At 69.2% G+C, this 57,233-nt stretch carries 56 protein-coding genes and 3 pseudogenes (1 of these 59 running past the window's edge); 33 read left to right on the top strand and 26 right to left on the bottom strand.

Translation table 11 applies throughout. From position 1 onward, the window contains the following. Window positions 1-1,619 carry the 3' portion of a methionine--tRNA ligase gene (gene metG, locus KY462_04470; protein ID MBW3576989.1) on the top strand. It extends 85 nt beyond the left edge of the window, so 1,619 of the gene's 1,704 nt are visible here — the last part of the coding sequence; its start codon lies off the left edge, out of view; the stop codon is at window positions 1,617-1,619. A gap of 89 nt (window positions 1,620-1,708) precedes the next feature. Further along, window positions 1,709-2,047 carry an AbrB/MazE/SpoVT family DNA-binding domain-containing protein gene (locus KY462_04465; GenBank protein MBW3576988.1) on the top strand — a complete coding sequence of 113 codons (339 nt, stop codon included), beginning with the start codon at window positions 1,709-1,711 and terminating at the stop codon, window positions 2,045-2,047. Here the strand turns inward: KY462_04465 and rsmI are convergent. Then, window positions 2,011-2,922: a 16S rRNA (cytidine(1402)-2'-O)-methyltransferase gene (gene rsmI, locus KY462_04460; GenBank protein ID MBW3576987.1), complete on the bottom strand. Its 912-nt coding sequence runs from the start codon at window positions 2,920-2,922 to the stop codon at window positions 2,011-2,013. The genes KY462_04465 and rsmI overlap by 37 nt on opposite strands. Here rsmI and KY462_04455 point away from each other — a divergent pair. After that, entirely contained in the window at window positions 2,906-4,564 is a 1,659-nt protein-coding gene (locus KY462_04455; GenBank protein ID MBW3576986.1) for a phospholipid carrier-dependent glycosyltransferase, read from the top strand. The two genes, rsmI and KY462_04455, sit on opposite strands and share 17 nt — an antisense overlap. Window positions 4,565-4,579: 15 nt before the next feature. Here the strand turns inward: KY462_04455 and KY462_04450 are convergent, their stop codons facing one another. Next, window positions 4,580-5,587 carry a DUF2236 domain-containing protein gene (locus tag KY462_04450; GenBank protein ID MBW3576985.1) on the bottom strand — a complete coding sequence of 336 codons (1,008 nt, stop codon included), beginning with the start codon at window positions 5,585-5,587 and terminating at the stop codon, window positions 4,580-4,582. 352 nt (window positions 5,588-5,939) lie between these two features. On the opposite strand from KY462_04450, the gene KY462_04445 reads away from it, so the two are divergent. Together KY462_04445 and KY462_04440 are read left to right on the top strand one after the other, a co-directional pair. Continuing rightward, window positions 5,940-6,806, top strand: a complete 867-nt coding sequence (locus KY462_04445) for a hypothetical protein (protein ID MBW3576984.1) — start codon at window positions 5,940-5,942, stop codon at window positions 6,804-6,806. Further along, entirely contained in the window at window positions 6,803-7,792 is a 990-nt protein-coding gene (locus KY462_04440; GenBank protein ID MBW3576983.1) for a UbiA family prenyltransferase, read from the top strand. Before KY462_04445 ends, KY462_04440 begins: the two co-directional genes overlap by 4 nt. A gap of 22 nt (window positions 7,793-7,814) precedes the next feature. Here the strand turns inward: KY462_04440 and KY462_04435 are convergent, their stop codons facing one another. Further along, on the bottom strand, window positions 7,815-8,213 hold the full coding sequence (locus KY462_04435; protein ID MBW3576982.1) for a c-type cytochrome: 399 nt from the start codon (window positions 8,211-8,213) through the stop codon (window positions 7,815-7,817). A gap of 237 nt (window positions 8,214-8,450) precedes the next feature. Here KY462_04435 and otsB point away from each other — a divergent pair, with 237 nt between their 5' ends. From otsB to KY462_04415, 4 genes are all read left to right on the top strand, one after another. Beyond that, complete coding sequence (otsB, locus tag KY462_04430; protein MBW3576981.1) at window positions 8,451-10,007, top strand: trehalose-phosphatase; 1,557 nt, start codon at window positions 8,451-8,453, stop codon at window positions 10,005-10,007. Beyond that, window positions 10,004-12,400, top strand: coding sequence for a glycoside hydrolase family 65 protein (locus KY462_04425; protein ID MBW3576980.1), 2,397 nt, complete (start codon window positions 10,004-10,006; stop codon window positions 12,398-12,400). The genes otsB and KY462_04425 overlap by 4 nt, the downstream gene beginning before the upstream one ends. Before the next feature lie 82 nt (window positions 12,401-12,482). After that, the gene (locus KY462_04420; protein MBW3576979.1) at window positions 12,483-12,698 is read left to right on the top strand and encodes a hypothetical protein; all 216 of its coding nucleotides are present in this window, start codon (window positions 12,483-12,485) and stop codon (window positions 12,696-12,698) included. Continuing rightward, the gene (locus KY462_04415) at window positions 12,695-13,942 is read left to right on the top strand and encodes a CoA transferase (protein MBW3576978.1); all 1,248 of its coding nucleotides are present in this window, start codon (window positions 12,695-12,697) and stop codon (window positions 13,940-13,942) included. Before KY462_04420 ends, KY462_04415 begins: the two co-directional genes overlap by 4 nt. A gap of 103 nt (window positions 13,943-14,045) precedes the next feature. Here the strand turns inward: KY462_04415 and KY462_04410 are convergent, their stop codons facing one another. Both KY462_04410 and KY462_04405 read right to left on the bottom strand, forming a co-directional pair. Beyond that, window positions 14,046-15,035, bottom strand: coding sequence for a glycosyltransferase family 9 protein (locus KY462_04410; protein MBW3576977.1), 990 nt, complete (start codon window positions 15,033-15,035; stop codon window positions 14,046-14,048). A 71-nt stretch (window positions 15,036-15,106) separates the two neighbouring features. Then, entirely contained in the window at window positions 15,107-15,433 is a 327-nt protein-coding gene (locus KY462_04405; GenBank protein ID MBW3576976.1) for a hypothetical protein, read from the bottom strand. A gap of 306 nt (window positions 15,434-15,739) precedes the next feature. On the opposite strand from KY462_04405, the gene KY462_04400 reads away from it, so the two are divergent. The 3 genes from KY462_04400 (at window position 15,740) to KY462_04390 (ending at window position 17,498) form a co-directional block, all read left to right on the top strand. Continuing rightward, complete coding sequence (locus KY462_04400; GenBank protein ID MBW3576975.1) at window positions 15,740-16,456, top strand: hypothetical protein; 717 nt, start codon at window positions 15,740-15,742, stop codon at window positions 16,454-16,456. Between the two features lie 37 nt (window positions 16,457-16,493). Continuing rightward, complete coding sequence (locus KY462_04395; GenBank protein ID MBW3576974.1) at window positions 16,494-16,907, top strand: pyridoxamine 5'-phosphate oxidase family protein; 414 nt, start codon at window positions 16,494-16,496, stop codon at window positions 16,905-16,907. Window positions 16,908-17,057: 150 nt separating this feature from the next. Next, window positions 17,058-17,498 carry a hypothetical protein gene (locus tag KY462_04390; GenBank protein ID MBW3576973.1) on the top strand — a complete coding sequence of 147 codons (441 nt, stop codon included), beginning with the start codon at window positions 17,058-17,060 and terminating at the stop codon, window positions 17,496-17,498. Between the two features lie 6 nt (window positions 17,499-17,504). Here the strand turns inward: KY462_04390 and KY462_04385 are convergent, their stop codons facing one another. After that, on the bottom strand, window positions 17,505-17,966 hold the full coding sequence (locus KY462_04385) for a hypothetical protein (protein MBW3576972.1): 462 nt from the start codon (window positions 17,964-17,966) through the stop codon (window positions 17,505-17,507). 169 nt (window positions 17,967-18,135) lie between these two features. On the opposite strand from KY462_04385, the gene KY462_04380 reads away from it, so the two are divergent. Both KY462_04380 and KY462_04375 read left to right on the top strand, forming a co-directional pair. After that, window positions 18,136-18,768, top strand: a complete 633-nt coding sequence (locus KY462_04380; GenBank protein MBW3576971.1) for a response regulator transcription factor — start codon at window positions 18,136-18,138, stop codon at window positions 18,766-18,768. Window positions 18,769-18,818: 50 nt separating this feature from the next. Continuing rightward, window positions 18,819-19,403: a hypothetical protein gene (locus KY462_04375; GenBank protein MBW3576970.1), complete on the top strand. Its 585-nt coding sequence runs from the start codon at window positions 18,819-18,821 to the stop codon at window positions 19,401-19,403. 246 nt (window positions 19,404-19,649) lie between these two features. Here the strand turns inward: KY462_04375 and KY462_04370 are convergent, their stop codons facing one another. After that, the gene (locus KY462_04370; GenBank protein MBW3576969.1) at window positions 19,650-21,476 is read right to left on the bottom strand and encodes a glycoside hydrolase family 15 protein; all 1,827 of its coding nucleotides are present in this window, start codon (window positions 21,474-21,476) and stop codon (window positions 19,650-19,652) included. 250 nt (window positions 21,477-21,726) lie between these two features. On the opposite strand from KY462_04370, the gene KY462_04365 reads away from it, so the two are divergent. Continuing rightward, the gene (locus KY462_04365) at window positions 21,727-22,677 is read left to right on the top strand and encodes a TIGR04348 family glycosyltransferase (GenBank protein MBW3576968.1); all 951 of its coding nucleotides are present in this window, start codon (window positions 21,727-21,729) and stop codon (window positions 22,675-22,677) included. Between the two features lie 66 nt (window positions 22,678-22,743). On the opposite strand, the gene KY462_04360 is transcribed toward KY462_04365, so the two are convergent. Both KY462_04360 and KY462_04355 read right to left on the bottom strand, forming a co-directional pair. Beyond that, window positions 22,744-23,295: a peroxiredoxin family protein gene (locus tag KY462_04360; protein ID MBW3576967.1), complete on the bottom strand. Its 552-nt coding sequence runs from the start codon at window positions 23,293-23,295 to the stop codon at window positions 22,744-22,746. Window positions 23,296-23,322: 27 nt separating this feature from the next. Then, window positions 23,323-23,430 carry a peroxiredoxin family protein gene (locus tag KY462_04355; GenBank protein ID MBW3576966.1) on the bottom strand — a complete coding sequence of 36 codons (108 nt, stop codon included), beginning with the start codon at window positions 23,428-23,430 and terminating at the stop codon, window positions 23,323-23,325. Between the two features lie 216 nt (window positions 23,431-23,646). On the opposite strand from KY462_04355, the gene KY462_04350 reads away from it, so the two are divergent. From KY462_04350 to KY462_04320, 7 genes are all read left to right on the top strand, one after another. Then, a complete protein-coding gene (locus tag KY462_04350; protein ID MBW3576965.1) occupies window positions 23,647-24,198 on the top strand; it encodes a transcriptional regulator in 552 nt (183 codons plus the stop codon). Further along, window positions 24,195-25,316: a HAMP domain-containing histidine kinase gene (locus KY462_04345; protein ID MBW3576964.1), complete on the top strand. Its 1,122-nt coding sequence runs from the start codon at window positions 24,195-24,197 to the stop codon at window positions 25,314-25,316. The genes KY462_04350 and KY462_04345 overlap by 4 nt, the downstream gene beginning before the upstream one ends. Before the next feature lie 137 nt (window positions 25,317-25,453). After that, window positions 25,454-26,422 carry a cytochrome c oxidase subunit II gene (gene coxB, locus KY462_04340; protein MBW3576963.1) on the top strand — a complete coding sequence of 323 codons (969 nt, stop codon included), beginning with the start codon at window positions 25,454-25,456 and terminating at the stop codon, window positions 26,420-26,422. A 35-nt stretch (window positions 26,423-26,457) separates the two neighbouring features. Beyond that, a complete protein-coding gene (gene ctaD, locus KY462_04335; protein ID MBW3576962.1) occupies window positions 26,458-28,974 on the top strand; it encodes a cytochrome c oxidase subunit I in 2,517 nt (838 codons plus the stop codon). A gap of 68 nt (window positions 28,975-29,042) precedes the next feature. Continuing rightward, entirely contained in the window at window positions 29,043-29,462 is a 420-nt protein-coding gene (locus KY462_04330) for a hypothetical protein (protein MBW3576961.1), read from the top strand. After that, window positions 29,456-30,295: a cytochrome c oxidase assembly protein gene (locus KY462_04325; GenBank protein ID MBW3576960.1), complete on the top strand. Its 840-nt coding sequence runs from the start codon at window positions 29,456-29,458 to the stop codon at window positions 30,293-30,295. Before KY462_04330 ends, KY462_04325 begins: the two co-directional genes overlap by 7 nt. Before the next feature lie 130 nt (window positions 30,296-30,425). Further along, complete coding sequence (locus tag KY462_04320) at window positions 30,426-31,052, top strand: c-type cytochrome (protein MBW3576959.1); 627 nt, start codon at window positions 30,426-30,428, stop codon at window positions 31,050-31,052. Window positions 31,053-31,234: 182 nt separating this feature from the next. Here KY462_04320 and KY462_04315 read toward each other — a convergent pair whose 3' ends face one another. Next, entirely contained in the window at window positions 31,235-31,981 is a 747-nt protein-coding gene (locus tag KY462_04315; protein ID MBW3576958.1) for a hypothetical protein, read from the bottom strand. A 239-nt stretch (window positions 31,982-32,220) separates the two neighbouring features. Next, on the bottom strand, window positions 32,221-33,180 hold the full coding sequence (locus KY462_04310) for a potassium channel family protein (protein ID MBW3576957.1): 960 nt from the start codon (window positions 33,178-33,180) through the stop codon (window positions 32,221-32,223). Between the two features lie 55 nt (window positions 33,181-33,235). Between KY462_04310 and KY462_04305 the strand changes: the two genes are divergently transcribed. Both KY462_04305 and KY462_04300 read left to right on the top strand, forming a co-directional pair. Beyond that, complete coding sequence (locus KY462_04305; GenBank protein ID MBW3576956.1) at window positions 33,236-33,445, top strand: hypothetical protein; 210 nt, start codon at window positions 33,236-33,238, stop codon at window positions 33,443-33,445. Then, window positions 33,446-33,634 (top strand): hypothetical protein, encoded by a 189-nt coding sequence (locus KY462_04300; protein MBW3576955.1) that lies wholly within the window; start codon window positions 33,446-33,448, stop codon window positions 33,632-33,634. 644 nt (window positions 33,635-34,278) lie between these two features. On the opposite strand, the gene KY462_04295 is transcribed toward KY462_04300, so the two are convergent. The 4 genes from KY462_04295 to KY462_04280 all read right to left on the bottom strand — a co-directional run bounded on the left by KY462_04295 (window position 34,279) and on the right by KY462_04280 (window position 40,680). Then, window positions 34,279-36,552 carry a choice-of-anchor B family protein gene (locus KY462_04295; protein MBW3576954.1) on the bottom strand — a complete coding sequence of 758 codons (2,274 nt, stop codon included), beginning with the start codon at window positions 36,550-36,552 and terminating at the stop codon, window positions 34,279-34,281. A 1,136-nt stretch (window positions 36,553-37,688) separates the two neighbouring features. Continuing rightward, window positions 37,689-37,901 carry a cation transporter gene (locus KY462_04290; GenBank protein MBW3576953.1) on the bottom strand — a complete coding sequence of 71 codons (213 nt, stop codon included), beginning with the start codon at window positions 37,899-37,901 and terminating at the stop codon, window positions 37,689-37,691. Further along, a complete protein-coding gene (gene cadA, locus KY462_04285; GenBank protein ID MBW3576952.1) occupies window positions 37,898-40,261 on the bottom strand; it encodes a cadmium-translocating P-type ATPase in 2,364 nt (787 codons plus the stop codon). Before cadA ends, KY462_04290 begins: the two co-directional genes overlap by 4 nt. 74 nt (window positions 40,262-40,335) lie before the next feature. Next, window positions 40,336-40,680 carry a metal-sensitive transcriptional regulator gene (locus KY462_04280; protein ID MBW3576951.1) on the bottom strand — a complete coding sequence of 115 codons (345 nt, stop codon included), beginning with the start codon at window positions 40,678-40,680 and terminating at the stop codon, window positions 40,336-40,338. A 148-nt stretch (window positions 40,681-40,828) separates the two neighbouring features. On the opposite strand from KY462_04280, the gene KY462_04275 reads away from it, so the two are divergent. Continuing rightward, a complete protein-coding gene (locus KY462_04275) occupies window positions 40,829-40,999 on the top strand; it encodes a hypothetical protein (GenBank protein MBW3576950.1) in 171 nt (56 codons plus the stop codon). Window positions 41,000-41,075: 76 nt separating this feature from the next. Here the strand turns inward: KY462_04275 and KY462_04270 are convergent, their stop codons facing one another. Then, the gene (locus KY462_04270; protein MBW3576949.1) at window positions 41,076-41,840 is read right to left on the bottom strand and encodes a WYL domain-containing protein; all 765 of its coding nucleotides are present in this window, start codon (window positions 41,838-41,840) and stop codon (window positions 41,076-41,078) included. Between the two features lie 81 nt (window positions 41,841-41,921). On the opposite strand from KY462_04270, the gene KY462_04265 reads away from it, so the two are divergent. Further along, window positions 41,922-42,494, top strand: a complete 573-nt coding sequence (locus KY462_04265; GenBank protein MBW3576948.1) for a dienelactone hydrolase family protein — start codon at window positions 41,922-41,924, stop codon at window positions 42,492-42,494. 916 nt (window positions 42,495-43,410) lie between these two features. On the opposite strand, the gene KY462_04260 is transcribed toward KY462_04265, so the two are convergent. From KY462_04260 to KY462_04250, 3 genes are all read right to left on the bottom strand, one after another. Further along, a complete protein-coding gene (locus tag KY462_04260) occupies window positions 43,411-43,698 on the bottom strand; it encodes a type II toxin-antitoxin system RelE/ParE family toxin (protein ID MBW3576947.1) in 288 nt (95 codons plus the stop codon). Window positions 43,699-43,701: 3 nt separating this feature from the next. Beyond that, on the bottom strand, window positions 43,702-43,974 hold the full coding sequence (locus KY462_04255; GenBank protein MBW3576946.1) for a hypothetical protein: 273 nt from the start codon (window positions 43,972-43,974) through the stop codon (window positions 43,702-43,704). A 216-nt stretch (window positions 43,975-44,190) separates the two neighbouring features. Next, entirely contained in the window at window positions 44,191-44,772 is a 582-nt protein-coding gene (locus KY462_04250; protein MBW3576945.1) for a GNAT family N-acetyltransferase, read from the bottom strand. Window positions 44,773-45,085: 313 nt separating this feature from the next. Between KY462_04250 and KY462_04245 the strand changes: the two are divergent. Further along, window positions 45,086-45,674 (top strand): annotated as a pseudogene (locus KY462_04245) (dihydrofolate reductase family protein). Between the two features lie 684 nt (window positions 45,675-46,358). Then, window positions 46,359-46,916, top strand: a complete 558-nt coding sequence (locus KY462_04240; protein ID MBW3576944.1) for a hypothetical protein — start codon at window positions 46,359-46,361, stop codon at window positions 46,914-46,916. A 229-nt stretch (window positions 46,917-47,145) separates the two neighbouring features. On the opposite strand, the gene KY462_04235 is transcribed toward KY462_04240, so the two are convergent. Continuing rightward, entirely contained in the window at window positions 47,146-47,610 is a 465-nt protein-coding gene (locus KY462_04235; GenBank protein MBW3576943.1) for an alpha/beta hydrolase, read from the bottom strand. Further along, window positions 47,559-47,846 carry an epoxide hydrolase N-terminal domain-containing protein gene (locus KY462_04230; protein MBW3576942.1) on the bottom strand — a complete coding sequence of 96 codons (288 nt, stop codon included), beginning with the start codon at window positions 47,844-47,846 and terminating at the stop codon, window positions 47,559-47,561. Before KY462_04230 ends, KY462_04235 begins: the two co-directional genes overlap by 52 nt. 340 nt (window positions 47,847-48,186) lie before the next feature. Between KY462_04230 and KY462_04225 the strand changes: the two genes are divergently transcribed. Continuing rightward, window positions 48,187-48,993: a DUF2470 domain-containing protein gene (locus tag KY462_04225; protein MBW3576941.1), complete on the top strand. Its 807-nt coding sequence runs from the start codon at window positions 48,187-48,189 to the stop codon at window positions 48,991-48,993. A gap of 107 nt (window positions 48,994-49,100) precedes the next feature. Continuing rightward, a pseudogene (locus KY462_04220) lies at window positions 49,101-50,198 on the top strand (IS3 family transposase). 88 nt (window positions 50,199-50,286) lie between these two features. Here the strand turns inward: KY462_04220 and KY462_04215 are convergent. The 3 genes and pseudogenes from KY462_04215 to KY462_04205 form a co-directional block, all read right to left on the bottom strand. Continuing rightward, window positions 50,287-50,852 (bottom strand): annotated as a pseudogene (locus KY462_04215) (dihydrofolate reductase family protein). A 427-nt stretch (window positions 50,853-51,279) separates the two neighbouring features. Beyond that, window positions 51,280-52,746 carry an FAD-dependent monooxygenase gene (locus KY462_04210; protein ID MBW3576940.1) on the bottom strand — a complete coding sequence of 489 codons (1,467 nt, stop codon included), beginning with the start codon at window positions 52,744-52,746 and terminating at the stop codon, window positions 51,280-51,282. Between the two features lie 262 nt (window positions 52,747-53,008). Then, window positions 53,009-53,443, bottom strand: coding sequence for a hypothetical protein (locus KY462_04205; protein ID MBW3576939.1), 435 nt, complete (start codon window positions 53,441-53,443; stop codon window positions 53,009-53,011). A 216-nt stretch (window positions 53,444-53,659) separates the two neighbouring features. Here KY462_04205 and KY462_04200 point away from each other — a divergent pair, with 216 nt between their 5' ends. Then, complete coding sequence (locus KY462_04200; protein ID MBW3576938.1) at window positions 53,660-54,115, top strand: VOC family protein; 456 nt, start codon at window positions 53,660-53,662, stop codon at window positions 54,113-54,115. Window positions 54,116-54,616: 501 nt separating this feature from the next. On the opposite strand, the gene KY462_04195 is transcribed toward KY462_04200, so the two are convergent. After that, complete coding sequence (locus KY462_04195) at window positions 54,617-54,964, bottom strand: hypothetical protein (GenBank protein ID MBW3576937.1); 348 nt, start codon at window positions 54,962-54,964, stop codon at window positions 54,617-54,619. 208 nt (window positions 54,965-55,172) lie between these two features. Here KY462_04195 and KY462_04190 point away from each other — a divergent pair, with 208 nt between their 5' ends. After that, window positions 55,173-55,346: a hypothetical protein gene (locus tag KY462_04190; protein ID MBW3576936.1), complete on the top strand. Its 174-nt coding sequence runs from the start codon at window positions 55,173-55,175 to the stop codon at window positions 55,344-55,346. A gap of 225 nt (window positions 55,347-55,571) precedes the next feature. On the opposite strand, the gene KY462_04185 is transcribed toward KY462_04190, so the two are convergent. Beyond that, window positions 55,572-55,877 carry a hypothetical protein gene (locus tag KY462_04185; GenBank protein MBW3576935.1) on the bottom strand — a complete coding sequence of 102 codons (306 nt, stop codon included), beginning with the start codon at window positions 55,875-55,877 and terminating at the stop codon, window positions 55,572-55,574. Between the two features lie 198 nt (window positions 55,878-56,075). Here KY462_04185 and KY462_04180 point away from each other — a divergent pair, with 198 nt between their 5' ends. Next, window positions 56,076-56,639 (top strand): hypothetical protein, encoded by a 564-nt coding sequence (locus KY462_04180; protein MBW3576934.1) that lies wholly within the window; start codon window positions 56,076-56,078, stop codon window positions 56,637-56,639. Window positions 56,640-57,233 lie beyond the last annotated feature (594 nt).

Raw genomic sequence — 57,233 nt, 5'->3', positions numbered from 1 at the left:
TGGGACACATCGCCGGCGCCTACCTCCCCGCCGACATCTTCGCCCGCTACCACCGTGTCGCCGGCAACCGGGTGCTGATGGTCTCGGGCAGTGACGCCCACGGGACCCCGATCACGGTGAAGGCCGATCAGGAAGGCGTCGACCCGGTCGGGATCGTCAACCGCTACCACCCCAAGTTCCTGGAGCAGTGGGACCGGCTGGGGATCTCCTTCGACACGTTCACCACCACCATGACCGACAATCACCGCGCGGTGGTGCACGAGGTGTTCAACATCCTCGGCGACAACGGCTACATCACCCGTGGCAGCAGCGACCAGTTCTTCGACCCGCAGGCCAAGCGCTTCCTCCCCGACCGCTACGTGGAAGGCACCTGTCCCCACTGCGGCTACGCCTCGGCCCGTGGCGACCAGTGCGACCAGTGCGGACGCACTCTCGACCCGCAGGATCTGATCGAGCCACGCAGCAGGCTGACGGGTGCCACCCCGGTCTCCCGCGAGAGCGAGCACTACTTCCTCCAGCTGGCGCAACTCGAGCAGCCCCTGCTGGAGTGGCTCCAGACCCGGGAGGGATGGCGTGCCCACGTCCTGAACTGGTCGATCCAGTTTGTCCGCGACGGCCTCCGCGACCGCGCCATCACCCGCGACCTGACCTGGGGCGTTCCCCTGCCGGCGGGCACCGACCTGGACGGTGACAAGCGGATCTACGTCTGGTTCGAGGCGGTGATCGGGTACCTGTCCGCGTCGCGGGAATGGGCGCACGAGCGCGGCGAACCCGACGCCTGGAAGGACTTCTGGCAGGGTCCCGACGCGGCCTCCTACTACTTCATCGGGAAGGACAACATCCCGTTCCACACGGTGGTCTGGCCGGCGATGCTGATCGGCTGCGGCGGCTTGAACCTGCCCACCGACGTGCCCGCCAACCAGTACGTCACGTTCCGGGGCGCGAAGGCCTCCAAGAGCCGCGGGGTGGGTCGGTCGGCGCTGGCGTACCTCGATCAGTTCGAACCCGACGCCCTGCGCTACGCCCTGGCCGCCAACCTGCCCGAACAGCAGGACACCGACCTGACCGACGACGAGATCGTGCGTCGCATCAACGACGAGCTGGTCGCCACCTGGGGGAACCTCGTCCACCGGGTGCTGACCATGACGTCGCGGAACTTCGGCGATCAGGTCCCGCAGCCGGGGGACCTCGACGACGACGATGCCGCGCTCCTCGACCACGTCGAGGCCGCCCTCGAAGACGAGGCCATCCTCCTGGAGCGGGTGGAGCTACGGGCGGGGTTGCGGGCCGCGATGCGCGCCGCGCAGGAAACCAACGCCTACCTCAACCGCAAGGAGCCGTGGCGCACCGCCAACACCGATCGACAACGCACGGCCACCACGCTGTTCGTCGCGCTCAATGCCATCAACGGCTTGAAGGTGGCTCTGTACCCCTACCTCCCGTTCACCTCGACCGAGCTGCACGCGATGCTGGGTCAGCCCGCAACGATCCAGGACGGCGGATGGCGGCGGGTGGCGCTGTACCCGGGAACACCGCTGTCGCCGCGGGGCCCGCTGTACCGCAAGGTCGACGCCGCCGAGGTGGAAGGGAACGACGAGGCCGGCGCCGCCGCGGGCTGACCACGTGGACGCGGCGGTCGCCGTGGGCGTACCCTCGGCCGCCGCTCACCGAACGTGGCCGACATGCCCAGACCGACGGAGCCACGCCCATGAAGACCGGCATCCACCGCAAGGTCGACGACCTCGGCCGGGTCGTCATCCCCGCCGGGATCCGGCGCTCGCTGAACATCCGCGAGGGTGACGCCATGGAGGTGCACGTCGAGGGCGAGCACGTGATCCTGTCCAAGCCGACCGACCAGTGCGTGTTCTGCCGCTCGGAGCAAGGGCTGCGACCGTTCCGCGGGAAGAACGTGTGCCGAGCCTGCATCGCGGCGGTCGGGGTGCTCGCGGAGGGCGTGCCCAGCGCCCAGCCTGAGCCGGCACCGCCGGGCGCGTTCGACGCCGCCCGCGATCACGCGGCGCCTCCCGCGTCGACCACCGCCTGGTAGACCTCCCGCTTCGGCACGCGGGCTTCGGCGGCGACCTCGGCGATCGCGGCCTTCTTCGACACGCCCACGGCCACCCGGCGTGCCACGTCCTCGGCGAGCTCCTCGGCGCTGCGCGCAGCGACCGGCTCGGCCGGCGCCCCGCCAACGACCAGCGTGGCCTCGCCGCGCACCCCCACGCGGGCCAGCCCGAGCAGTTCGGCCAGCGGGGCGCGGACCACCTCCTCGTGGAGCTTGGTGAGCTCCCGGCACAGGGCCCCCGGCCGGTCGTCGCCGAGAGCCGAGACCAGGTCGGCGAGGTCGGCAGCTGCCCGGTGCGGTGACAGGTACAGCACCATCGTCCTGGGCTCGTCGGCCAGTTCCGCCAGCCGGTCGGCACGCGCCCCGCCCCGCCGTGGCAGGAAACCCTCGAACGTGAACCGGTCGGTGGGTAGCCCCGACACGACCAGCGCGTGCAGCAGCGCCGACGGCCCGGGCACAGCCTCCACGGCGAGTCCCGCGTCGATGCAGGCGCGCACCAGCCGGTAGCCCGGGTCGGAGACGGCCGGGGTACCGGCGTCGGTCACCAGCGCCACGGTCGCCCCGGCGCGGATGCGGTCGACCAGCTGCGGGAGGCGCTGCTCCTCGTTGTGGTCGTGGTAGGACAGCTGCGCGACGTCCGCCCCGACGTGCGCCAGCAACCTGCCCGTGCGTCGGGTGTCCTCGGCCGCGACCAGGTCGGCACCGCGCAGGACGTCGGCGGCTCGTGGGGAGAGGTCGCCGAGGTTGCCGATGGGGGTCGCGACCACCACCAGCCGGCCGCCTGCCGCCGCCCGCGGGGATCCCACGCCCCGACGGTAGCCACCGGTACGCTCCCCCGCCGTGCACCGCAGCCGCATCGTCGCCGTCGTGGTCCCCGTCCTGCTGGTCGTGGCGGCGTTGACCGTCCGCGTCATCCTGCTGGGCCACCCCGACCGGATCATCTTCGACGAGACCTACTACGTCGAAGACGCCCGCTCCTACCTCGACCAAGGTGTGGAGGACGGCTTCGCCGTGCACCCGCCGGTCGGCAAGTGGCTGATCGCGGCGGGGATCGCGGCCGCTGGTGACGCCCCCTTCGGCTGGCGCATCTCCACCGCGGTCGCCGGCACGTTGCTGGTGCTGTTGACCTACCTGATCGGCCTGCGGCTGCTGCGGTGGCGGGGCGCCGCGGCGCTGGCCGGTCTGCTGGCGGCCGTCGACGGGCTGCTGTTCGTGCAGTCGCGCACGTCGATGCTCGACATCTTCCTGGCGATGTTCGTCGCGCTCGGCGCGTGGCTGCTCCTGGTGGATCGCGACCGCAGCGGCCTCGCACGCGGCCGCGACGGTCGAGCCATGCGGACCGTGGGCGATCGCCCCGTCCCCGCTGGCGGGAGCGTGGACGAGCCGCCAGCGGACGACCGCACGGTCGCGGCGGGGTGGGCGACGACCGTCGCCTCAGACCGGTCGACCGCCGGCGGCCAGACGGCCGCCCAGCAGCCACCGTCCGACGTCGCGCACCTGCCGCGCCGCGGCCACCTGTTCCGGGTCGCGGCCGGCGCCGCGCTCGGCCTGGCCGTGGCGACGAAGTGGTCGGCCGTCCTTGCTCTGGCCGCCGGCGTGCTGGTCACCGCGGGATGGGAGCTGGCTTGGCGGCGGCGGCTCACCGGGCGGTCGACGACGGCGCTGGGGCGCCTGGTCGCATCGCTTGCGGTGGCGTTCGTGCTGGTCCCTGCCGGGGTGTACGTGGCGTCCTACGTGCCGTGGCTGATCAACTACGAGCACACCACCGAGGGGAGGGACGTCTGTCGGGGCGAGCGACCGTGCCAGGTTTCGATCCCTGGGCGCCTCGCCGGGCTGTGGCGCTACCAGCTCGCGATCGCAAATTTCCACACCGACCTGGATGCCGAACACCCCTACCGTGCGTCGGCCTACACCTGGCCGGTGATCGGCCGACCGATGGTCTACTACTGGGAGAACTGCGACCGGCAGCGCGCCGCAGGGATCGCCACCCGCACCGACGAGGGTGAACTGGTCGAACCCGACCCGTGCCGGGTCGCCCCCGGCAACGCCGGGGAGATTATCGCGCTGGGCAACCCGGGGCTGTGGTGGGTGGCCCTGGGCGCGTTGCTGCCGCTGACCGCCGGCGCCGCTCGCCGCGACGGGCGGGCGTGGTTCGTGGTGGCGTTCTGGGGCGCGCAGTTCCTGCCGTGGCTGGTGGTGAGCCTGCCTGGCGTGCCGTTCAGCCGACCGTTGTTCTTCTTCTACATGACCCCGATCGTGCCGTTCTTGGCGCTGGCCGTCGCCTACGGCCTGGTGTGGCTCGACGAGACGGTCGAGCGGGTCGCCGCCCGCCGGACGGGGACGCTGCCGCGCACGTCGGTCACGCCGGGAGCCGTGGTCGGGGGGTTGGTGGGACTCGTGGCGGTCGCCCTGTTCGTCTACTTCTACCCGGTGCTGGCCGGCGTCGAGCTACCCGAGGCGGCCGTCCGCCAGCGGTGGTGGTTCGACGCGTGGATCTGACCGGCTGACCGTGGCTCAGGCGGCGTCGGCCGTGGCCCGCGCCCTGGCCGCCCGCACCGCCGGCGAGGACCCGACCGCCAGGCGCAGCGCCGTCATCGTGGCGCGGGTCTGAGCGATCGCGGCCGCGGCGACGACACGCCCCATGGGCACGCCCAGCAGACGTCGCTCGGCGGGTGCGACCGTCGCGAGGGCGCCCGCGAGCACGGGCAGGTACGCCGCCTTGACCGGCGGGTCGAACGCCGGCCACAACAGGAACCGCAGCGCCTCGCGGCTCTGGTCGGTGACGGCCAGCTCCGGCCGGTAGGCGGCGAACCGGTTGTGGAGCGCATCGACCGACGTCGGCAGCGTGCCGTCGTCGACCATGGGAAGCCGGATCTCGCCGCGTCGCAACGCGTCCGGCCGGGCCGAGACCGCGTCGAGGTCGACGCGGGGATCGAGCAACGCCGCCGCTCGCGCCTGCTCCGCCACGAACGCGTCGGCGCTGGATCGCTCGACCGGGTGCCGGGCGTAGACCCGGTCGGTGGCGAGAAAGCTCGACATCATGGTGACCCCGACCCAGCCGAGCAGGTGCGGGTCGTCGGCGCGGTAGGCGCGCCCGTCGGGCGCCGTGCCGGTGACACTCCGGTGCACCCGGCGCACCGCCCGAGCGGCCTGCAGCACCTCACCGGTGGACCCGAACGTGGTCACGGTCACGTACGCCGACGTGCGCTGCAGCCGCCCCAGTGGATCCTCGCGGAAGCGGGAGTGGTCGGCGACCCCCGCCATCGCCAGCGGGTGCAGTAGCTGCAACAGGAGCGCACGCAGCCCACCGACGATCGCAGCCGGATCGGCGATGACCCGCCACGACGCCGATCCGGGCCCGAACAGGCCAGGGTCGCCCGGGGCGGCGGCGGGGTCGAACGTCGGACCACCGAAGACGCGGTGCAGCCCGACCCGGACCGCGTGGCCAAGCAGTGGCACGCCGCGCGGCGCGAGGCAGCCGACCAGGCGGAGCGGCGACAGCACGGGAGGGATGACGGGCACACCACGATGGTGCACGACATCCGCGGTCGGCGCGACCGGCGCGATACCGGCGTCGCACCCCGACCGGGGGAGCTCACGGGCACAGCAACGGGGTCGTGACCGACGCTTCGTTGCTGTTGGCAGAGATCCACCCGCCGGCCGTCGTCCGCACGACGTAGAAGTAGGTGGTGTTCGTCGCCACCGCCGTGTCGGTGTAGGTGGTCACCGCTGCACCGCTGACGCGACCGACCTCGCTGTACGGACCGCCGGACGTCGTCGCGCGCAGCGCGACGTACCCGTCTGCCGCCGTGGATCAACGGTCCCCGACCACAAGGACTACGGTTCGCGCCCCGATGGACCGCGGAAGGTAGCCATGACGTCCACGCCCGCACCCGACGCGGAACAACCGGCGACATCCGCCCCGCGCCGCGCCTGGCTGCTGACACGGCCCGCCTGGGGGAAGTTGCTGCTCGGGTTCGCCGCGGCCGCGGTGGTCCCCGCCGCGCTCGCGACGACCGTCACAGCCCGCGGCCCGACGCCGCCGCTCTCCCTGCTGCTGGGTGCCGGCCTGGTGATCTCGGTGGCCACCACCGGCGCCGTCTACGTGGTCGTCCGGTGGGACCTGGACCTGCCGGCGCGTGTCGCGGTGCTGGCGGTGGCGTACAACGCGCTGGTGGTCGCAGCCAAGTTCGGCCTCGCCCCGTGGGGGCTGTACGAGCTGAGCCAACGGACGACGCTCGAGTCGTTCTTCCCCATCGAGCGGGTGGACGGCGCGGTGCTGACCGCGGCGACGGTCCTGGCGCTGTACGCAGGCGTGTACATGCTGATCTACCTGCGGGCACGTCGCCGGCTGGGGAAGGATCTCCTGCGACGCCCGGCGCAGCGGTTGACACGACGCCAGAAGACGATCCTGATCGCCGCCGTGATCCTGGGCTCCACCGGTTCAGGTGTCGGGGTGGCCCTGCTCATCCCCGTCCTGGCTGGGGGTAGCTACCTGGGGTGGGTGTTCTCGTCGGCAGCGTCCCTGGCCGTCGCGGTGGTCCTGGGTGGCGCGACGGCACTGGCTGTGGGCGCCGTGGGGTCAGCCGCCGACCGGGCGCGTGTGGTGGGTGACGCTGCCGTCCTCGTCAGCTTCTTCTGGCTCGGTATCTACGTGCTGGTGCTCTACCACGTGCTGTGGGTCGTCTACGTGCTGGTCCTCACCGCACTGTGGCCACTGAAGGTGGTGATCCCCAAGTGATCGCCCGGTACGCACGACTGTGTCTGGACATGCTGCGCTACCGCGTCGCGGCGATGATCTGGACCTTCCTGCTGCTGGGGGCCGCATCGTTCGACGGGCTGGCGGCCCTCGATGCGCGGTACGCGTGGGCGGCGTTGGCCCTGGCCGGGAGCTACGTTGCCGCCACGACCGTCAACGACATCGCCGACCGCGACATCGACCTCGTCAACCATCCACGCGACCGCGGCAGGCCCCTGGTCGCCGGCACCGCCACGGTCGGCGACCTGGTGGCGGTCCACGCCGTCGGGGCGACGGTGGCGCTGCTGTCCGCAGGTGTCGTGGGTCGCGCCGCGTCGGCCATCGTGGTGGCGTCGCTGCTGGTGGGCTACGTGTACTCGCTGGGCCCGATCCGCCTGTCGTACCGGACCTACCTGGCGCCGCTGGCCCTGGGGGTCGCGTACGTGGCGATGCCGTTCTCGCTCGGGCTGGTGGTGGCGGGCGGGGACGGGATCCGTGGCGACGTGGCGCTCCTCGCCGCGGCCCTGTACGCGTTGTTCGTCGCTCGCATCACCCTCAAGGACTTCCGCGACCGGGAGGGCGACGCCCGGTACGGCAAACCAACGTTGCTGCTGCGCTTCGGGAAGTCCGCGACGTGCGTCGTCAGCTTCGCGGCGCTCGTGGCCGGCAACGTGATGCTGGTCCTGGCGCTCCGCCCCGCGTTACTGTTCGGGATCCTCCTCGAAGGTTTCGTCGCCGCGATCGCGGCGATGCTGCACACGTTGTGGCGCGCCAGCGATGCCCGGTCCGAGCAGGTCGCGATCGGCCTCGGAGCGCAGCTGGGCAACGGCTTGCTGCTGCTGGTGCTGGGGTGGCTCGCGCTGGGCGGACGGGGGGCGACCGAGGCGGAACGCGGCGTCTTCGCCGCCACGATCACGGTCCTCTTCGCCAGCAACTGGCTGGTGTTGAGGGCACGACCGGATGAGGCCGTGATCGGCTACAAGGGTTGACGCTGGCCCTGAGCTCGCGAGGTCACCGCAACGAGTCGAGGTACTGAGCGATCTTGTGGGCGTGTTCCTCGGACACGCCCAGGTCCGGCATGTCGGTGCTGGGATCGTGTCGCTGCGGCTCAACGATCCAACGGGTGGTGTTGTCGATGGTGTTGGGCATGTCACGCTGCCCCGCCACCCACACCCGCCAGTGATATTTGGTCAGCGGGGGACCGACGAGACCGTTGGCGCCCCGCACCCCGGGGATGGCGTGACAGGTGCCGCAGCCGTACTCGGTGATCAGCTCACGGCCCTCCTGCAACGTCTCATCCTCGGCGCCGACAGCCTGGCAGCTGGCCAGCACGCCGCCCAGCACCGCAACGCCCGCCACCACCCGGATCAGTACTCCCCGCATGGCCCCCTCACGGTTCGACGAGTGCATCACGCCTGTCCTGACTCGCGGGCCCACGAGCATCGCGTCTCGGGTCGCCGTGGGTCAAGATCCTGCGGATCACGTCGGACAGTCGACCACCCTGCCATCGTCCGCGCCAGACCGCCACGTCCTGAAGGGTCGACCGACGCCACCTGATCGGTCGGTCGCGAGTTGGTTGCTGTGACAGCCGACTGCACTACCGTTCGCGCCCGTAGGTTCTTCACGCCAGGCGAGGTGCGGACGGCGATGCGGATCTCACGGGAACGGATCGACGCCGTCATATTCGACATGGATGGCGTGGTGACCGAGTCCACGGGCCTGCACACCGCCGCGTGGAAGCGCACGTTCGACGGGTACCTGCGCGAGGTCGCCGAGCGGCGCGGACAGCCCTTCCAACCGTTCACCGACGAGGATTACCTGCGCTACGTCGATGGCAAGCCGCGCTACGACGGTGTGGCCAGTTTCCTGGAGGCGCGCGACATCCAGCTGCCGTACGGCGACCCGGACGATCCCCCCGAGCGCGAGACCGTGTGCGGCGTCGGCAACCGCAAGAACCGGGCGTTCCTGGAGCTGCTGCGCGACCACGGCGCCCAGCGGTATGACTCCACCGTCGAGCTGATCCGCGGGTTGCACCGGGCAGGGGTGCGTACCGCTGTGATCTCGTCGAGCCGCAACGCCACGCAGGTGCTGGATTCGGCGGGCGTCCGCGAGCTGTTCGAGGTGCAGGTCGACGGGACCGACGCGATGCGGCTGGACCTAGCCGGCAAACCGGACCCCGCAATCTTCCTGGAGGCTGCTCGGCGCCTGGGCGTCGAACCTGGCCGCGCCGCCGTGGTGGAGGACGCTCAGGCCGGCGTGAAGGCGGGGAGCCGGGGCGGGTTCGCGCTCGTGATCGGGGTGGACCGTGCCGACCAGCGGACCGATCTGGAGGCGCACGGGGCGGACGTGGTGGTTGACGACCTGCAGGAGGTGGGCGTGGTTCCAGACGAGGACGAGCGGGTGGCGATCGGCGAGCTACCGCTGGCGGTCGACCGTCCTGAAGACGTGGAGGCGGCACTGGAGGGCCGCGAACCGGCGGTGTTCCTGGACTACGACGGGACGCTCACCCCGATCGTGGAGGACGCCGCGGACGCCACGTTGCAGGACGAGACCCGGGCGGCGATCCGGCGGCTGGCGCACCGCTGCTTCGTGGCGGTGGTCAGTGGCCGCGACCTGGACGACGTCCGAAGCATGGTGGGCTTGGACGAGCTCCACTACGCGGGCAGCCACGGTTTCGAGATCCTGACCCCCCACGGTGAGCGCCACGAGCACGGGCGCGAGTTCCTCCCGGCACTCGAAGCCGCCGAGCAGGATCTGCGCGGGCGTTTGAGCAGCATCGACGGCGCGGTCGTCGAGCGCAAGCGTTTCGCGGTCGCGGTGCACTACCGGCGGGTGTCCGACGAGCACGTGGACCAGGTCGAGGCGGCGGTCGACGCGGTCGTCACCGACCAGTCGCAGCTGCGCAAGGCCGGGGGCAAGCGCATCTTCGAGCTGCGACCGGACATGGATTGGGACAAGGGCCGCGCTCTGCGGTGGCTGCTGGATGAACTCGACCTCGACCGCGACGACGTGGTCCCGTTGTACGTCGGCGACGACGTCACCGACGAGGACGCCTTCCGGGAGCTGCGGGACCGCGGGCTGGCGCTGGTGGTCCGCGGCGAGGACGACCAGCGCCCGACCGCCGCGGACTACGCGCTGCGGGATCCCGGGGAGGTCCGCACCTTCCTGCAGCAGCTGGTCGACCGGCTCGAGGACGCCCAGTGAGCCGGTGGAGCCTGGTCTACGACCGGTTCGACCCTGGCAAGGAGTCAACACGGGAGGCGTTGTGCACGCTGGGCAACGGCTACTTCGCCACCCGCGGCGCGGCACCCGAGGCGCGCGCGGACGATGTGCACTACCCGGGGACCTACGCGGCCGGGATCTACAACCGGCTGACGTCCGAGGTGGCTGGCCGGACCATCGAGAACGAAAGCATCGTCAACCAACCCAACTGGCTGTCGGTCACCTTCCGCATCGATGACGGGGACTGGTTCGACCTGCGCGATGTCGAGCTGCTGTCCTTCCGCCAGGAGCTCGACATGCGCCGCGCGGTCCTCGTCCGGACCGTCAAGTTCCGCGACGACGCTGGCCGCGAGACGACCCTGTCGCAGCGGCGGTTGGTGCACATGCGCAACCCGCACGTGGCGGGCCTCGAGTCGACGTTCGTGCCCGGCAACTGGTCGGGGACGCTGACCGTGCGCTCGGGCCTCGACGGTCGGGTCCGCAACACCGGAGTGGAGCGCTACCGGCAGCTCGCCGACCGCCACCTCGACGTCGTCGCGATGGACCAGGTGGGCGACGAGATCGTGCAGCTGCTGGTCCAGACCAACCAGTCGCGCATCTACGTCGCCGAGGCGGCACGCAACCGGATGTGGTCCTCCGACGGGGCGCCGGCGGCCGACCGGCAGGTGGTGACAGAACCCGACGGCTACATCGGTCACGAGTTGAAGGTGGACCTGCAGCCGGGCCAGTCGGTGACCCTGGAGAAGGTCGTGGCGCTGTTCACCTCGCGCGACCGTGCCATCTCGGAACCGGCTCTCGAAGCGCGCAAGTGGGCGCAGCGCGCAGGTGACTTCACAACGCTCCTCGACGCCCATGTGCTTGCGTGGGACCACCTGTGGGACCGGTTCGCCATCGCGATGGACAACGGCGAGGAACGCGCTCAGCGCATCCTGCACCTGCACGTGTTCCACCTACTGCAGACGGTGTCACCGCACATCATCGACCTGGACGCGGGCGCCCCCGCGCGTGGCCTCCACGGCGAGGCCTACCGGGGCCACATCTTCTGGGACGAGCTGTTCGTGTTCCCGTTCCTCAGCCTGCGCCTGCCGGCACTGACCCGGGCGCTGCTGCGGTACCGCCACCGGCGCCTGCCCGAGGCGCGTTGGTCGGCGAAGCGGGCGGGCTACGACGGCGCGATGTTCCCGTGGACCAGCGGGAGCAGCGGCCGGGAGGAAGCCCAACGCCTGCATCTGAACCCTCGGTCGGGGCGATGGGTGCCCGACCCCACGCGCCTGCAGCGGCACATCAACATCGCGGTCGCCTACAACGCCTGGCAGTACTGGGAGGTCACGGGGGACCTCGAGTTCCTGCGCTTCTGCGGCGCTGAGCTGATCATCGAGATCGCGCGCCTGCTCGCCAGCCTGGCGACCTACAACCACGGACTCGACCGCTTCGAGATCCGGGGCGTGATGGGCCCCGACGAGTTCCACGAGGGTTATCCCGACCGTGACGAGCCGGGCATCGACAACAACGCCTACACCAACGTGATGACGGTGTGGGTGCTGCTGCGGGCCATGGAGCTGTTGGAGATCCTCGCCCCGCCGCACGCATCGGAGATGCGCGAGAACCTCGATCTCCGACGGGAGGAGGTCGACCACTGGGAGGAGATCTCGCGGAAGATGAAGATCCCGTTCCATGGCGACCGGATCATCAGCCAGTTCGAAGGCTACGAGAAGTTGCAGGAGTTCGACCGCGAGGCTTACCTCGAGCGATACGGCGACATCCAGCGCGTGGACCGGATCCTCGAGGCCGAGGGCGACACCGCCAACCGCTACCAGGTCTCGAAGCAGGCGGACGTGCTGATGCTGTTCTTCCTGTTGTCCGAACAGAACTTGAGTGAGCTCTTCGATCGGTTGGACTACCCCTTCGACGATGATCTGATCCGTCGGAACGTCGAGTACTACCTGCGACGCACGACGCACGGCTCGACGCTGAGCCGCGTGGTGCACTCGTGGGTCCTCGCCCGCCGCGACCGGGCGCGGTCATGGGATCTCTTCCTCGAGGCGCTCGACAGCGACATCTCGGATATTCAGGGCGGCACAACTGCCGAGGGCATCCACCTGGGGGCGATGGCCGGGACGGTCGACCTGGCCCAGCGGGCGTACGGCGGGTTCGTGACGCGCGAGGAAGCGTTGTGGTTCGACCCGGCCCTGCCCAAGGAGCTGGCGCGGCTGGCGTTCACGCTGCACTACCGCGGTCACCGCCTGGAGGTGACGATCACCCCCGAGCGGCTGCGGGTCGCCAGTCGCCAGACCGGCGCGACTGCCATCCCCATCGGGATCAACGGTGAACTCCACGACCTGGAGGCCGGCACCGTCCTGCAGTTCGACCTGTAGCACGGTGGACCGCTCGGGGCGGAGAGGCCATGATGTGGCCATGGCATCGGATTGCTCTCGCTGTGGCTCGGGCACCGAGTACGTGCGCGCCCGGTTCGATATCCCCGTCCCCGCCGGTCGTGTGCTCGCCGAGGAGGTTCCGTCGCTGCGCTGCAAGGCGTGTGGGTTCACCGTCCCCGCAGAGCACGTCCGGCCACAGCTGGAAGCCGTCATCGAACTGGCGCAGGACGTCGAAGGCGCCACGGTCCGCAAGGACTTCACCGCCGTGCCGCTCCGGCAGGACGAGACGAGCGCGTGACGCGACGTGATCGTGGCCGTGGACACGTCGTTCACGATCGCGCAGACGGTGGCGCCGGCGCGGCCGGGCGTGGGCAAGGGTTGCTGACCGGGGTCCGGGTGGTGGACCTGTCCCGGGTCCTGGCCGGTCCGTTCGCCGCACAGGTCCTGGCCGAGATGGGCGCGGACGTGATCAAGGTCGAGCACCCCTCCGGTGACCCAGCTCGGGGGATCGGCCCGTACGTCGACGGACGGTCGCTGTACTTCTCGGCGCTCAACACCGGGAAGCGCGGCGTGGTCCTGGACCTCGCAGACACATCGGGCCGGGCAGCGCTGGACGCGTTGCTGGCGACCGCGGACATCGTGGTCGAAAATTTCCGTCCCGACGCGGCACGAGGCCTCGGCTGCGACCCTGGCACCCTGCACCAGGCCCACCCCAACCTGACCGTGGTCACCGTCTCGGGGTACGCGCGCGACTCCGAGCGTGCGTCGTCCCCGGCGCTCGATCTGACCGTCCAGGCGGAGAGCGGGATCATGTCCGTCACCGGGGAACCCGGCAGACCGCCGGTGCGTGCCGGCGTGCCCGTCGGCGACCTGGCGGCCGGACTGTGGGGTGCGCTGGGTGCGACCGCCGGGTACGCGGCTCGACTTCGCGACGGTCGCGGCCGTCACGTCGAGGTGCCGCTCCTGGATGCGGCGATGACGCTGCTGTCCTACGTCGCGACGGCCGCTGCCGCCACCGGCGACGAACCGGCGCAGGTCGGTTCCGGGCACCACTCGGTCGTGCCGTACGGGGCCTACCCCACAGCGGACGGATGGATCACCGTCGCCGTCATCGGCGACAAGTTCTGGCCGCTGCTGTGTCGAGCGCTCGATCTGGACAGCCTCGCCAGCCGCGAGGACCTGCGCAGCAACGAGCAGCGGGCTGCCGCACGTCAGCAGGTCGACGAAGCGGTCGCACGCCAGCTCGCGACCCTGACCAACGACGAGGCCCTGAGCCGCCTCCAAGCGGTCGGCGTACCGAGCGCACCGGTGAACACCGTCCTCGCAGCGTTGGACGCTCCCTACGTCCGCGACCGCGGGCTCGTGGCCGACGTCGCGATGGGCGGCGCCTCGTACCGGGTCGTGCAGGGCTCCTTGCGCGCCGGCGGACCGCCGCGACCGGCTCCGGAGCTCGGTGAGCACACTGGCGAGGTCATGACCGAGGTCCTCGGCGAAGGCTCAGCCCTCCTCGCCGATCTGCTCGTGCGGACCTGCCGACGCTGAACGGCCGGATCTCGACGACAGGGCCTGCTCGTCGAGATCGCCCTTCGTGCGTCCCATGATCGCGGCGACCTCACGCTCGGCCCACGTCGCGTCCGCGAGGTCGTCACTGCTTCCCGCGGGGGCGCTCCCCGTCGTTCGCGTCGAAGGTGCGCCTGACCCCGTCATCGCGCATGCGTGCACGGTGAACGAACCGGTCTCGCACGTGCCCCCGATCGGCGAGGGTCTCGTACGCCGCGAGCACGTCTTCGACACCGATCGCGAGCAACCCCGGATCGGTGCGACGGCCATGGGGATCTCCGCGCCGCCCCGCCCACAACGCGATGTGCTCGGTGCGTTCGGGGGGTGGTCCCCACTCGCTCGGCGGGACCGGTCCGAACAGCACCACGGACGGTGTGCGGAACGCCGTGGCGAGGTGCTGCACCCCCGTGTCGCCCGTGACCACCGCACGGGCGTGGCCGACCAGGGCCGCGAACTCCCGCAGGTCGACGCGCCCCGCCAGCACCCGATCGTCGGACAGGCCGGCTTCTGCGGCCACGCGTTCGGCGGTGGGACGCTCGTCATCGTCGCCGGTGATCACGACATCCGGGAGCGCGCGGGCGACGGCGGCGAACCGTGCAGGAACCCATCGGCGTGCAGGCGCCTTGGCGCCCACGTGGACGACCGTGACGCCCCGCGCCACATCAGCGTGCGGGATCGGGACGTCCAGATCTGTGGGGTCGCACGCGATGCCGTGCTCTTGCAACAAGCGACACCAACGGTGCACCTCGTGTTCGTCGGCGCGCCACTCGACCCCGCTGGCGTCGAATGCGATCAGTCGGCCGGGCTCGACGTCCGCCACGATCTGCGTGCTCTGCGGTCCACGCCCGTGGAGGTTGACCGCGACGTCGAAGCGGCCCGTGACGGATCCCCGCTCCGGGGTGACGCGGAGGCGGTCGACGGCGTCGATGAGGTCGACCAGCGGCGCGAGCCAACTTGGGGTGGCGAGCACGAGGTCGCGATCGGGGAAAGCGCGGCGCAGTCCGCGAAGCGCTGGGACGGCGGTGAAGAGGTCTCCGAGACCCAGCGTTCGGTAGGCGAGGACGGCTCCCGTCACGGTGCCCCCGCCGGACAGCCGTCGCCGGCACCAGGACAGCGACGTTCAGCGCTCACATCGACGTCAACGGATCAGCGCAGCTGTGACGACAACCGGTCCCAGCTGACGTGAACGGCGCCGGGGACGGCGTCGGCGGCGGCGTCGACCTTCTCGGGGTCGCCGTCGACGAAGATGATCGGGGCGTCGCTGCGGCTTCGGACGTGCACGGCAACCTCACGACCGTGGGATGCCAGGCGCCGCAGGGAAATGACGACCGCGTCGGGGGGCTCTTCGAAGATCCGGTGGGCGGCGCGGGCGCCATCCTCAGCCTCGACCGCCACCTCGTGGCCTTGCTCCCGCAGGTCGCCGGCCAGCTGTTCGGCCTCCTGAGCGTTCCAGTGAACCAAGTAGATGCGCATGTCGGCAGGCTACGCGCCATCCGACGCCGTCCACCGTGTCCGGTCAGACCGGCCAGGTCGGTTCGACAGGCGTCGCCTACCGGACGAGTTCGCAGTGGGGAACTCGAGCGCGGCCGCCTTGGCATCCCGACCGACGAACGCCATCGCTGTGGCGGGAACCTCGCACATGCCCGACAGGCTGCGGAGGCCGGATCGGATCGGCTGGACGTTGTGACACGCGATCCGGTTGTGGGTTGCTGCACGCAGGTGTTCGCTGGCCCGTGAGCGCACGTGGACAGCCCAACATCTCGGCGAAGGAGGAACGTCATGGGATCCGGGGACGACAACCTCAGGACGCAGACACGAGAGCGGCTGGCCGCGCTCATGAAGACGCAGGCCAGTGCGCAACGGCTGAAGGCGCAAGGGGCGTCCGCGTCAGAGTTGGGCCACAAGCAGTCGGTCCTGATGGCTGACGCCAGGGCGATCATCGAGGACTGGCCGGATGCGCCGAGGACCGTGGGTGAGAAGCTCCTCGAACACTACGGTCCCCCCAACGAGGCGACACCGACCAAGCTGTTCTGGTACCGCGCCGGCCCGTGGGCTCGGATGGAGCTCAGCGCGGACGAGGTGGTGCACAACTTCCCAACGCCGCACACCGATTTCCTGACCCAGTACATCGACTACCCGATCGACCCCAGACGAGCGACCGACGTGGTGACGTTCGACGGCAGCGCAATCGTCGACCGGACCGCCGGGCAGATCGGCTCACGTTGCGACCATGAGCCGTTCAACATGCTGACGCTCAACTTGGCGGTGGAGATCATGGAAGGTCGCCGGACGATCCAGGAGGCGCGGGATCTCTACGGCGACACCGCCGCCGCGTTCGTGATGGGACGCGACGCCCCGTACGCCGAGGAACTGCAGTTCGACATCCCCGCCGGGGACACCGCCGACCCCGACGAGTCGATCATCGCAACCGACATGCTCGAACAGATCAAGCAGAAGTTCAAGGACTTCCTGGGGGAGGGAGAAGTCCCGCGGTAGGTCTCTCGATCTGGCTTGTCGTCGGGGCCGAGCACACATGAACGAGCAGGAGTGCTGGCAGCTGCTCAACTCGGCCAGGTCCGCCGTGCTCGGCACGGTGCATGAGCAGCGTGGCGTCGACGCGGTGCCGGTCGTCTTCGCCGAGCGGGGAGACGACCTCGTCACACCCGTCGACCGGGTGAAAGCCAAGGCCAACACCACTCTGCAACGCGTCCGCAACATCGAGGCTGATCCTCGCTGCGTGCTGCTCGCCGATCACTACAGCGACGACTGGACGGGGCTCTGGTGGGTCCGGGCACACTGCCGGGCGTCGGTGACCGCGCCCGAACGGGCGCCCGATGCGGTGGCCGCCCTGGCCGCCAGGTACCAGGCCTACCGCGATCCGGACGCGATCGACCGGCTGATCGTGCTTCGCGTGACCGACCTGGCCGGCTGGCGCGCTCAGAGCTGACGCTCAATCGGTGCGCCGTTCCATTCGCCGACGGCGATGGACAAACGCAGGTCGTGTCGGGCACGAGCCACGACAGTGAATGGCGTGGCGACGCGGCGGGTTACCCAGTCTCGAGGGCCCGGACCGGCCCTCGAGACGGAGGGACACCACATGGCCACGCAGAGGATCGGAACGAGCGTCGTCGCCGGCGTCGTCGGCGGCGTCGTCTTCGGCGCGATGATGCACATGCAAGGCATGATCGGGATGATCGCCGGACTCGTCGGCGGCGACGGTGCCGCACTGGGGTGGACCGTTCACCTGATCATCTCGGCGATCATCGGCGCGGGCTTCGGGCTCACGCTCGCCCGCGGCGTCTCCGGCTGGGGCTCGGGGCTGGGTCTCGGAGTCGTCTACGGGGCGATCTGGTGGGTGCTCGGCCCGCTGCTGATCATGCCGCTGCGGATGGGTATGCCGCCGTTCCAGATCAACGAGACATCGCTGATGAGCCTCGTCGGGCACCTGATGTTCGGCGTCGTCCTCGGAGCGGTGTACGTCGCGGTGGCGAAGGCGACGACCGAGGAACTCGTCACGGACCGGACACGGACGGCTTGACCCCCGTCAGCGCAACGAGTCGGGTGCGCCCGTCGACAGGAACGAACGCAGCTGCCGGCGGCCGGATGCGACGAGGCCGGACACGTCTCGGGCATCGATGCCCAGCACGGCGGCGACCTCCACGTAGCGCATCCCGACCGCATCGACGAGGTACACGGCGGCACGAGCGGGCAGTGGCAACCCCGCCATCGCCCGGTGCAGGTCCGAACCCCGCGTCGGCTCCTCGGGAGGCATCCGGCCGAGATCGGCCGCCGCCTGGTAGGTCAGGCGGTGCAGCGTGCTCGGGTCCGTGCCGGCAGGGCACGCGACGAGAGACGGCAGGACGCTGACGAGCAGCGACTCCCCGGCCCGGTCGCCACCGGCGTACAGACAGCATGCGGCGTACAACTCTTCGAGGTGCGACGCGGCGGGGACGGTCGCGCCCGAGCCCCGCGAGGAGACGTCGGACTCGGCACGGTCTCGCTGCACCGCTGCCTCCTGTGCGTTCGCTGTGGAGTCTGCCGGCGCATCCGGGCGAACAGCATGCCGAACGTCGGGGGACGGATGTACCGGACCGCCCCGAGGACCGTCACGCGCGCGACGCCTGGCCTAGGGTCGGACCGTCAATGCCGCGATCCGACGAAGGGAGCGGATGGTCATGTCCGACATCCGTGTCTTCATCGCCGACACCGATCAGCAGGGACGCGATGATCTCGTCGGCGACGTCGAGCAAGCCCGCGGGCTCGCTCTCGCAGGAGCGGCGGCGACCGATGACGACGGTCTCCTGCAGATCCTGTCCACGAACCCGGATGCCGTGGTCGTGCGGATGCCGACCTCGAACGAGGCCATCGACCTGTGTCGACGTATGCTCGACGCCCGTCGGCGGATCCGATGCCTGGTGGTCGCCACCACCAGCGAGGAGGAAGCTTTCGTCCAGGCGGTCCTCGCCGGCGCGGCGGGCATCGTCCGTCGGGAACGGCTGGTCGCGACGCTACGCGACGAGGACAGGGAACTGCTCGAGCGGGCCACACACATCCTGGAGACCTACGGCAGCCGCGATCCTGATGATCTGTTCGCGGAGCTGACCCCGCAACAGCGCGACGTGGCCCTCCTGGTCGTATCGGGAGCGACCAACAGCGAGATCGCGGCGCGGCTCAACATCTCGCCGCACACGGTCCGCAACTACCTCAGCCGGATCCTGTCTCGGCTCAGGATGCGCAACCGCACGGAGCTCGCGGCGGGACTCGCGGCGGCGCTCGTGCGAGCCGGTATGGATACGCACCGCCGGTAACCCGGCAGCCGGCACGGCTTATTCCACGGTGATCCGACATTCGTTCGACCGTGTTGCGCGCCTGCGCCCAGGCACCCGAAGGCTTACCAACGAAGCAAGGCTTCTGGAAAGGTTCGTATGGCGTTCAACATTTGGGCTGGCTTGCTGGCGGGTTTCGCCGGCACGATCGCGATGACCGCGCTGATGCGCATGTCCATCGCGATGGGGATGACGAACATGCCGCCTATGCCCCTGATCCAGGACGCGATGGTAGCGACGACCCCGACACCGCCAGGAAGGTCGGGATGTTCGCCCACGTGGCTATGGGCACGATCGTGTTCGGGTTGCTCTACGCCGTGATCTTCGCGGGGCTGCTGGGAACCGCCGGTTGGATCACCGGCCTCATCGTCGGCCTGATCCACGGCGTCGTCGCCGGGGTCGTCATGAAGATGATGGGCCACACCCACCCGCGCATGGAGGCCGCCGCGCAGTTCACCGGGGGACAGAGCTGGCGCCACGACGCTGACGGCATCCACATCGCGCAACCGGGACTGTTCGCGAAGAACTACGGGGCGATGACCCCGGTCGGTTTGCTGATGGGCCACGCCGTGTTCGGTCTCGTCGTCGGCATCGTCTACGCGGCCGTCGTCGGCTAGCCAGCGCACCGGCGGCAGGTGACTGTCGCGCGGTCAGGCAACTCCCGGCGCCTTCGGGACGTCGTCGACGCGATCGTCTCCTCGGCGCCCGCGAACAGCCGGATCACGGTGATGCCCGGTCCGGTCGGACTGGGCTCACCATCGACAACCCCGCAAGCCGCCATCGAACTTCAACGACTGATCAACCGTTCGTCCATCGGCATCGTTGAATGAACCGGTCCGCCGACCGGGCGCGTCGATGCCGGGTTACGGGCGATTCTCACGCTCCGCGCGGCTGATCGCCCACGCGGCGTTGACCAGGCCGACGTGGCTGAAGGCTTGCGGGAAGTTGCCGAGCAGTTCCCCCGACGTCGGATCGACCTGCTCTGCGAGCAACCCGAGATCGTTGCGGGGCGCGATCGCCCGTTCGAAGACGTCCCGGGCGCGGGCAACGTCACCTGCGAGCGCGTGGCAGTGCGCCAGCCAGAAGCTGCACAGCAGGAACGTGCCCTCTCGTCCCTCCTGGCCGTCATCGGTTGCGTGTTCGTAGCGGTACACCAGCCCACGCTGGTCCGTGAGGTGCTCCTCGATCGCCGCGATCGTCGCCTGCATCCGCTGATCGCCGGCCGGGAGGAACCCTGTGATCGCCAGCATCAACGCGGAGGCGTCCAGGACCTCGGAGCCGAACGACTGGGTGAACGCTCCCGCGCGCTCGTTCCACCCGTCGGACAGGATCGCGTCGCGGATCTGCTCACGGACCTGCTCCCACCCCGCGACCTTGTCGTCGGCGTCCAGCCACGAGGCGAGGTCGATGGCCCGGTCGAGGGCGACCCAGCACATCAGCTTGGAGTACAGGAAGTGCTGCGGGGGGGAGCGCATCTCCCAGATCCCCTGATCGGGCTCTGGCCACCACTGCGCCGCAGCGTCAGCGCAGTCGGTGAGGAAGCGCCGGCTGGGCTGGTCGAGGTCGCCGATCTGTTCTCGCAGCCGGTGGGTGGCGTCGAGTAGCTCACCGAAGACGTCGAACTGGCGCTGACCCCAAGCGGCGTTGCCCACCCGCACCGGTCGACTGTCTCTCCACCCCCTGAGGTGCGTGAGCTCGCGCTCCGTCAGGTCGTGTTCACCACCGACCCCGTACATGATCTGCAGTTGCCCGCCGTCACGCAGATCGGCGGCGGCCGACCCCACCATCCACCGCAGGAACGCGTCGGCCTCGTCGGGACAGGCCGCGACCCACAGCGCGTTCATCGTTAGGCTCGCATCCCGTACCCACGCGTAGCGGTAGTCCCAGTTGCGCTCCCCGCCGACCGACTCGGGCAGCGACGTGGTCGCCGCGGCGACCACGGCACCGGTGGGTTCGAACGTCAGTCCCTGCAGAACCCGTCCCGACAGGTGCACCAGGTCGGACCACGGACCGTCGTAAGCCTGATGCTGGCGGGACCATGCCTGCCACCGCTCCACCGTCATCTGCAGCTGCTGGCGGACCGTCTCCGCCGTCCACACCTCCGGATCGTTCTCCCATGAGCGCGTCCACTGCACCGTGAAACACGCCTCCTGTCCTGCGGCCATCATCCAGGTCGCCGTCGCCTGCCCGTCGGAGGTCTCCACCGGTACCGGCGTGGACAACGTCAGCTGGTCGGGGCCGCCCCACGTGGCGACGCCGGTCTCGGTCCGCCGCAGCAGCGGGACGGCCAGTCCGTACTCGGGTCGCGGCCGGAACGACATCTGCATCCCTACCTCACCTTCCACGCACCTGGCGATCCGGATCAGCGTGTGCGGCGCGTCGCGCCCGAGCAGGTGCCCGCCAGGGTCCTCCCCGAGCGTCAGAGCATCCGTCACCGTCACCGTGCCGCCGCGGGTGGTGAACGTCGTCTCGAGCGCCAGCGACCGGTCGAGGTAGCGGCGCGAGATGTCGGCCTGCTGCCGTGGACCCAGTCGCCACTCCCCGGCCGTGTCATCGAGGAGCGCGCCGAACACCGACGCCGAGTCGAACCGGGGGAAGCAGAGCCAGTCGACCGTGCCATCACGGTCCACCAGCGCTGCCGAGTGCAGATCCGAGAGGAACGCGTGCTCACCGATCGGGTGGTGGCTCACTGTGGCGACTCCTTCGTTCTGTCAGGGCAACCCGCGAGCGCGCCCTTTCTTCCCATGGGTTGCCGGTAGTCTCCGACACGCTCGTGAAGTTGGCGGTTCGTCGATCTCGCGTCAACGGGGTTGCGCGGATCCGCGATCGAACAAGGTGCAGTCGTACCCGGACCTTCGTGCGCGGTCGGCGACCTCGTCGCTGGTTCCGACCACGACACTGCTGGCGCAAAGCCGTGACCTGCCATGAGGATGCCTGCCCGTGCACAGGATCTGTGTCGTCACTCCCGCCCCGCCACAGTCGACGCGGGGCAACCGCGTCACCGCCCAACGGTGGGCACGGATCCTGCGCGACCTGGGTCACCGCGTGCAGGTGGGCGAGTCGTACGACGACGAGCCCTGTGATGTCCTGGTCGCCCTTCACGCCCGCCGTAGCGCAACATCGATCGCCCGCTTCCACGAGCGCCATCCCCAGCGGCCGATCGTGCTGGCCCTGACCGGCACCGACGTCTACCGCGACATCCACACCGACGCGGAGGCGCGCCGGTCGCTGGAACTCGCCGACCGCTACGTGGTCCTGCAGCCCCTCGCTGTCCAACAACTACCGGCGCAGCTGCAACCCCGCGCTCAGGTCGTGGTGCAGTCCGCCGTCCCACCGCCGGGTCCGCGCCGCCCGCTTCCGGACCTGTTCGAGGTGTCGGTCCTGGCCCACCTGCGCAAGGTCAAGGACCCGCTGCGCACCGGGCGCGCCGCCCGGCTGCTGCCGGCCCGATCACGGATACGGGTCGTGCACGCCGGTGGGGTGCTCGACGAGGAGCTGGGCCGCGCCGCCAAGGAGGAGATGGCGACCAACCCGCGCTACGCCTGGCTCGGCGAACTGCCGCGCCGGCACGCGCTTCAGATCCTGGCCCGCTCGCGGTGCATGGTGCTCTCATCGACCTCCGAGGGCGGTGCCAACGTCGTCTCCGAAGCACTTGCCTGCCGGGTCCCGATCATCGCGTCGCGGATCCCCGGGTCGGTGGGCATCCTCGGAGAGGACTACCCCGGGTACTTCACCCCAGGCGACACCGCCGACCTCGCGGCGATCCTGTACCGCGTCGAGACCGACGCCGATCTGCAGCGGTCGCTGCGCCACGCGTGCGCCCGACTCGCCCCGCTGGTCGACCCCGCGACGGAGCGCGCAAGCTGGCAGCAGCTCCTCGCCAGCCTCTGACGATCGCAACGGCGACAGAGGTGGCACGCGGCAGCGGGCCCTGTCGGACCCGGTGACATGGCGAGACTACTCGCCTGTTTCTCGTCGAGCGCTTTCCGTGCGGTGGCGGGTCGCCTCGAGGTAGCGCTCCGCCTCCGCCCGCAGGGCGTCGGCCTGTTCCTTGGCCTGCGGCGCGCGCATCCCGAGGGCGATCGCGGCGAACTTCACGCCTTTGAAGTACGGCGTCATGGCATCGGGGGGGAACGCGCCGTCGCTGGGATCGGGCTCCTCGCTCGCCGGAGGTGGCTGGTCGACCGGCTGCACGTCGCGGTCCTCGGCGAAGGCCCGGACCCGCTCGACCAGCTCCGCTTCGCTCAAGCGGTCCGAGAACTCCCCACCAACCTGGCGGAGCAGCTCCTCACCGTCGGGACCCACCACCACGACCGCTGGCCGAGCCACGCCCTTGTCCTCGTGCCACAGCCCGTAGGGTCGGATGACCCCCTCGCCGTCGGGGTCGCTCAAGATCGGGAAAGGAAGGTCGAGCTTGTCCACAAGCGCGGCGTTGGTGGTCGGCTCATCCACGCTGATCGCCACCACGCGGGCCCCAGCGTCGGTCAGATCCCCGTGATGCTCAGCCAGACCGGCGAGCTGCCCGTTGCAGAACGGTCACCAGTCGCCACGGTAGAACACCATGACCACCACGTCCCCGCGGTGCTCCGACAGCGTCCAGGGTTGGCCGGCCTGGTCGGTGAGCGCGAAGTCAGGCACCGTCACGGCAGCTCCCGTCTCGTTGGCTGCGGGGTCCCTTGCGCCACCTTCCAGCTTCCACCAGGCGACGCCCGCCGTCAACCAGCCGCCGTGGTCGTCTGCATGGACTGTCACCGAACCGACGGGAGGATCGGGAGTATCCTCCTGGAGTCCCCGACGGGGAGGTCATCGGTGGGCCCGTCATCGCCCGATCCGGAAAGTCGAGATCGCGAACCGGCGGGCATCGAGGCGGGCGCCCGTCCGCTCGATGCCGCAGCGATCACCCTGGAGCGCGACGGCTTCATGCGAAGCCTCCTTCGTCATCTCACGGGGGCGTTGCAGGACGTCGTCGGCCTGGACGATGCGTCCGGGTTCGTGAGCGTCGTCGGTGGCACGATGGGTCGTGAGCTCGACGCTGACTACCGGCGAGCGCTGGGCGTGGCACGCCTGGACCGTGAACAGGTCGCCGCTGTGCTCGTCGACCTCAAGCGCCGCATCCAGGGCGATTTCTTCGTCATCTCGCAGGACGACGACCGGATCGTCCTCGGAAACCGTGCGTGCCCCTTCGGGGACAAGGTCCACGGACGGCCCTCGCTGTGCATGATGACGTCGAACGTGTTCGGCGCGATCGCCGCGGAGAACCTCGGCTACGCCAAGGTCGATCTACAGGAGGCCATCGCACGGGGTGACGCCGGATGCCGTGTCGTCGTGTACCTCCGTGAGACCGATGACGCGGAGATGGCCGAGGGCCGCGAGTACTTCCCGGTTGCTCGTGTGGGTCTGGACACTTCATGAGCGACGACGACGTCGCGGTCGTCGCGTCGTTCGCTGCGATCGCCGACGCACTGGGGCAGCCGGCCGCGCTGATCGACCGCGCCGGCAAGTTGATCGCGACGAGCCGCCGGTTCGACCGCGAGGTCCGGGCGCAGCGGGGCGGAGATTCGCTGGAGGCGCTCGCTGACGACGACCCCGACACGGTCGAGCGGCGGGTCGCCAGCTGGTTCGCAAGCAGCTCTCCTGTGCCGGGCGCGCTGAGCTTCGGGGGCGTCGCCCACCGCGGTGACGGTGCGCGCCTACCTGGCCGCGAGTCCGCGGTCATCCGGTTCGCTCCGCGCCGCGACACGACCCGGGCCTTCGCGGAGTTGACCCGAACGGTCGACATCCACCGACTGGAGCACACCAAGCAGCGTCTGCGGGTCGCCCTTCGCGCGCTGGGCGAGGCGAACACAGCGCTGGCGTCGTCCAACGAGGAGCTCGACCGGTTCGCGTCTGTGGTGTCCCACGACCTGCGTACGCCGCTCGCGGTGATCGCCGGTCTGGCCGGTCTGCTCGCCGACAGCGACCTCGACGAGGACTCCCGCGCGCTGGTCGAGGCGATCGTCCGGAACGCCGACCAGCTGCACCAGCAGGTCGAGGCGATCCTCGCGGTCGCCCGGTTCGGCAGCGCCCACCCACCCCACACCCCGGTGGAACTCAACCGTGCCCTCGCCGAGGTCCGCGCGAGACTGGACGCCAGGCTGGTCGAAGTTGACGCGGAGTTGCAGGTCGACGAGCTGCCGGCCGTCATGGTCAGCGAGGTGGAGCTCGTTCAGCTGTTCCAGAACCTCGTCGAGAACGCCGTGAAGTTCCGCCGCCTCGACCGACCGCTACGGATGCGCGTCCGCGCGGTGGTCGACGGCGGTCGCGTGCACATCACCGTGGCCGACAACGGCATGGGGATCGCCGCCCACGACCGTCAGCGGCTGTTCGACCTGTTCGCACGGGGCGACACTGACCGCCCCGGCACGGGCGTCGGGCTGGCCACCTGCCGACGGATCGTGATGCGCCACCGGGGCCACATCCGCATCGATGACGGGATCGACGGCGGCACCGCGTTCCACTTCGACCTCCCCCTGCTCCCCACCCCGGGCTGAGCGCCGGCTCCGCGGCGCCGGCGTCGCTCGTCGGGATCGACGACGAGCGGGCGTGACAGCCAGCTAGCGTGCGGCGATGGATCGGGGACGCTCCAGCGCTGGCTGGGGGGTGTCGCGTCCGGCGGGAGGATGGTCTCTTGCGGACATGGGGCGAGTTCGAGACGGCGATGGCGCCGGCCGGCGCAGGCGCGCTGGATCCGCGGGGTCCCGTGGCGGAGGCGATCGCTGACCTCTGGTGGTTGATGCTCGCGCTCGGCGTGGTCGTCTTCGTCATCTTCGCTGCGCTGCTGCTGGCGGGTCTCGGTCGCCAGGCGTCCGACGACGCACCCGACATGGCACGCCACAGGCAGCTGGTCACTCGCTGGATCGGCGTGGGCGGCGTCGCGATGCCGGCGGTCATCATCGTCGTCGTGTTCGCCGCCACGCTGCAGACGATGGCCGATGTCCCGTCGAGCGCACCCGCCGACGCGCTCAAGATCGAGATGACCGGGCACCAGTTCTGGTACGAGATCCGTTATCCGGGGGAAGGCGTCGTGACAGCGAACGAGTTGCACCTGCCGGTCGGACGCGACATCGCCATCAGCCTCACATCTGCCGATGTCATCCACAGCTTCTGGGTGCCGGAGCTCGGCGGGAAACTCGACATGATGCCGGACCGCACCAACACCCTGGTCGTGCGAGCGGACGTGCCGGGCGAGTTCCGCAGCAGGTGCGCCGAGTTCTGCGGCCTGCAACACACCAAGATGGGTCTGGTCGTCGTTGCGGAGGATGCCGACAGCTTCCGATCGTGGATCTCGAGCCAGCAGACGTTCACTGAACCGACCACTGCGGACGCGCGAGGGGGCCGCCAGGTCTTCGTCGGCGCTGGCTGTGTCAACTGCCATGCGCTGCGCGGCGCGTCGGGTGGCGGGACGCCGGCTCCGGACCTGACCGACCTGCCACTGAGGCGGACGCTGGGAGCCGCCACGCTGCCGAACACCCGCGAGAACCTCGCGCGATGGATCACCGATCCGCACGCCATCAAAGAGGGCGTCGCGATGCCCGGTACCGCGTTGAGCGACGAACAGCTCGACGCGCTCATCACCTACCTGACCGCCACCCGATGAGCGCAACCTCCGGAGCACCACCGCCGACATCCGAGATGCCGGTCGTCGACGAGCCACGCACCGACGAGGAGCTCGATCGCCTCTGGGCCGACCCGCCCGGCATCTGGGGTCAGCTCACGGGCGTGCAGAACGACAAGATCGGCTCCCGGCTGATGCTGACCGGGTTCTTCTTCCTGCTGCTCGGCGGCAGCTTCGACTCGTTGGTCATGCGTGCGCAGCTGGCTGTACCCAACAACTCGCTCGTGAGTCCCCAGCTGTACAACGAGCTGTTCACCAACCACGGCACCGTGACGATGTTCCTGGTCATCCTGCCGATCTTCGAGGGGTTCGCGATCCTGCTGCTCCCGCTCATGCTCGGGACGCGCGAGATGCCGTTCCCGCGGCTCGGGGCGTTCGCGTACTGGACGTTCCTCTTCGGCGGCTTGATGTACTACAGCAGCACGTTGTTCCAGCTCGTCCCCGACAACGGTTGGTTCGCCTACACCCCACTCAGCGGTCCGGAGTTCTCGCCCGGTCTCGCGATGGACTTCTGGGTGCTCGGGTTGGGGGTCGCCGAGGTCGGGGCGATCGCGGCCGCGGTCGAGATCATCATCGGCATCTGCAAGATGCGGGCGCCGGGGATGACGATCAGCCGGCTGCCGCTGTTCGCGTGGGCGATGCTCGTGACCTCGTTCATGATCCTGTTCGCGTTCACGCCGCTGATCATCGGCAGCCTGCTGCTCGAGCTCGACCGCGGCTTCGGCACCCAGTTCTTCGACGTCGAGCAGGGCGGCAGCTCGCTGCTCTGGCAGCACCTGTTCTGGATCTTCGGTCACCCGGAGGTGTACATCCAGTTCCTCCCCGCAACGGGGATCGTCTCGATGGTCCTGCCGGCCTTCACGAGGCACCGGATCGTCGGCTACACCTGGCTCGTCGCCGCGATGATCGCGATCGGCTTCCTGTCGTTCGCGCTGTGGGCACATCACATGTTCACCAGTGGCCTGTCACCCTTGGTCCTCAGCTTCTTCGCCGCCGCAAGCATGGCGATCGCGATACCGGCCGGTGTCCAGATCTTCTCCTGGCTCGCCACCATCTGGGCCGGCCGGCCGGTCTGGGAAACACCGTTCCTGTTCGTCCTCGGCTTCCTGGTGATCTTCGTCATCGGCGGTATCACCGGCGTGATGGTGGCCGCTGTTCCGTTCGACCTCCAGGCGCACGACACGTACTTCGTCGTCGGGCACCTGCACTACGTCCTGATCGGCGGTGTCGCGTTCCCCATCTTCGCAGGCGTCTACTACTGGTGGCCGAAACTGACCGGCAAGATGCTCGACGACCGACTCGGCCGCTGGAACTTCTGGCTGCTCTTCGTCGGCGTCAACGTCACGTTCTGGCCGATGCACCGTGTGGGGCTGATGGGGATGCCGCGGCGGGTCTACACGTACGACAGCGGGCTGGGCTGGGAGATCCCCAACCTCATCGCCTCCATCGGTGTCCTGATCACCTTCGCCGGCATCGGCGTCTTCATCCTCAACCTGGTACTCAGCTGGCGCCGTGACGAACCCGCCGGCCACAACCCCTGGGGCGCCGACACGTTGGAGTGGGCGGTCCGGTCACCGCCACTCGAGCACGGCTGGTCGGTCGTCCCGATCGTCCGCAGCCGTCACCCGCTGTGGGAGCAGCGGGAGCTCGATCGCGGCGAGGAACGCCTCGAACGCTTCGTCCACGCCCTATCCCAATGGCCGTTGAGGTGGCGAGCAGCGGTCGTCGTGGGGACCGCCGACGCCCGACCGCAGGAGGTGTTCCGCGTCTCCGACCCGTCGCTGTGGCCGCTCATCGCGGGCGGAGGCGTCGCGCTCATCTTCCTCAGCGAACTCGTCAAGCTGCGTTGGGGCGCCGCGTTCGCCGCAGCGATCGTCGTCATCGCCGCGATCGGCTGGAACTGGCCGTCGGAACCGCCGATGACCGTTGAAGACGAATCGGAGTTCGAACGACAGCACGACGTCGCGGTGAACGCCGGTGGCAGCGTCGTCATCGCCCGGTGGGGTATGGGCCTCGCCATCCTCTTCGTCGCCATCGCGTTCGCGAGCCTGCTGTTGAGCTACTTTTACCTCCGGCTCGAGAACCCGGACTGGCCACCGGACGGCGTCACCGCTCCCTCGCTCACCTGGCCGATCGTCGCGGCGGCGCTGGTCCTCAGCAGCGCAGGCGCTGTCCAGGCGGCGGTCCGTCGTTTGGCCCGCAGCGAGCAGTCGGCGTTCATGGCGCGTCTGGCCACCGGGCTGGCGCTGGCGATCGCAGCGGCGTCCGTACAGATCTGGGACATCTCGCGTGTCGGCTTCGGCCTGCGCGACCACGCCTACGGATCCATCTTCTTCACGGTGACCGGCTTCGTCGTGACGGTCTTCTCCGCGGCGGTGATCATGGTCGCGGCCACGCTGTACTGGGCCGTGCGCGGCATCTACACGAGCCGACGGTACGCACCGGTCACGAACGTCGCCCGGTTCTGGGTCGCCATGGTCGTCGTCTGGCTCGTGGGCTTCGGCACGCTCTACCTCGGGCCGCACCTGACATGACACCGCCCGAGAACCACGCAGACGACTCGACGCAGGCGGGAGCCCGGTCACCGACCCGTGGCACCCCCGTGCCGGTCGATCTGTCCGCGGATCGGTCGGTCCGACGCACATGGGCCGTGTTGCTCGCCGGCCCGGTCATCTGGTTCAGCCATTTCATGGTCGTCTACCTCGTCGCCGAGGCGGGATGCACGGGCGGTGGACCCGGCCTCGTGGTGTTCAACCCGCCGGTACCGGTGGTCGTGACGTGGGTGTCAACCGTGATCGCCGTGCCGCTGTGTGCGGCCGCCGCGTGGTGGGCGTGGCGGCGGTGGCGCGCGAGCGTCGACGTCCTGAAGGGGGCCCCCGATGACGCGTCCGAGCTGTCGGGCGAGCTCGACGACGATCGGCGGCGAGGATCGTTGGCGTTCGCGGGTCTCCTGCTCAGCCTCTTCTCGATCGTTGCGGTGGCCTTCACGGCGGCACCGGCGATGGTCCTCGGTCCATGTTGAACAACCTCCTCGCACACACCGGGCAGCCTGCAGCTCCCCACGACGTGTGGACAGCATGGCACCTTCATCCGGTGCTGCTGTTCGCGCTGGTCGGCGCCGTCTGGCTGCACCGCAAGGGTTCCGTGGGCAGTGGCCGACCGGCCGACGTTTGGCGGGCGAGGGCGTTCATGAGCGCGGTTGCGGTGCTCGCGGTGGCGCTGGTCTCCCCCCTGGAGCGCATGGCCGCAGCGCTGGCCTCGGCGCACATGGTGCAGCACGTGCTGATCGTGTTGGTCGCTGCCCCGCTGTTCGCCGCGAGCGCCCCGGGCAGCCGCCTGCTGCGAGGCAGCCCTCTCCTGGTGCGGCGTGCTCCTAGCCACCTGCGGCGGCTGTGGCTCGGTTCGTCGCGCGCCGCTCTACCGACGAACCCGGCGACCGTCTGGCTGCTGCATGTTGCGACACTGTGGACGTGGCACAGTGCCGCGGCCTACGACGCGGCCGTGCGCAGCGGGGCCGTGCACGCGATCGAGCACGTGACTTTCCTCGCGACCGCGATCCTGCTCTGGCGGGTGATGATCGGCGGCCGCGGGGGCAACGTCCCGGGAGGTCTCGCGCTGCTGCTGATCTTCGGCACCGCGATGGCGAGCGTGCTGCTCTCCGTCTTGCTCACGTTCGCGACCGAGCCGTGGTACGACGCGTACACGACCACGACCGGGGTGTGGGGCCTGGATCCCTTGGCCGACCAGCAACTCGCGGGGGTGCTGATGTGGGTACCGGCGGGGATGATCTACATGGGGATCGGCCTGTCACTGTTCGTGTCGTGGATCCACCGCAGTGAACGAGCCACCGGGTGACGGCAGCCGTTCCACGCCGCGCGGGGCGACTTACCGAAATGAGCCTTGCGCGGCGCTGACGAGCGTCCGGACGCCACTCCTACCATGCGGTCGTACCGTCGACGGTCGGCGGTGCCGGGGAGGGTGGGCCGTGCACGCACGACAGTCGATGCTCACGCCGTTCGCCCTCATGGTGCTGGCGGTGGTGGCTCTACAGCCCGCGATCGCTTCGGCAGGCACGCAGGACAGCGAGACCTCCGGACGCGAGGTCTTCGAGCGGAACTGCGCGATGTGCCACGGTCGCGACGCGTCCGGGATGATGGGGATGCATCCCTCGCTGCGCGGAGCCGTCGAACGCCTCACCCGGGAAGGGGTCCAGCTCACCATCCGCAACGGGCGCGCCACCCAGCCGCCCATGCCGGCCTTCGGGGACCGACTGACCGACCAGGACATCGCCGACGTCATCGCCTACCTCGACTCCCTGCCGGTCGGTCCCCGCAACTTCGGTCCTCGCAACGACGGTATGGGGGGGCGAAGAGACAGGATGGACGGCGGGATGATGCAGGGCGGGATCGTGATGCTGCTCGCCACGCTGCTGGTGCTCGCCCTCGTCGTGCTGGCGGTGGCTGCCATCGTGTGGGTCATCCACCAGGGCAGCGGCGGCCGCTCCGTCTCCGCGCCGGGGTCCCCCGCGCGCGACGAGCTGGATCGGCGCTACGCGACCGGCGAGCTGAGCCGCGACGAGTACCTCCAACGCCGCCGTGACCTGGAGACCTGAGCATGGAAGGCACGACCGCATGCGCCGAGCAACGCCCGCGCGCCCCGGACGGCACGACGATCGGCCGAACGCGTCCTCCACCTGCGCCTTCCCCGCTGCAGTAAGGCCGTGCAGCCTCGGAAATGGACTCCAACTGGGTGCCGGCCCAAGCGGCGGCTCGCCCTTTACATCTGAGGGCATGGTCACACCGCGAGCAGGACGACGGCGTAGGCCATAGCCGCGCCGATGAAGGGCAGCAGCCGGCTCTGCCGGTCCGCGGGGAGTTCCTCCTTCAGCACGTTGAGGATGACGCCACCGGCGATGAACGCAAGCGGAAGGCCGAGCGCGGCTTCATCCAGCCTCGCCACCTGCCCAAGCGCCCAGCCGCTGAGGACAGCGGCCGATACGAGCCACCGGCCGACCCGGTGGTACAGCGCCCCGTGGTGCTGGCGCAGGGCGTGGTCGTTGACGAGGAAGTGGACGCCCATCGCGAAGGCGAAGGGCCACAGCGAGGCGTCCTCGACGTGCTGGCGCTCGACGAGCACGTACCCGATGATCGCGTTGTACAGGCCGTACGACGCGAGGTGGATCCAGCCGATCGCATGCGCCGCCCGATCCGGACGGTCAGGTAGGAAGCCGCCCGAGGTCGCGGCTCCCTCGACGGGACGTCCTCTCGGGCGGCGGGCCACGTTTTCGAGCACGTAGAAAGTGACGATCCCGGCCAGCGCCACCAGGTACGTGTGCCGCTCGAGGCCGGCGAGGACGCCCGACTCGTTCACCGCCGCCTGGATCTTGGCGAGTTCGGGCAGCAGGTGCACGAACACATACGCGAGGGCGATCCCGCCGGCTGCCGACAGCCAGCGGCTGCGGGGGACCCGATCGAGGAACCGCAGAGCCGATGCCCCGGCGTGCAGCAGGCCGAGGCCCAGCGCCGCGATCAGGCTCTCCACCGCGTGCTCTCAGCGGTCGTTCAGAGGCCGGTACGACACGGAGGCGTTCGCCGGCGTCCAGGCCGCCTCGATGCCATGCCGGTCGCGGATCGCAGCGACCTCGAAGACGCACGACGGCGTCAGGACTCCGGCACGTCCGGCGCAACCTCGTCCCGGCGGGCGCCCTGACCGCCTGGAGCGTGGAGGCTTGGGTCCTGCCCTCGGCCGGTGCCGACGACCTCGACGAAGCTGATCACCGATCAGTGCTGTGGCCAACGCCAGTCCGTCCGTTCCAGGTAGGCCTGCAGTCGAAGTCGCCGGGGCCTATTCGCTTTCAGGTCGCGGCTCAGGCGTTCGGCGTCGTTTGCGATGCCCAGGTCATCGAGAAGGCCGAAGTCAGGGACGGGCGGCGCGTCGATGTCGCGGTCCTCGGTGGCGCGTAGGTCGAGCAGGCTGTCGACGGCCGCCCTGAACTGACGAACCAATCCGGGATCGAGGCGGTGCTCGGATGCCTGGATCAGAAACAGGGCGTCGTCAAGCGCCGCCAGCTGGACCGGGAGAGCGCTGCGCTCGTCGATCCCTCGGAAGTAGTGCATCACCGGGTACGTGAGGTGGCGTTCGCCGGTCAGCAGGATGTCGCGGGTGAGGGCTGGCAGCGACGATCCGATCGCGGCGAAACCACCCTCAGCGGTGTTCCGCACGATGTCGGACGGGCCGCTGCCAAGACACGCGATGAACGCCGCCTGCCGGCGTCGGTCGGTCACGGCCGTGACGACGGGTACCAGGTAGGTGATCGCGAGCGTCGCCAACCCGAGTCCGTTGATGAGGGCGAGAGATGCGATGTTCTCCCACGAGCCTGCGGGGACGTAGTTGCCCAGCCCGAGCGTGAAGACGGTGTAGGCAGCGAAGAAGAACCGGCCCGACAGGTCCGCCGGTTGACCGGTCGACGCCTCGACGACCGCCGACGGGTCGGCAGAGAAGATGAGCGCCCATCCGACCCACAGCAGCAGCCAAGAACCGGCGGTGAGGGTCAGGATGAGCGGTCCCGCGGTGACACGAGGGATGCCGCCCGGTATGCGCGATATCGCCGCCCACACCGCCGCAGTCGTGGCGCCGGTCAGCGGGCCGGCGCGTGTGCTCGGCGACAAACTCGTCGACACCGCGTCTACCGCGGCGACCACGACGAGGACGGCGCCGACAGCAAGCATCCACCAATCCACCGTGCCTCCACCGGATGACGACGCACGGCGACGGTAAGCGGTCCAGGAACCGAGCATGCGGCCGCTCGGACGGCGTTGCGCCCGGCCGCGGCGACGTCGCCGGAGCATCCCGTTCACCGAGGCCGCGCACAACGTGGGGGGTGTCGTGCCGTCGTCGTGGTCGATGGACCGGTCGTTCGCAGCCGGGACCGTGGCATCAGCCTTCGCCATCTACCTACTGTTGATCGCGTTCAGCCGAGTGATCGGTCTGCGGGCGTTCTCGTAGATGACCGCGTTCGACTTTGCGGTGACGGTCGCGCTCGGTGCGATCGTCGGGTCGACCGCTGCAGGAGCCGTCGGGCTCCCGGCAGATTCGTTGGCATTGGCCTCCTTGTTCATGTTGCGGGGGGCGGTCGCCATGCTCAGACGCCAGGGACTCGACCGTCTCGTCGACAACCGGCCGATCATGCCATGAGGGAGAGACGGTTCCGAGACGACACCCTCCGACAGGCCAAGGTGACTCGAGCCGATGTGACGAGGCGACCAGCAGCGATGAGTCGATCAACCGCGAACTGGTGGAGCGGGTCGTAGACGTTTGATCGGCGATCGCGCTGCGCGCGGATCGTGTCGTTTTCGCCCATGCCCTCACCCGCCCGTGCCTCACCCGCCCGTGCCTCACCCGCGCGGGCGACCGGGACGCGGCTTTGCCGACCGTGCGCCACCCGGCACGGCGCGAAAGGGCGTCGCGGACGGTGGACCGGTCCCGCGCAGATATCCGAGCTGCTGTGGGATCGCTGTCCGCGGACTCCTCACGGCTCTCACGATCCGTGAGCTCGGCTACCACCCCGTAACGAGGCCATGCTCGTAGGCGTAGATCATGCGGGCTGCGCGATCGCGAACCCCGAGCTTGCGCGCGTGCGCATGCGGTTGCCTTGGACGGCTGCGGTCGCGGACGCATTCGCGCCACCGTTCCTACGGCAGCGGACGCTCCCGTTCCTGCCGCGTTTCGCGGGTACTGCCGGTTGGGTCGCGCGACGAAGTGCGGCGCGCCGGTTGGTCCCCGGGGTGCAGGAGCCGGCACTCGCGCGGATGCTGCCGGCCTCATTCGCGGCGGCGCGTCTACTGCTTGCGAACGGTTATCGACGTGCCGTCGCTGTCGCCGTCGAGGTCGTGGTTGGCGGTGCCGTCGTACGCGTAGTCCGTCTTCGTGACGCCGGTCACGGTGAAGGTGACGCTGCCGTCACGCTTCGGCAGGCCGTTGACCGACACCGTGCAGCGCCCGGTCGCGCCGGTGTCGCAGGTGGCATCGCCCTCGCTCCCGCGTTCGGTCCTCCACGAGAACGAGACCGTGGCGCCGTCGACGAGCGCGTCGTTGGAGTCGTGCACCTCCACCGTGACCAGCGCGTTCCACGTCGAGCCCTCGCTGACACTCGCGCCGTCCAGGTCGCCGACGTGCAGGATGAACGCCTCGGTGACGCTCATCTCGACGGCGGCGGAATCGGTGCCCCCGTTGCCGTCGCTGACGGTGTAGCCGAACGCGTCGGGACCGACGAAGTCGGTCGGCGGCGTGTACGTGAGCGTGTTGTCCTCGTTGATCGTCACGGTGGCACCGCTGTTGACGTTCGTCACCTCGGTCACCGACAGCGTGTCACCGTCGATGTCGCTGTCGTTGGCGAGGACGTCGACGGTCACGCTCGTGTTCTTGGTCGTGCTCGCGCTGTCGTTGCTGGCGATCGGCGCATCGTTCTCCGGGGCGACGGTGATCGACACGCTGGCGTCGCCGCTGTTGCCGTGCTCGTCGGTGACGCGGTAGGCGAACGAGTCCGGGCCGTTGTAGTCGGCGTCGGGCGTGTAGGCGATTGCCGCCGCGTCGGTGTTGGGCGTCCCGCTGATGCAGGCCGCGTTGTCGAGGCTGCTCAAGCTGCCGTGCGCAGGCCCGGAGACGATCGAGAAACCGAGCTCACACGTCTCGGCGTCGGATCCGCTCAGGGTCACGATGACCGACGTGTCCTCGTCGGTGTTCGTCGCGATGTCGGTCGCGGTCGGCGGGCTGCCGGTTGTGGCCAGGTTCGGACGCAGAACGAACAGACCCTGCTCGATCCCGCTGACAACGACCACGCCGCTGGCGAAGTACGGGTAGTTGCTCCACGCGCCGTTGAAGTCGGCCTTGTCGTCCGTCGGGTAGACGTCGAAGTAGCCGACCTCCGACAGGTTCGCCGTCGTCACGTCGACCAGCTCGAGGATCCGCAGCCCGGCGCGGTAGTTCGCCTGGTAGCTGAACCGGCCCTGGACGTACTGGTTGTGGTCGATCGCCGTCGTCGCCCCGTCGAAGGACCCCACGAGCGTCGGCGCGTCGAGGTCGGAGACGTCCCAGACCCGGGTGCGCGTGTTGTGCCCCAGGTTCCGCTCGTCGAGCTCGTCGTCGAGCAGGAAGTACGTCTGGTCGTCGGTGAGCCACCCCTGATGGGTGTAGCCGGAACCGGCGTAGCCGACGCGGGCCAGCATCAGCGGGGTCGCCTTGTCGGTCACGTCGACGATGGTGACGGTGTCCTCATTGGAGTTGAAGCAGATCTCGCGGCCGTCACGCGCCGCGTCCGGCCCGGCGTAGATGACGCACTGCGTGTCGTGGGTGTAGCCGTCGGCGCTGAAGCAGCCCGCGAACGACGGGCTCGTCGGGGTCCGGATGTCCACCATGTGCAGGCCGCCGCTGCAGCTGTTCTTACCGCTGGCGCCGACGACGTAGGCGAAGCCGCTGGCTTCGTTGATAGCGACATTGTGCGCCGAGCCGACGCTGCTGTAGTAGGCGGTCTCGGCGAAGGTGACCGGTGGGCTCGTCACGTTGCGCAGCTGCGTCAGGTCGAAGACCTGCATGCCGTGGTTCAAGGCTTCGCTGACGATGAAAGCGTGGTCGGCGTAGACCTTGATGTCGCGCCACGACGACCCGAACGCACCGTGGGTCGGCAGCTCGCCGAGGTAGACGGGGTTGGAGGGGTCGCTGATGTCGACGAAGGACGTGCCGAACACACGGCCGACTATGGCGTACTCCTTGCCGCTCGCCGTGTCGGTCCAGCCCCAGATGTCATTCGCAGCGCTGTTGCTGCGCGTCCCGCCGATGTCGGACAGCGGCAGGAACGCCAGCAGGTCGACGTTGCTGCACGGATAGCCGGCGGCGAAGCCGTCGGTGCAGGTCGCGCTGCCCGTGGCCTCCAGGCTCGCCGGCTCCTGCTGGTCGGCGGCGAACGCCTTCATCACCTCGGTCGCGTGCGGAGGCGCGGGAGCGTGGTGGGACGGACCTTCGGGATGGGCGGCCGCAGGCGTGGTCAGCGCCACGACGAGCGCGGCGACCACAAACGGGACGGCAGCCGCCCGCGACGACTTCTTCGACGGCTTCATGACAGCCTCTCCAGCCGGTTGCTCTGTCGAGATGAGGGGTCGAGCCGATCGGCGGCGGCCGTCCTCGTCGCCCCGCGGGAACGCCCCGCCGGCGGAAGCATACGACGCAGGAGGTCAGCCGGGGCGAGGATCTTGTCGCAGTTCGTATCGCCCGTTCGACTTCCGTCTTGGCGGGCCACGGGCGGACCTCCGGTTCTCGGTGTGGAAGCGAGAAACCGGAAGGCTTGCAGCCCGTGCGCCTCACCGAGCAACCTCAAACCGCCAACACGCCGGGACCACCCGCCCCGACGACGCACCCCTATGCCGGGATACCGCTCATTCGGCTGCGGCGTGAAGGGCGCCGCCTCGACGTCGCAGCCCGCGAGTCGCCCGCGATGCGCCGACGAAGATGTATGGGGATGTATGGGCATGACGACGGCACCGTCAGCGCGATCGTTGTCCGCGACGCACCAGCGTTGGTCTGCGACCTCTGCGAAGGGCCATCGTCAGTGGAAACAGCGGGACCCACGGCGGTTCACGTTCGCCTGAAACATCAACCGAACGTCATGAACGAGAATCCAGGTTCGATCGCACGAGCATGGCGGATGAGGGCCACCGGGATGCATCCAACGAACGGCGGGGCGCATCGGACGGCGGTACGGCCCCGTCATCGCGGGAGGGGGAGCGTCCCTCCGGACCCGCGGACTCTCCTCCGTCGGTCGGTGAGCGTCCGACCGCGACCTCGAACGGGTGATCCTCGCCGACGAACGGCTCGGGCAGGAAAGTGGGCCCTGTTCGGCCATCCGCACACGCGCCAGGGAAGCGCCCTGCCGCAGCAGCCCGGATCCAACCTGCTGGATGACGGATCCGTGGAGGTCGACGACTTCGGGGACTTTTCTGCCAGGGGTTTACGGCGCCGGTGACATTGTGCCACCGGCCGGGCGCCCTTCCGGGCGCGCAAGTGGGATCGCCTCAGCCGAATGAACGACCGCCGCCATCATGATCGACCACGAAGTGGCTATGCGCCATGACGGCCATGCCGTCGCGACCGCAACCTCGGCCGAGCTAACTTCAGCTCGTACGCAGGCCAAAGCAGCCCCAGTCAACGGCGGTGGTGACGGCTCGCGGTCACGGCCACCGACCGACCGCGGAGCGGGTCAGGCGGGGATGGTGTAGCCCGCTTCCTGGATGCGTGCGGCGATCGCGTCCTCACTGACGGCGTCTCCGTCGAAGCGCACCGTGACGCGGCCCGCGGCGTGGTCGGCGCTGACCGTCTCGACGCCGTCGAGCCCGCCGACCGCGCGCTGGACCGACTGCTCGCAGCCGGTGCAGGTCATGCCCTCCACGGTGATGGTGTGCTCCTGTGTCATGTTGCTCCTCCTGCTTCGGTCCGGCGGCCGAAGCGGCGCAGCCGGAGGGAGTTGGTGACGACGCTGACGGACGAGAACGCCATGGCAGCGCCGGCGATGATCGGGTTGAGCAGGCCGACGGCAGCGAGCGGGATCGCGAGCGTGTTGTAACCGAACGCCCAGCCGAGGTTCTGGAGGATGGTGCGGTAGGTGCGCCGCGACAGCTGGATGGCGGTGACCACGCCGTCCAGGTCGCCGCGCATGAGTGTCAGGTCGCTGGACTCGATCGCGACGTCCGTGCCGGTGCCGATGGCGATGCCGAGGTCGGCCTGGACCAGCGCCGGGGCGTCGTTGACGCCGTCGCCGACCATGGCCACGACCTGTCCCTCGGCCTGGAGGCGCTCGACCTCGCTCTTCTTGTCCCCGGGCAGGACCTCGGCCAGCACCCGGTCGATGCGGACCTGGTCGCCGATCGCGGTGGCGGTGCGGGCGTTGTCGCCGGTGATCATCGCGACCTCCAGGCCCATGCCGTGGAGGCGCTCGACGACCGCGGCGGCACCGTCCTTGAGGGTGTCGGCGACCGCCAGCACACCGCGGACCTCGCCGTCCCAACCGGCGAACACGGCCGTCCTCCCCTGCTCCTCGAGGGCCGTCGCCGCGTCCTCGAGCCGCTCGGGCAGCACGAGCCCGCCCTCCGCAGCGAGCTTGCGGCTTCCGACGATGATCTCGGTGGCGTCGACGGTGGCGCGGACCCCGTGGCCGGCGACGGCCTCGAACGCGCTCACGGTCGGCAGGTCGACGCCACGGTCCCGGGCACCGCCGGCGATCGCGCGACCGATCGGATGCTCGCTGGCGTCCTCCACGGCACCGGCCAGCCGTAGCAGCGTGTCCTCGTCGTCGGCGACGACGTCGGTGAGCGCCATCTCGCCCCTCGTCAGGGTGCCGGTCTTGTCGAACACGACGGTGGTGATGGTGCGGGTGCGTTCGAGCATTTCGACGCCCTTGACGAGCACGCCGAGCGACGCGGCGCGACCGGTGCCGACCATGATGGCGGTCGGCGTCGCGAGCCCGAGCGCGCAGGGGCAGGCGATGATCAGCACCGCTACCGCGGCCACCAGACCGGCCACCGCCTCGCCGGCGAGCAGCCACCAGGCGACGAAGGTCAGCGCGGCGACCACCATGACCACCGGCACGAAGACCGCGGAGATGCGGTCGGCCAGCCGTTGCACGTCGGCCTTGCCGGCCTGGGCTTCCTCGACCATGCGCACGATCTGGGACAGGGCGGTGTCGGCGCCGACGGCGCTGGCGCGCACGGTCAGCACGCCATTGGCGTTGACCGTCGCACCGGCCACCGCGGAACCCTCGGCCTTCTCGACCGGGACGGACTCGCCGGTCAGCATGGACTCGTCCACGGCGGAGGCGCCGTCCACCACCTCGCCGTCGGTGGGGATCTTCTCGCCGGGCCGGACACGCAGCAGATCGCCGACGACCACCTGGTCGACCGGGATGGTGACCTCCCGGCCGTCGCGGATGACGGTCGCTTCCTTGGCGCCCAGCTCGAGCAGCGCGCGGATGGCGCGTCCCGCACGTCCCTTCGCGCGCGCCTCGAAGTAGCGGCCCAGTACGAGGAAGGCGATGATCAGCGCGGCGGTGTCGAAGTACACGTCGCCGCCGGTGAACAGCACCACCGTGGAGTAGAGGAAGGCGGCGAGCGTGCCGATCGCGATCAGCGTGTCCATGTTCGCGGTGAGCCGGCGGGCGCGCTTGCCGGCTTCGCGCAGGAACGGCCACCCGACGTAGAACTGCACCGGCGTGGTCAGCGCGAACTGCCACCACCGGCCGGCAGCGCTCTCGCCGAAGTCGCCGGTCAGCATCGCGATGGCCATCACCGCCAGACCCAGCGGCCAGGCGATGAGCACCCGGCGCAGCCACGCGCGCTTCGCGGCTTCCTCGGGATCCTCCGCGCCGGCGACCTCGCGCGACAGCTCGGCGGCGGGCGACAGGCCGTACCCCACGCGCTCGACGGCGGCCTGCAGGGCTTCCGTGCTCGCGACGCCGGGGTCGAGCTCGACACGCGCTCGGGCGGTCGCGAAGTTGACGTCGGCGCGGGCCACGCCCGGCTGGCCGGCCAGCGCGTTCTGCACCCGCGCAGCGCACGAGCCGCACGTCATGCCCTCGACCTCGAAGTCGAGCGTGGTGACGCCGGCGCGGCGCAGGTCGTAGCCGATGCGCTGCACCGCGTCCGTGAGCGCCTGCTCGTCGACGTCCTCGGTGAGGCGCACGCGCGCCTTGCCGGTCGCGAAGTTGACCTCGGCCTCGCTGACGCCCGGCTGGGCACCGAGGACCTTCTGCACGCGAGCAGCGCAGGAGCCGCAGGTCATCCCGTCGACCTGGAAGTCGAGGGCGCGCTCCTGCGGCGACGTGGTGGTGTCGGTCACGGTGGGCGTCCTCCCGGTCAGGCCGGCGCGCCGTCGAGCTCGCTCGCGCTGAGCGAGGGACGCAGCGCCCGCTTGTCGAACTTCAGGGTCTCCATCAGCTCGTCCACGATCTCCTCGGTGCGGCCGGCGCGGACCGCGTCCGCCACGCAGGTCTCGAGGTGGTTGCGCAGCACCGTCCGGCTGGCCGCCTCCAGCAGCCCCTGCACCGCGGCGAGCTGCTTCATCATGTCGGGGCAGTAGGCGCCGTCCTCCACCATCCGCACCACGCCGTCGAGCTGACCCCTGGCCGTCTTCAGCCGGTTCAGCACCGTCCGTTCGTGTTCCGCGCGCACCGGCGTCTCCTCGGTCGATATGCCGTCCATCCTACCCACCCAAGGTGGGGTGGGGTGATGTTGTTCGTTGCGCCGCCCGAGACCGAACTTCGGGCACTCATCGTCGGCGACTACTTCACGCCGTCATCCGGTGGGCACGCGGACCAACTGGGACCCTGGCGAGCCTGGTCGAAGCCTCGTGGTCGATCCGCGGTCGACGACGATGAAGTGGTTCTTCGTCGTCTACGGCATGACGTGGCTGGTGGCGATCGCCGCCTTCGCCTTGCGCCAGGTGTGGGCCTGGTGGGCCATGGCGGTTCTCGCGATCGGCTCGCTCTGTACCTGGTTCCCGGAACGCTCATCAGCGTGATCGTGTTGGCGCTCCTGCTGCTGCCCGGCGTGCGAACGACCTACCTGGGATGGCGTCCGTCCACACACTCCGGCACCTACGTTGCGGCGCGTCGGACGTGACCTCGCGATCCCGTGGGTGTTCGAGGTGTGCCGGTCCTCGGCTGGATGTCAACCGGGTGGGCGTCGTCAGGTGCCGCCCCGAACACCTCGTGGAGATCCCTCGGGGGGAACTGCTCGCGGGTGGCTCGGGCGTCTTGGATGCGGTCCATCCGGAACCAGCGCCCGGCCTCGCGTTCCCGGCACCACCCCAGCAGGTACCAGTGGCCACCGGTCCGAGCGAACGCCAGCGGTTCGACCGGACGCGACCTGGTCCCCCGGCCCTCGGCATCCCGGTAGTCGAGGTGGACCACCAGAGAAGCGCGCAGCGCCTCGTCGAGGATCCTGGCGGCGGCAGGTCGGCCGTCGCCGGCCGTCGTTCCCATCCAGATGCGTGATGCCAGGTCGTCGGTTCGTCGCCGCTGGGTGTCGTCCATGGCGCCGAGCACCTTGGCCAGGGCGGTCCGCCCGTCCGGTCCGAACGGCAGGCTCGGTTCTGCAGCGAGTGCGACGGCGATCGCGGTGGCCTCTCCGGCGGTGAAGCTCAGTGGAGGCAGGGCGGCGCTGCGCTGGAGCCGGTAGCCGCCCCCGCGCCCGTCCACCGACCAGATGGGCACGTCGGCCTGTTCCAGCGCGCGCACATCCCGTTTGATCGTGCGGGTCGAGACCTCGAACCGGTCGGCGAGCCACCCCGCGGTGCGACCGCTGGGGCCCGCGACCCGCAGCTCCTCGACGATGGCGTACAGCCGCTCCGTGCGGTTCACCAGCGCCCTCAGAAACGGTGACAGGACGGTGCCATCGTGGTCCGTAGGGTGGCGGCGGTCAACACATCTTGGAGGCTCGTCATGGCCGAGATCGTCGTCTTCCACTCCGCTCTGGGGCTGCGGCCGGCCATCGGCCGGTTCGCCGAGCACCTGCGCGACCACGGGCACGTGGTGCACACCCCCGACCTGTTCGACGGCGAGGTCTTCGACGACCTCGACGCCGCGGTGGCCCACCGCGACACGATCGGTATCCCCATCCTGATCGGCCGGGCCCAGGACGCCGTCGATGACCTGCCCGAACAACTGGTCTACGCAGGGTTCTCGATGGGTACCGCCCCGGCACAGCTACTCGCAGCGACCCGACCCGGAGCCCGCGGCGCGGTGCTGATCCAAGGAGCCCTCGGCCTGGAGCATCTGGGACTCGACGCCTGGCCGGCCCGCGTCCCCGTGCAGCTGCACGTCGCAGCCGACGACCCCTGGTTCGACCGAGACGACGCCATACAAGCCACCGCCGGCATCCCCGACGACCTGCTCGACTACCACGAGTACCCGATCGACGCGCACCTGTTCGCCGACTCCGACTGGCACGAGCACGACGCCCAGGCCACGACCGCCATGCTCGACACGATCATCACCTGGCTGATGAGACGCTGACCGCTCGCAGGACCCCGACGTACCCGATCGGTTGCGAACCAGGTGGCTCTCGACGGGCCGTGAGTAGGTAGCACTCACAGGCCCGTGTACTCGAACGTTGCGACGAGCCGCGAGAGCAACCGCATGAGGGTGAAGCGATCCTCCTGTGGGAGCGCGGAGGAGACCCTGCGTCGCACCTACGCCACCCGATGGGCCAGCCGGTCATGGGTGCCGTCCAGCGCGGGCATGGAGAACTAACTTGAAAGTCGCCGACCGTCACCGGCGCACGAACGACCGTGTTTGACGGTGTTTGTGCCGTATCGCGGACACGGATGGCGACCGGCAAGCCCGTCACTCCCTACGCTGCTTGTGTGAAAGGGGCATCCGTGGATCGCAGCTGGACGACAGGATGGGTGGGCTACCCGAGGCGACGGCTGGCTTCCACAAGGGCACAGTCGTCTTACTGGACCTGACGGGTCAGTCCTACGTGGACCCGTCCTATGCGCTGCACCGTCCTGGTGCACCAGCCGACGTGCGGATACTCCTGCACTTTGGGAACCAGGAGTGCCCCGCGGTTCTCGTCGACGCCGTGAACGTGACCACGTGCACCTTCCGTAACGTCACGGGCACCCAGTACGCGGACCCTCAGCCCCTCGGTGACGGCGTTGTCCGCTACAGCTTCCTGGGAAACCCTTGAGGCTGAGGGGCTGCACTGGATGGGACTCGACGATCGGGCACTCGGCGAACACTCGGCACGAGTGCGAAGGGCGAGCGCTCAAGGGCGCGTCGAACAGCATCCTGAGAACCGATGAAAGCAACTCGACCCCGTGCCTCTACGGCCATCCGCCGCGAGGCCTGTAGTCCGCGATGTTGCATCGGACGCGCGGTTCCGTGCTCGCCGATCGGGCGGGGTCTCCACGTCCGGTTGTCCCGTTGGCTACTCGCGCGCTGCTGATGACGATGATCGGGCGTCTTGGACGGTGAGGACAACCACCCTGTCCTGGTCCTCGACGTATTCGTGGACGAGCACCATCCATCGCCAGGGGCCGAGCAGGAACCGGGTCCCTTGCCAGCGGCCGGTCAGTTCGGGGCCGAGGCGTGGGAACTCGGTCAGGGGCCTGAGGCTGCGACGGACCCGGCCGCGCGTGTCCGCAGGCAAGCTGAGCACAGCGATGAGTCGATCGAGATCCTCGACGGCCGCCCGGCTGAATTCGACTCGCGCCACCGGCTACAGGTCGTCGAGATCGACCGTGTCACCTTCGGCTGCCTGGCGGCGACCGAGCTGCGCGCGTTCCCACGCCCCGTCGATGCCGTCAAGCACAGCGACGACCGTGTCAGGATCTGGGTCGGCGTCGTCGATCGCTGAGGAGAGCAACGATCGTGCCAGTGTGCCCTCGTTGACGTGGACCCGTGACGCCAGGCGTGCCAGCTTGCTGGCGTGTTCGTCGTCGAGGGTTATGTTCAGCCGCTGCGATGCCATGCCCTCAAGGATACACGTCATGACACGGATCGTGTAGTGAGCACGCCATGGCCCGCGCAAATCGAACACCGACGAATTGAACCCTACGCGCGAGGTGCAATCGAAACGCCGATGCGGGAGTAATGCCCGCTCGGCCCTCGGGCGCAAATCTTGAAATCAAGGACACCCGGCGGAGAACTCTGTGCCGCGTCTGCACCCCCTGGAGCAGTGGATACGACAGGTGCTCCCTCGGATTCTTCACGGTGACCGACGCTCGATCGCTGCCCTCTCCAAGACCATGAGCCGGCAGCGTCCGTGCTCGCTCGCGAACTCGCCGCGGAAGGTGAAGCCCGACTTCTCGAGCGCCCGCCACGACGCGACGTTCGCCGACACCGGCGATGCGCAAACCTGCGTCCAGTCCGGGTGTCGCAGGACTACGACGTCCTGGACGAAACCCCCGATCATCCTCGTGCCGAGTCCCTTACCTCGCTCGGTGGGCTCCCCGATGAGGTAGTCGATCCCTGCGGCAGTGCGGTCGACGCCGAGCCCCCACCACGCCTCGGGTTCGGCCTCCCCGACGTAGTGGGCAGCGAGGTAACACTGAATCCACCCGATCGGCCGGCCTTCGAGGAGCGCGAGCCAGCGCTCGGCGGCGTCCGTCGACGCCGAGCCGTAGTCGCGCACGACAGCGGGCCAAGTGACGTCGTCGCCTTCCCACCAGCGAACCACGCCTGGCTCGTTGAGCCACCGGTACAGCAGCGGAAGGTCGTCGTCGGTCAGACGACGAAAGACCACCCGGACGTCCCCGGGGTCCTGCTCACGGTTGCTGTCCCTGGACACAGCATGCGCCGATTCGCGGTTGCCCCGCATGATACGAGGGACGCGTCAGTCATCGGCGCCAGAACCAACTCTGGTCCTGGCAGACACCGACCCCGTCTCCTACGAGACAATGGCGCGAGGGTTGAACTTGGTGCAGGATCGCGTCACGCGAACTGCAACTGCCGCGTTCCGACAGCGTCGAAGAACGCCGTTCTCTAGGTTCATCGGCGCGACTGCGTTCTGCCGGCCACGTCTTCCATCGATGAGTTCGCGGAGAGCGCGGCGTCTCAACCAATGAGACGCGCCCACGGAGCACGTCCGGGAAGGCCTCAGGATGCGTCAGGTGATCGTCTGCAACATCGTCTCGCTCGACGGCTACGACGAAGGTCCGGGCGGCAACGTCATGGCCCTGCCGTTCGACGAGGCGTTCGACGTCTACAACGCCGAGCGGCTGCGGACCGCCGACACGCTGCTGCTCTGCCGGAAGTCCTACGAAGGGTTCAAGGACTACTGGCCGCCCATCGCCGACGACCCCGACGCGCGACCGGTGGTCAGAGAGATCTCACGGCTCAACAACGCGATCGAGAGGTGGTCGTCTCAGATCGCCTGACGTCTGACCAGACCGCACCGTGGCAGAACACTCGCATCGTGAGGCTGGCCGACGCGCACGAACGGATCCGGGAGCTCAAGGGGGGGCAGGCCGTGACATCCTGATCTTCGGCAGCCACACACTGTGGAACGACCTGCTGGCCAACGATCTGGTCGATGAGCTGCACCTGATGATCGGCGCCGGCGTACTCGGCGCAGGCACGCCCGCGTTCGAAGGCCGGCCCCCGATCTCGTTGCGGCTCGTCGGCACCCGTACCTGGGACGGCTCCGGGATCGTTCTCGCCCAGTACGCCGTCGAGCCAGCAGCGGTGTGACGACGGCTCCCGCCGGTCCCAGAGCGATCGAATCCTTCGCCACCGGGTACAGGCCGACGTGCCACGGTCACGTGCAGCGCGCTCCCGGCACATTGGCGCATCCACCCAGGTCCTGGTCGGGACTACTGCCGCTGCAAGATCAACAAGGGTAAGAGCCGTAAGGAGGCCATGCGCTGCTTGAAGCGACAGCTCGCCAAGGTCGTCTACCGGCGCATCCGAGACGACGTTGACCGAGCCCCAGCACCCGCCATCCCGGCTGCCGCTTGACATAGGACGCTATCAGGTCACGGAGGCCCGGCCCTCGCTGTGCCTGCGAAATGCCGCCCACCGGACGACGGATCGGTTCCCAGACACGCGGTCAGTGGTGACGCGAGCCAGACCGGCGACGGACATCTCGGGCGCTCACCCTGGCAGGACGAACAGCCGCTGTCAGCATCGCAGTGGTTTCGCGTGGGCGGACGCCGGAACGGCCTCGCCATGGCAGCGGATATGGCGCAACTCTTCAACGCGGTATCGCCGGTTGCATCGATGCTTGGCACTCTTCCCGGAATCGGAGTGGGTCACGGCAACCGGTGGGCCGCGGAACCAGGAGCCAGCGGCTGACGTCATAGCAAGAGAGAGTTTCTCGTCTAGCATCGGCGCATCATCGCGAGGAAAAGTCCGATGGCAGGTTCTCGGCTTCGGATGTATCCGGCCGTCGCGATAATCGCCGTGCTGCTCAGCACCATGACGACGGCTTCCGCCGGCGCTTCGTGCGCGGCGGACCCGGTGAAGCTAATCGCGGGCAAGCAGATGGTTTTCGTAGGTACCGTCGTTGAGAGGAATCACTACTACGCCCGCGTGGACGTTGAGGAGACATGGCGTGGTCCCGACCTTGCACCGTCGGTCGTGGTACAGACGAGACACGCCGACCCTCCGTGGTGGCCGCTCAACGTGATCTCCAAGAGCTACACATCCGTCGACGCCCAACTTGTGCCGGGGACTCGCTACATCATCGCCACGGAGGAAGGCGGGTTTCGAACCAACGACTGCCTTGTGGCTGAGGCGGCCGAACCTCTCGTCGCCCGACTCAGACCCGACTCCACGCGAGGACCTGTCGCGACTGGGAATGCAGGTGCGGATCGGAGGGCACTCGAAGGGGCGGCTGGCATGGCGGTCGCGCTCGCGTTGGTCGCTCTGCTGTCGGGTGGCAGTTGGTTCGCGTATCGGCACATTCGGCGTCAGGGGAGAGTAAGCCAGTGATGCTTGACGACGCCGAGGCCCGCTGTTCGGAACATCGCTGGGCGTTACCTGCTGTAACGCCTGCACGGGACCGTTGCCGGACTTCGTTGTTCTCGGCGCTCGGCTGGTCAGCGCTCTGGGAGTGAACGGAAGAACTCGGCGATGTCTGAGGCGAGCACCCGGTGCGTCGAGTGCTGCGAAGTGTCCGCCGCGCGGCATCTGCGTCCATCGCTGGATGTTGAACATCTGCTCAGCCAACGAGCGGGGCGGGCGCGTCCCCTGGACCCGGCTGTAGCCAGTCTTTTCGGTCTGCCAGTGACGGTCTCGTCCTGGTAGGCGCGAACTTCGTCGGTGAGCTTCGGGGAACCGCAGGTCCAACGGAACCGGCAGGAAGTTCAGGTGGACGCCGACCACCTTGTCCGCATGGGCGTGTGCGGAGCCGGCCGACGACGTAACCGCCCCGGTCGCCGCCTTGAGCGGCGAACTGGCGGTAGTCGAGAACCGCGACCATCAGAGGTGCGAACAGCTCGGCCATCTCGACGATGCCCGGCCGCGGCTGGCCCGGGGTGAACGAGAGCGTGAAACCGGGAAGTGACGGAGCGACCACCGTGAAGGCGTCCGCCGGGTCGCCTCCGAAACGGCCGGGGTCGGTGAGCCTCGGGATCAGGTCGCGGAACTCCCACACCGACCCCGGCCACCCGTGCAGCAGCAGCAACGGTCGCGGCCCGACGCCCGGCTGGTGGATGAAGTGCAGGTCGATGCCGTCGAGCGGGATGCGGTACTGCTCGTACGCGTTGAGCTTGGCCTCCTGTGCCCGCCAGTCGAAGCCGCCCGCCAATGCGACGTCAGGCGCTGCATGAACCCGAGACTCGAGCCGTACTCCCAGCCCGACCCCGAGATCTCGTCGGGCCACCGCGTGCGCACGAGCCGGTCCCGAAGATCGTCGAGCACGTCGTCGGAGACGTCGAGACCGGAAGAGCCGAGGACGGGCGGACATCACTGCAGCCTTCCGGTCGAGCGGCCGCGTCGGCAGCGGCCGTCACCGTTCGGGTCTTGACACCCCTCACCTGATGCGGGAGTCGACGCAAGCGATGGCCGGGTCGCCGGGAAGCTGCGTCGCTCGTTCACCTGCCGTTGTGGGCGGCCTACACGACGTAATCCGGTCCGATGACGCGTGCTGTCCGCCGCGCCGGACGACCGCGGCTTGCGGGTCGGTCCCGCACCGAGTACGGGCCGCCTAGCCGGCGGGGCGTAGGGTTCCCGCCCCGAGGACGACGACCGGCGAGGAGCCATGAGCGAGGATCCGCATTCCCACGGCGGACCGCCGACGTACACCCAGCCCGGCGCCCGGGCCCCGACCCACGCGGAGCGCACGCGGACGCTGGTCGCAACCTGCGACAGCGGGACGCTGAGCACGGTGGCGGTGGAGCCCGCCGGCTACCCGTTCGGGTCCGTGGCGACCTACGCGCTGGACGAGGAGGGGACCCCGCTGGTGCTGATGAGCACCATGGCCGAGCACGCCCGCAACCTGGCTGAGGACCGCCGCTGCTCGCTGATGGTGGCCGCACCGGAGCCGAGTGGCACCAGCCGGCTGGCCGGGGCTCGGGCCACCCTGCTCGGGGAGATGGTTGCGGTCGGGGAGGACAACCAGGACGCGGCCACGGCGACCTACCTCACGGCCCATCCGGGAGCGTACTGGGCGGAGTTCCCCGACTTCGGCGTGCACCGCCTGGAGGTCGTCGCCGTTCGGTACGTACGCGGCTTCGGGGAGATGAGCTGGGTTGACGCGCAGGCCTACCGGACCGCGGAGCCGGATCCGATCGCGCCCGCGGAGGACGGCATCGTCGCGCACATGAACGACGATCACCGAGGCCACATGCGTGCCATGGTGGGCCACTATCTCGATGTCGACGGGGAGGTCACCGACGTCACGATGTTGTCCTGTGACCGTTACGGGTTCGAGCTGCGGCTGGATCTGGCGGCTGCCGATGACGAGCCGGCGGTGGCCTTCGGGCGCATCGGTTTCGGCGAGCCGCTCACCGATGGCTCACGGGCGCGCGAGGCGATGATCGCACTGGTATGTGCTACGCAGGGATGATCGGGGACGGCCGGCCCGGTCACCGCCTGGCGCCGGCTGACCTCCTCAGTCCAGGTCGTTTGAGAGTCTTGCGGCCCACGTTGCGGACAGGAAGGCTCGACATCAACATGGCTACGAGGAAGGAGCACACGCCGGAGCAGGTCGTGCGCAAGCTGGCGACCGCTGATCGGATGCTGAACGAGGGCAAGGGCGTCGCTGACGTCTGCCGTGAGCTGCAGGTCTCCGCGCAGACGTACTACCGGTGGCGCACCCAGTTCGGCGGGATGAACGCCGACGACGCCAAGCGGCTCAAGGACCTGGAGCGGGAGAACGCCACGCTCAAGCGGCTGCTGGCCGACGCGGAGCTGGAGAAGGCCGCACTCAGGGAGATTTCCCGGGGAAACTTCTGAGCCCGGAACGGTGGCGGGCGGCCGTGCACCACCTGATGAGGACGATGAAGGTGAGGGAGCGGTTCGCCTGCCGCGTGACCGGGCAGAACCGATCCACCCAGCGGCGGCGTCCAGCCACGACCACGCCGGCTGACCCGGACGCCGGACTACGGGCCTGGCTGCGGGCGTGGGCCAAGGATCATCCCCGGCGTGGGTTTCGTCCTGCCTATCACGACGCCCGCACCGAGGGTTGGAAGATCAACCACAAGAAGATCCAGCGGCTGTGGCGCGACGAGGGCCTGCGCGTGCCACAACGGCGCCGACGCAAGCGCCTGGCGCCTCAAGGACACCGAACCCGCCGACCGCAGATGCACGGAACGTGGTGTGGGCGGTGGACTTCCAGTTCGACGCCACCACCGACGGCCGACCGATCAAGATCGTGTCTATTGTGGATGAACACACCCGTGGATGCCTCGGCGGCCTGGTCGAGCGCAACATCACCGGACGACACCTGATCGACGAACTCGACCGCCTCGCCGTGGACCGGGGCTATCCGGCCGTGCTGCGCTGCGACAACGGCCCGAGTTCGCCTGCGCCGCGGTGGCCGACTGGGCCGGCGAACGCGTCGGCCTGCACTTCATCCCACCCGGCCAGCCCTGGCGCAACGGCTAACAGCCGGGTGCGCGACGAATGCCTCAACATCAACATGTACTCCGTCACTGGTTCAGTCGCGGGTGGTGATCAGCGAATGGAAGGGGACTACAACCACCCCGGCGACACTCCGCGCTCGGCTACCAGGCGCCAGCTGTCTACGCTGCAGGCCGCACCCATCCATGATCGACTCTCACTGACTGCGGCACCTATGTCACGTGCTTCACGTCGGTGGTGGCGGTTGCATATGCGGGCGCCCGCTGGGCCGGTACACCTAGATCGTTACCCCCTTCGGGGTGGCTCGCGAGTCGACCAGGTCAGGGCTGTGTCCGGGCCGGTGTCGGGGAATAGCCGCGTGCCCTGGCCGACGACCACCGGGACGGTGAGCAGGGTGATCTCGTCGACAAGCTGGATGTCGAACAGCCAGCGGATCAGGCTGCCGCTGCCGTGCACCTGCAGCTCACCCGCCGGCTTGGCTTTCAGCTCGCCGATGGCCGCCGCGACGTCACCGGAGAGGACAGTCGTGTTCGCCCAGCGCGGTTCGGTGAGCGTGGTCGATGCGACGTACTTCGGCTGCGTGTTCAAGGCACCTGCGATGGGGTTTATGCCCGGATCTTTCACCGCGCCCCAGGAGCCGGCGAAGATCTCGTAGGTCCGCCGGCCGAACAGGAACGCGTCGGCGCGCTGGTAGGCCTGGTTGAGAAACGCCATGGCCTCGTTGTCGAACAGCGGCGTGACCCATCCGCCGCGCTCGAATCCGCCGCTGCGGTCCTCGTCCGGCCCGCCGAGTCCCTGCATCACTCCGTCGACGGAGACGATCGTGATGGTCGTCAGTTTCATGGTCGCAGTTCCCGTCTCGCTGGGTTTTGTCGTCGTTCGATTCGACGGGATCGCGGCGCCGATCTCATCGGTCGCAGCAGAGTCCGTCCGGCCGATTCATTCGGCACCTTCCCGGCCACGGGCCGAACGTCGGCGATGTCGTACTCTGAACGGACACCGTGAGCATCGCCGGGCGCTGTTCCGTGTCAGGGCCGCTGCTGCGGAAGGTCTCCAGCGCCGTCTGCGACTCGTTCGGCAAACCAAACCAGCCGGCGAACACCCACAAATCGTGCACAGTGGCCCGTCCCCTCATCGAGGTGGGGCTCAAGGAGACAACGCCCTCGGGTTACCAGGAACCAGCGGTATAACCTGATGCCTGCACCCACCAATGACCGACTCCCACGCGAGACGGATGGGTCCACGGGGTCCGGTCAAGGTCCCCTTCGCGCTACGCCGCCGTTGGCGCTCCGAACCAGGTGGACAGCGCGTCGGGAAGCCCGGGGTCGGTGAGGTCTCCCACCCAGGCCACGTAGCCGTCGGCGCGAATCAACACGGCTGCGGGTGCTGTGACCTCGCCGACCACCGGGAGCTCCCACGTGCCGACATGTTCGGCGTCGATCATCTGGACTCGATCTGCCCATGGCGTGATATCGCGGTCGCCGGGTTCACCGAGGTTGAGGAGCACGGGCCGGGCGTCGTGCAGCAGGGTGTACACGCGCTTGGGACCGTCGGCGGTGTGCAGGTCGAGGTCGGGCATGCGCCGCCCGAGCAGCGGGTGTCCGTCTCCGAGGTCGTAGTGGATGTCGAGACCGGAGAGCATCGCGGCGATGCGCCTGCGCGGCCCGTCCATGCTCAGCAGTTCCGTCATGATGTCGCGCAGGGCTGCGTGACGGTCGCCGGGGCTGCTGAGCGCGACCTGCGCCATGGTGTTGTGCAACACCCGGGCACCGACCGGATGCCGTTCGGCGTGGTAGGTGTCCAGAAGGCTCTCGGGTGATGTCTCGTTGACCACCTGCGCCAGCTTCCATCCCAGGTTCACGGCATCCTGCACGCCGGTGTTGAGGCCCTGGCCGCCGTGCGGGGGATGCACGTGTGCGGCGTCCCCAGCCAACAGGACACGGCCGTGGCGGTAGGACACCGCCTGCCGCGTCATATCAGTGAACCTGGAGATCCAGGTCGGGCTGTGCACCCCGTAGTCCGTCCCGTAGGCGCCGATGAGTGCCTCGCGAAGATCCTGCAGGGTGGGCTCGCTGGCGTTCTCGTCGGGCTGCTCCTTCAGCACGACCCGGTACGGCCCTCCGCCCTCCAACCGGTTGACGGGACCGATGCCGCCACCCTCGCGGCGCATGCCGACCTCCGGCGCCTCCTCCATCTCGACCTCGGCGATCAGCCAGCTGGTCGAGGGATCCAACCCGGGGAAGTCGATGCCGGCTGCCTTACGGATCAGGCTGCGTCCTCCGTCGCACCCGACGAGGTACTGCGCTCGGAGCGACGTGTCGCCGGACAGCTCGACATCGACGCCGGTGTCGTCTTGAGCGAAGCCCACGACCTCCCGGCCACGAAGGATCGGCACTCCGACCTCATCGACCCAGTCAGCCAGGATGCGCTCGAAGTGGCTCTGCCACAGCGCAAGCCCGTAGTTGTGGCGGGTGGGGAAGTCGCTGATGTCCAGCGGGATCCCGGCGAACGCCTGGACCTGCATCGCCTGTCCCGCGGAGAGGAACCGCTCCGCGATGCCACGCTGATCGAGCACCTCGATGGTGCGGGAGTGCAGACCCCCGGCGCGCGATCCGTCGAGATCCTGACTGGCGCGTCGTTCGACGATGACGACGTCGATCTCCGCCAACGCCAGCTCGCCCGCCAACATCAGCCCGGTCGGACTTCCACCCGCGATCACCACTGCATGGTCGATCATCGCCACACTTCCCTCGGATCACGCCGGCCGGCGCGATCGGATCACCTTGTCGGAAGCCCTGGCGGACGCTAGAGGCAACGGTCTCATGCCGCCGGTCGCCTACGCCCGGAAGCCGACGCCCGACGCCCCGCTACACCAGGGCACGTATCACCGGCCACCCACGTCGCGGAAGCCGTGGTTCTGGTCGTGCCCGTCGCCGAGATCATCCGCACATAGCTGTGGTCGAGGAGTTCCCCCGTCTGCAACCCTTCGTGAGTGGACGTCAGCGATCGGGTCGCTCGAAGATCAGGTCGAAGTCCTTGCGCCAGGTAGCGCCGGCATCCTCGGAGGCGTCCCAGCGCCCGTGGATCCGATCGTTCGCGACGGTGGCGACGAAACGCTGGTGGAAGTCGGGATCTTCGCGGAGAAGAGTCCACTCGCCGTTGCCGAAGGTCATGTGAAAGACGCGCGATGTGGGCCGCGGATCGTGGTACAGCGCGATGAGTCGCTCGTTGGCGTCGCTGCGGCCGAACATGAAGTGCCATACGGGCTCGCCTTCCATCTCGGCCTCGAGCTCGATGAAGGCGTCACCGATCCAGCGAACAACCGCGTGGCCGTTCTGGCGGATATCTCTGGATTCGAGAAACCACGCGTCCGTCAGCGTGAGCGACCATTCGCCGACGAGCACGTCGAGGGCTTCCAGGGCGGCGCTGCGCATGGCTTCCTCCTTGCTTCCCACGCCACACTCTCCGACGGCGGACGGTTGCCTAATCCATCGGTCAGACCGATCACGTCACCACCCTCGGATTACTTTACTGAGGCTGTCCACGAACCTATTCAGGGCGCCGCAGGAGCAGGGCGAGCGACATCGAGTCCGTGTGGACGCCATCCCTCACCGACATAGCCGAGCCGTCCGACCCCTACAGTCGGGGAGATGACGATTCAGCGGATGGACCACGTCGGCGTCGTTGTCGACGACCTTGAGGCTGCTACTGCGTTCTTCGTCGAACTTGGTATGGAGCTAGAGGGTGAGGCGCCAGTCGAGGGACGTTGGGTCGACCGTGTCGTCGGGCTCGACGACGTCCGAGTCGACATCGCAATGATGCGGACCCCGGACGGCCACGGCTGGATTGAGCTGACGAAGTTCCACACACCGACGGCGATCAGCGCTGAGCCGGAAAATCCGCCGGCGAACACGCTCGGCATACGTCGCATCATGTTCGCCGTCGAAGACATCGAGGACGTCCTTGCCCGCCTGCACACCCACGGTGCCGAACTCGTTGGCGAGGTGGCGCAGTACGAGGACAGCTATCGACTCTGTTACGTCCGCGGCCCCGAGGGCATCATCGTCGCACTGGGCCGAGCAGCTCAGCTGAGGGACCGAAGCTGAGCAGGCCCACGCTGCTCGCACGGGGACAGCGATCGTGGGCGGCTCCGCAAACAAACGCGGCTACGGCCCCTCCCCCGGCTTGGCCACCGCGGGTCCGGGTGTGGCGCAACAGTTGAGCTTGCTGCCCATCTCAACAGTGCGCACAGCCGGGTTTCCACGTCGGCGGAGAGCTCTCCGAGACGTCCTTTGACCGCCGCCTCGGGTCCCTCGGTCGTGTTAGCAGGAAGGTCGAAGCCGAGGATCCCCGACGACGCTGCCGTCAGCCACCGGTCGGCGGTGTGCGCTGGCTGTGCACGCGGGCGTGCGGCCCGCGGGAGGACGCCTTGGCCGGCGTCGGTCGTCTGGTGGTCACCGCATGAGCGACACGGCCAGCTCGAAACGCCCCCGACGGGCCGCCTCGACCAGCGCATCGACCTGCTCCTGCGCGTCGCCCTGGGAGAGACCGAAGTCCTCAGGAGGGTCTGTCCGACGATCCGTGGCGGCATCCAGCCGGGCGGCGCCTCACTCAGGTCGGGCGACCATCCGGATGGCCGCGGTGGCTCCGCGGACACGCACGTCCTCGCAGCCGGCGCGGAGCGCCAGACCTCGCAGACGTCCGTCTCGCTTTCGTCCACACCGACCAACCGGACGCGCCCCGATCCCCGTGCCGGCGAGGTCGATCAGCACCTCGCCGAGTCCGCAGCCCACGTCGAGGACCGCACCTCCGGCGGAAACCTCGAGCCACGGCCGGGTCCACCCGCGCAGCTCCTGCACCGCGGGCCAGGCCCCCGTCTGACGCATGCTCTCGATCATCTGGTCGGCTTCGGGATGCGAGTCGATCGTGCGGTAACCGATCGAGACCTCGCTCACCTTGCTCCAGGTCGCACGGCGCCGAGCGTACCCGTGGCCCCACGGCGTCCCGCCCGCATCCTCCGGCGGCATCCCGGGCCTGCCGGCGGAGCGACCGCCCGCGGCGCGGACGCCCGTGGGGTGCGTTCCCGGACGGCCGTGGCCGCGGGCGCGCAGGCTGCGTAGTGTCGGCGTGCGGCCGCGGTGGCGACCTCAGAGGAGGAGCACCATGCTGGCGCTCGCCGCTGCCGTCTGCTTCCTGTTCGCGCTGTTCGACGTGCGCCTCGGCGCCATCGACTTCCTGGAGCTGGGCCTGCTGCTGCTGGCGCTCCACTTCGTGTTCGACATCGGGATCGAGCGCTTCCGCGGATGGCCGCGAGGTCGAGCTGGACGCCGGCCCTGACGGCAGGCCACCGCGTCGCCCCTCGCCGCGGCACGTGCCCCGGCCGCCTGGCGCGGATGGGTTCCTGGGACCCGCACACGTCGCGGCCGTGGTCGCCGGGGCCGGAGGCCGTGTCGTGATGCTCTCCGACCGGGCCCCTTGGGCCGGCCGTCACACCATCTGCGGCACGTTCGGTTGCCGTTGGGCAAGGACGTCGCCACGAGCTAGGCACCGACGTGCGCCCAATCACTCCTGTTGGGGCTTCACCACGAGCTGTGCACCTTGGCCGGTGTTCTCCACGTCGATCATGCTCTCGGCGAGCGGTCCGGCGACCTCCTGGGAGACGTAGAGTTCCATGCCGGCCTCCTCGGTGACCTCATCGCCTTCGGCGGGAGCCTCGGCGAACCCCACGGCGAGGCTGGTCTGGCCGCCCGGTCCGGCCTGGGCGGACACCCGGACGCCGTAGCCGTCGGGGATGTCCTGCTCGTCTCGGGCTTGGTGCAACACGTCGGCGGCGGACTGGGAGAGTTGGAGCACAGTGACCTCGCACATCGCGTACCAACAACCCTACAGGCGACGGGGACAACGCGACGAACGGACGACAGCGCGAGTGGTGGAAGCTCGGTCAGTAGCACCCGTCTCACCCTCATTTCCCGCGTGGATATCCTCTCGGAGAGTCAGGGAGACGATGATCACTGCTGTCGCGCCTCTAGCCCGTCGCGGGCACTGACCTGGCGAGGCGTTGCGTCAATGAGTGTCTTGCTTGCCATGGTGGTTGTCGTTGGCTCTTGTTCCACCGCCGAGCGGAGCTCTCGGGCGAACCACAGTGGTCACGATGGCACGGCCAGCCAGCTCGGCTTCGAAGATGAACGCTGCCGTTCGAGCCGGGTCCACTACGTGGGTGGAGACGTCAGCCCGCGCATCCCATGGATCCGGTCAGAGCGTTCAGGTGGCAGGATCACTGGCCATCTCTTCTACTATTCAGCCGACGAGGCTCTCGGATACAGCGGTGCCCTGAAGATGCCACCGGGGGGGCGAACTCTATCCGGCAACAAAGTGAAAGTGTTGTGGCTCGTCGATGGCGACCAGAACATGGACACGCTTGAGGTGACGGCGATCAACCTGAGCCGAGGACGAAGGAGCGTCGAGTTCGGTTTTCCTAGCGCCGTCGACCGTATCGCCTCTGCGCAGCAATTTCCCTCGGTTGTCGACATCCCAGAGCCTGGGTGTTGGGAACTACGGCTTGAGGCCGGGAGCACCAGCGGGCAGGTGGTGGTCGAAGTGGTGCCGCCTTCCGGTGCCGCAACCGACTGAGCCTGAGGTCCCCGAATTGGTGCAGCATCGTCCACCGGGGGCCTTCGTCGTTTCGTTGAGCGTAACGAAAGGGTTCGCTTGGGGCCCTAGCGAATTCGCGTACCACACCGCTGGAGCGGAAGCCGTGGTGTCGCACAACTTGAACCCAGCGTGAGCGGACCGACGCCGCACAACGGCCCACCGGTGTATGGCGGGAGGGCCGCGGTTGGCCGGAGCCGCGGTCGAGTGCTGTGCCGTGGCGTTCAGGCAGCCCCTGCGCCGGCTGCAACCCAGCTGTTTTGGCTGGCTGAGTAGGCGGTTGGCGGCTCGCCGAACGGTCACGATCGGCGGCCCAGCACTGGGTGAGCGTGAGTGAGCCGCATTGCGAGTCGGCTAGTTCAGCCCCGGCCTGCTCGAGGAGTGCCTCTCCTCGCGGCCGCGGCGCTCCGCGCTGACACCGCCCGCCGGCGGAGGAAGCCCGCCGCGGGCCGCGATCAACGACGCACCTTTTCCGTGGCGCCGGGGACGACGGTCTGGCACGGTTGTAGATACGACGAACGGGGAGCTGACGTCGGTGAATTGGCTGCGCGAGGCCATCGGGTGGGTCCGCATCTA

It is taken from the genome of Actinomycetota bacterium (assembly GCA_019347675.1).
Classification (GTDB): Bacteria; Actinomycetota; Nitriliruptoria; order Nitriliruptorales; family JAHWKO01; genus JAHWKW01.
This window is presented reverse-complemented; position numbering and strand designations above follow the sequence as displayed.

Bases quoted from the DNA above. Each gene is read 5' to 3' on its own strand.
- KY462_04465 (MBW3576988.1), top strand. From the start codon at position 1,709: ATGAAGACCGGCATCCACCGCAAGGTCGACGACCTCGGCCGGGTCGTC.
- rsmI (MBW3576987.1), bottom strand. From the start codon at position 2,922: ATGCGGCTGCGGTGCACGGCGGGGGAGCGTACCGGTGGCTACCGTCGG.
- KY462_04445 (MBW3576984.1), top strand. From the start codon at position 5,940: ATGACGTCCACGCCCGCACCCGACGCGGAACAACCGGCGACATCCGCC.
- KY462_04435 (MBW3576982.1), bottom strand. From the start codon at position 8,213: ATGCACTCGTCGAACCGTGAGGGGGCCATGCGGGGAGTACTGATCCGG.
- otsB (MBW3576981.1), top strand. From the start codon at position 8,451: ATGCGGATCTCACGGGAACGGATCGACGCCGTCATATTCGACATGGAT.
- KY462_04405 (MBW3576976.1), bottom strand. From the start codon at position 15,433: ATGCGCATCTACTTGGTTCACTGGAACGCTCAGGAGGCCGAACAGCTG.
- KY462_04400 (MBW3576975.1), top strand. From the start codon at position 15,740: ATGGGATCCGGGGACGACAACCTCAGGACGCAGACACGAGAGCGGCTG.
- KY462_04395 (MBW3576974.1), top strand. From the start codon at position 16,494: ATGAACGAGCAGGAGTGCTGGCAGCTGCTCAACTCGGCCAGGTCCGCC.
- KY462_04390 (MBW3576973.1), top strand. From the start codon at position 17,058: ATGGCCACGCAGAGGATCGGAACGAGCGTCGTCGCCGGCGTCGTCGGC.
- KY462_04380 (MBW3576971.1), top strand. From the start codon at position 18,136: ATGTCCGACATCCGTGTCTTCATCGCCGACACCGATCAGCAGGGACGC.
- KY462_04345 (MBW3576964.1), top strand. From the start codon at position 24,195: ATGAGCGACGACGACGTCGCGGTCGTCGCGTCGTTCGCTGCGATCGCC.
- ctaD (MBW3576962.1), top strand. From the start codon at position 26,458: ATGCCGGTCGTCGACGAGCCACGCACCGACGAGGAGCTCGATCGCCTC.
- KY462_04325 (MBW3576960.1), top strand. From the start codon at position 29,456: ATGTTGAACAACCTCCTCGCACACACCGGGCAGCCTGCAGCTCCCCAC.
- KY462_04305 (MBW3576956.1), top strand. From the start codon at position 33,236: ATGCGGCCGCTCGGACGGCGTTGCGCCCGGCCGCGGCGACGTCGCCGG.
- KY462_04300 (MBW3576955.1), top strand. From the start codon at position 33,446: ATGACCGCGTTCGACTTTGCGGTGACGGTCGCGCTCGGTGCGATCGTC.
- KY462_04295 (MBW3576954.1), bottom strand. From the start codon at position 36,552: ATGAAGCCGTCGAAGAAGTCGTCGCGGGCGGCTGCCGTCCCGTTTGTG.
- KY462_04290 (MBW3576953.1), bottom strand. From the start codon at position 37,901: ATGACACAGGAGCACACCATCACCGTGGAGGGCATGACCTGCACCGGC.
- cadA (MBW3576952.1), bottom strand. From the start codon at position 40,261: ATGACCTGCGGCTCCTGCGCTGCTCGCGTGCAGAAGGTCCTCGGTGCC.
- KY462_04280 (MBW3576951.1), bottom strand. From the start codon at position 40,680: ATGGACGGCATATCGACCGAGGAGACGCCGGTGCGCGCGGAACACGAA.
- KY462_04265 (MBW3576948.1), top strand. From the start codon at position 41,922: ATGGCCGAGATCGTCGTCTTCCACTCCGCTCTGGGGCTGCGGCCGGCC.
- KY462_04255 (MBW3576946.1), bottom strand. From the start codon at position 43,974: ATGACGTGTATCCTTGAGGGCATGGCATCGCAGCGGCTGAACATAACC.
- KY462_04240 (MBW3576944.1), top strand. From the start codon at position 46,359: ATGTATCCGGCCGTCGCGATAATCGCCGTGCTGCTCAGCACCATGACG.
- KY462_04225 (MBW3576941.1), top strand. From the start codon at position 48,187: ATGAGCGAGGATCCGCATTCCCACGGCGGACCGCCGACGTACACCCAG.
- KY462_04210 (MBW3576940.1), bottom strand. From the start codon at position 52,746: ATGATCGACCATGCAGTGGTGATCGCGGGTGGAAGTCCGACCGGGCTG.
- KY462_04205 (MBW3576939.1), bottom strand. From the start codon at position 53,443: ATGCGCAGCGCCGCCCTGGAAGCCCTCGACGTGCTCGTCGGCGAATGG.
- KY462_04200 (MBW3576938.1), top strand. From the start codon at position 53,660: ATGACGATTCAGCGGATGGACCACGTCGGCGTCGTTGTCGACGACCTT.
- KY462_04190 (MBW3576936.1), top strand. From the start codon at position 55,173: ATGCTGGCGCTCGCCGCTGCCGTCTGCTTCCTGTTCGCGCTGTTCGAC.
- KY462_04185 (MBW3576935.1), bottom strand. From the start codon at position 55,877: ATGTGCGAGGTCACTGTGCTCCAACTCTCCCAGTCCGCCGCCGACGTG.
- KY462_04180 (MBW3576934.1), top strand. From the start codon at position 56,076: ATGAGTGTCTTGCTTGCCATGGTGGTTGTCGTTGGCTCTTGTTCCACC.